This window comes from Pseudomonas sp. 15A4 (assembly GCF_016925575.1).
Taxonomy (GTDB): Bacteria; Pseudomonadota; Gammaproteobacteria; order Pseudomonadales; family Pseudomonadaceae; genus Aquipseudomonas.
The window spans coordinates 180515-237115 of sequence record NZ_CP068986.1; the positions used below are offsets into that span (position 1 = coordinate 180515).

The 56601-nt window shown below is 58.5% G+C and carries 52 protein-coding genes, 4 tRNA genes and 5 pseudogenes (2 of these 61 only partly in view); 19 read left to right on the forward strand and 42 right to left on the reverse strand.

Features of this window, described 5'->3' with window-relative positions:
- Positions 1-380, forward strand: partial view of an NAD(P)/FAD-dependent oxidoreductase gene (locus JN403_RS00795; RefSeq protein ID WP_205484821.1) — the 3' end only. Its footprint begins 919 nt before the window's first position; only the last 380 of its 1299 coding nucleotides appear in the window; the start codon falls outside the window, past its left edge; its stop codon occupies positions 378-380.
- A 98-nt stretch (positions 381-478) separates the two neighbouring features.
- Here JN403_RS00795 and JN403_RS00800 read toward each other — a convergent pair whose 3' ends face one another.
- On the reverse strand, positions 479-1879 hold the full coding sequence (locus tag JN403_RS00800) for a sensor domain-containing diguanylate cyclase (RefSeq protein WP_205484822.1): 1401 nt from the start codon (positions 1877-1879) through the stop codon (positions 479-481).
- Positions 1880-2088: 209 nt separating this feature from the next.
- On the opposite strand from JN403_RS00800, the gene pstS reads away from it, so the two are divergent.
- Entirely contained in the window at positions 2089-3123 is a 1035-nt protein-coding gene (gene pstS, locus JN403_RS00805; protein WP_240356772.1) for a phosphate ABC transporter substrate-binding protein PstS, read from the forward strand.
- 102 nt (positions 3124-3225) lie between these two features.
- Here the strand turns inward: pstS and JN403_RS00810 are convergent.
- From JN403_RS00810 to rluD, 7 genes are all read right to left on the reverse strand, one after another.
- Positions 3226-3302 (reverse strand) — tRNA-Pro (locus JN403_RS00810).
- Between the two features lie 93 nt (positions 3303-3395).
- Positions 3396-3471, reverse strand: a tRNA-Lys gene (locus tag JN403_RS00815).
- Positions 3472-3477: 6 nt separating this feature from the next.
- Positions 3478-3554: transfer RNA gene (locus JN403_RS00820), tRNA-Pro, on the reverse strand.
- Positions 3555-3574: 20 nt separating this feature from the next.
- A tRNA-Asn gene (locus JN403_RS00825) sits at positions 3575-3650 on the reverse strand.
- Between the two features lie 350 nt (positions 3651-4000).
- Complete coding sequence (clpB, locus tag JN403_RS00830) at positions 4001-6565, reverse strand: ATP-dependent chaperone ClpB (RefSeq protein WP_205484823.1); 2565 nt, start codon at positions 6563-6565, stop codon at positions 4001-4003.
- A gap of 179 nt (positions 6566-6744) precedes the next feature.
- On the reverse strand, positions 6745-7473 hold the full coding sequence (gene pgeF / locus JN403_RS00835) for a peptidoglycan editing factor PgeF (RefSeq protein WP_205484824.1): 729 nt from the start codon (positions 7471-7473) through the stop codon (positions 6745-6747).
- An 8-nt stretch (positions 7474-7481) separates the two neighbouring features.
- On the reverse strand, positions 7482-8444 hold the full coding sequence (rluD, locus tag JN403_RS00840) for a 23S rRNA pseudouridine(1911/1915/1917) synthase RluD (RefSeq protein WP_074890541.1): 963 nt from the start codon (positions 8442-8444) through the stop codon (positions 7482-7484).
- Positions 8445-8594: 150 nt separating this feature from the next.
- Here rluD and JN403_RS00845 point away from each other — a divergent pair, with 150 nt between their 5' ends.
- The 4 genes from JN403_RS00845 to JN403_RS00860 all read left to right on the forward strand — a co-directional run bounded on the left by JN403_RS00845 (position 8595) and on the right by JN403_RS00860 (position 12934).
- Positions 8595-9617: an outer membrane protein assembly factor BamD gene (locus JN403_RS00845; protein WP_122535375.1), complete on the forward strand. Its 1023-nt coding sequence runs from the start codon at positions 8595-8597 to the stop codon at positions 9615-9617.
- 152 nt (positions 9618-9769) lie between these two features.
- Complete coding sequence (locus tag JN403_RS00850; RefSeq protein WP_122622740.1) at positions 9770-10009, forward strand: PP0621 family protein; 240 nt, start codon at positions 9770-9772, stop codon at positions 10007-10009.
- On the forward strand, positions 9999-11591 hold the full coding sequence (locus JN403_RS00855) for an ATP-binding protein (protein WP_205484825.1): 1593 nt from the start codon (positions 9999-10001) through the stop codon (positions 11589-11591). The genes JN403_RS00850 and JN403_RS00855 overlap by 11 nt, the downstream gene beginning before the upstream one ends.
- Before the next feature lie 2 nt (positions 11592-11593).
- On the forward strand, positions 11594-12934 hold the full coding sequence (locus JN403_RS00860) for a sigma-54 dependent transcriptional regulator (protein ID WP_205484826.1): 1341 nt from the start codon (positions 11594-11596) through the stop codon (positions 12932-12934).
- 79 nt (positions 12935-13013) lie between these two features.
- Here JN403_RS00860 and thiO read toward each other — a convergent pair whose 3' ends face one another.
- The 11 genes and pseudogenes from thiO to pilV (JN403_RS00915) all read right to left on the reverse strand — a co-directional run bounded on the left by thiO (position 13014) and on the right by pilV (JN403_RS00915) (position 21968).
- The gene (thiO, locus tag JN403_RS00865; RefSeq protein WP_205487198.1) at positions 13014-14117 is read right to left on the reverse strand and encodes a glycine oxidase ThiO; all 1104 of its coding nucleotides are present in this window, start codon (positions 14115-14117) and stop codon (positions 13014-13016) included.
- A gap of 30 nt (positions 14118-14147) precedes the next feature.
- The gene (locus JN403_RS00870; RefSeq protein ID WP_205484827.1) at positions 14148-14540 is read right to left on the reverse strand and encodes a type IV pilin protein; all 393 of its coding nucleotides are present in this window, start codon (positions 14538-14540) and stop codon (positions 14148-14150) included.
- 9 nt (positions 14541-14549) lie between these two features.
- Positions 14550-17644 (reverse strand): annotated as a pseudogene (locus JN403_RS00875) (PilC/PilY family type IV pilus protein).
- Positions 17631-18077, reverse strand: coding sequence for a PilX N-terminal domain-containing pilus assembly protein (locus tag JN403_RS00880; RefSeq protein WP_205484828.1), 447 nt, complete (start codon positions 18075-18077; stop codon positions 17631-17633). The pseudogene JN403_RS00875 and the gene JN403_RS00880 overlap by 14 nt, the downstream one beginning before the upstream one ends.
- A gap of 64 nt (positions 18078-18141) precedes the next feature.
- Positions 18142-18834: a prepilin-type N-terminal cleavage/methylation domain-containing protein gene (locus tag JN403_RS00885; RefSeq protein ID WP_205484829.1), complete on the reverse strand. Its 693-nt coding sequence runs from the start codon at positions 18832-18834 to the stop codon at positions 18142-18144.
- The gene (gene pilV, locus JN403_RS00890) at positions 18831-19286 is read right to left on the reverse strand and encodes a type IV pilus modification protein PilV (RefSeq protein WP_205487199.1); all 456 of its coding nucleotides are present in this window, start codon (positions 19284-19286) and stop codon (positions 18831-18833) included. Before pilV (JN403_RS00890) ends, JN403_RS00885 begins: the two co-directional genes overlap by 4 nt.
- Before the next feature lie 2 nt (positions 19287-19288).
- Positions 19289-19771, reverse strand: coding sequence for a GspH/FimT family pseudopilin (locus JN403_RS00895; RefSeq protein ID WP_205484830.1), 483 nt, complete (start codon positions 19769-19771; stop codon positions 19289-19291).
- Positions 19772-19896: 125 nt separating this feature from the next.
- Entirely contained in the window at positions 19897-20319 is a 423-nt protein-coding gene (locus tag JN403_RS00900) for a type IV pilin protein (RefSeq protein WP_205484831.1), read from the reverse strand.
- Positions 20316-20846, reverse strand: coding sequence for a PilX N-terminal domain-containing pilus assembly protein (locus JN403_RS00905; protein ID WP_240356773.1), 531 nt, complete (start codon positions 20844-20846; stop codon positions 20316-20318). The genes JN403_RS00900 and JN403_RS00905 overlap by 4 nt, the downstream gene beginning before the upstream one ends.
- Entirely contained in the window at positions 20812-21513 is a 702-nt protein-coding gene (locus JN403_RS00910) for a prepilin-type N-terminal cleavage/methylation domain-containing protein (RefSeq protein ID WP_205484832.1), read from the reverse strand. The genes JN403_RS00905 and JN403_RS00910 overlap by 35 nt, the downstream gene beginning before the upstream one ends.
- Positions 21510-21968, reverse strand: coding sequence for a type IV pilus modification protein PilV (gene pilV, locus JN403_RS00915; RefSeq protein WP_275900173.1), 459 nt, complete (start codon positions 21966-21968; stop codon positions 21510-21512). The genes JN403_RS00910 and pilV (JN403_RS00915) overlap by 4 nt, the downstream gene beginning before the upstream one ends.
- A 164-nt stretch (positions 21969-22132) precedes the next feature.
- On the opposite strand from pilV (JN403_RS00915), the gene JN403_RS00920 reads away from it, so the two are divergent.
- Positions 22133-22636 (forward strand): GspH/FimT family pseudopilin, encoded by a 504-nt coding sequence (locus tag JN403_RS00920; protein WP_122622729.1) that lies wholly within the window; start codon positions 22133-22135, stop codon positions 22634-22636.
- Between the two features lie 21 nt (positions 22637-22657).
- Here the strand turns inward: JN403_RS00920 and ispH are convergent, their stop codons facing one another.
- The 6 genes from ispH to murJ form a co-directional block, all read right to left on the reverse strand.
- Positions 22658-23605: a 4-hydroxy-3-methylbut-2-enyl diphosphate reductase gene (gene ispH / locus JN403_RS00925; protein WP_122622728.1), complete on the reverse strand. Its 948-nt coding sequence runs from the start codon at positions 23603-23605 to the stop codon at positions 22658-22660.
- An 82-nt stretch (positions 23606-23687) separates the two neighbouring features.
- Complete coding sequence (gene fkpB, locus JN403_RS00930; RefSeq protein WP_133774339.1) at positions 23688-24155, reverse strand: FKBP-type peptidyl-prolyl cis-trans isomerase; 468 nt, start codon at positions 24153-24155, stop codon at positions 23688-23690.
- Positions 24148-24660, reverse strand: a complete 513-nt coding sequence (gene lspA, locus JN403_RS00935; RefSeq protein WP_205484833.1) for a signal peptidase II — start codon at positions 24658-24660, stop codon at positions 24148-24150. Before lspA ends, fkpB begins: the two co-directional genes overlap by 8 nt.
- Positions 24653-27484, reverse strand: coding sequence for an isoleucine--tRNA ligase (ileS, locus tag JN403_RS00940; RefSeq protein WP_205484834.1), 2832 nt, complete (start codon positions 27482-27484; stop codon positions 24653-24655). Before ileS ends, lspA begins: the two co-directional genes overlap by 8 nt.
- A gap of 1 nt (position 27485) precedes the next feature.
- Entirely contained in the window at positions 27486-28433 is a 948-nt protein-coding gene (gene ribF / locus JN403_RS00945) for a bifunctional riboflavin kinase/FAD synthetase (protein WP_205484835.1), read from the reverse strand.
- A gap of 118 nt (positions 28434-28551) precedes the next feature.
- Positions 28552-30096 carry a murein biosynthesis integral membrane protein MurJ gene (murJ, locus tag JN403_RS00950; protein ID WP_122622724.1) on the reverse strand — a complete coding sequence of 515 codons (1545 nt, stop codon included), beginning with the start codon at positions 30094-30096 and terminating at the stop codon, positions 28552-28554.
- A 250-nt stretch (positions 30097-30346) separates the two neighbouring features.
- Between murJ and rpsT the strand changes: the two genes are divergently transcribed.
- On the forward strand, positions 30347-30625 hold the full coding sequence (rpsT, locus tag JN403_RS00955; protein ID WP_037015424.1) for a 30S ribosomal protein S20: 279 nt from the start codon (positions 30347-30349) through the stop codon (positions 30623-30625).
- Positions 30626-30693: 68 nt separating this feature from the next.
- Here rpsT and JN403_RS00960 read toward each other — a convergent pair whose 3' ends face one another.
- The 5 genes and pseudogenes from JN403_RS00960 to rplU form a co-directional block, all read right to left on the reverse strand.
- Complete coding sequence (locus tag JN403_RS00960) at positions 30694-31164, reverse strand: CreA family protein (RefSeq protein ID WP_108118986.1); 471 nt, start codon at positions 31162-31164, stop codon at positions 30694-30696.
- 28 nt (positions 31165-31192) lie between these two features.
- Positions 31193-32310 (reverse strand): annotated as a pseudogene (gene proB / locus JN403_RS00965) (glutamate 5-kinase).
- A gap of 85 nt (positions 32311-32395) precedes the next feature.
- Positions 32396-33619, reverse strand: coding sequence for an Obg family GTPase CgtA (gene cgtA, locus JN403_RS00970; protein WP_205484836.1), 1224 nt, complete (start codon positions 33617-33619; stop codon positions 32396-32398).
- Positions 33620-33860: 241 nt separating this feature from the next.
- Positions 33861-34133, reverse strand: a complete 273-nt coding sequence (gene rpmA, locus JN403_RS00975; protein WP_037015434.1) for a 50S ribosomal protein L27 — start codon at positions 34131-34133, stop codon at positions 33861-33863.
- Between the two features lie 33 nt (positions 34134-34166).
- Entirely contained in the window at positions 34167-34481 is a 315-nt protein-coding gene (gene rplU, locus JN403_RS00980) for a 50S ribosomal protein L21 (RefSeq protein ID WP_003230856.1), read from the reverse strand.
- Positions 34482-34720: 239 nt separating this feature from the next.
- Here rplU and JN403_RS00985 point away from each other — a divergent pair, with 239 nt between their 5' ends.
- Together JN403_RS00985 and JN403_RS00990 are read left to right on the forward strand one after the other, a co-directional pair.
- Positions 34721-35689, forward strand: coding sequence for a polyprenyl synthetase family protein (locus JN403_RS00985; protein ID WP_172610616.1), 969 nt, complete (start codon positions 34721-34723; stop codon positions 35687-35689).
- A 163-nt stretch (positions 35690-35852) separates the two neighbouring features.
- Entirely contained in the window at positions 35853-36095 is a 243-nt protein-coding gene (locus JN403_RS00990; RefSeq protein WP_122535351.1) for a hypothetical protein, read from the forward strand.
- Between the two features lie 82 nt (positions 36096-36177).
- On the opposite strand, the gene JN403_RS00995 is transcribed toward JN403_RS00990, so the two are convergent.
- The 5 genes from JN403_RS00995 to JN403_RS01015 all read right to left on the reverse strand — a co-directional run bounded on the left by JN403_RS00995 (position 36178) and on the right by JN403_RS01015 (position 40824).
- Entirely contained in the window at positions 36178-36795 is a 618-nt protein-coding gene (locus JN403_RS00995) for an FKBP-type peptidyl-prolyl cis-trans isomerase (RefSeq protein WP_122535350.1), read from the reverse strand.
- An 83-nt stretch (positions 36796-36878) separates the two neighbouring features.
- Positions 36879-37184, reverse strand: coding sequence for a DUF6482 family protein (locus JN403_RS01000; protein WP_205484837.1), 306 nt, complete (start codon positions 37182-37184; stop codon positions 36879-36881).
- A 30-nt stretch (positions 37185-37214) separates the two neighbouring features.
- Complete coding sequence (locus JN403_RS01005) at positions 37215-37703, reverse strand: TIGR00645 family protein (protein ID WP_122535348.1); 489 nt, start codon at positions 37701-37703, stop codon at positions 37215-37217.
- 170 nt (positions 37704-37873) lie between these two features.
- Entirely contained in the window at positions 37874-38206 is a 333-nt protein-coding gene (locus tag JN403_RS01010; protein WP_122535444.1) for a hypothetical protein, read from the reverse strand.
- A 185-nt stretch (positions 38207-38391) separates the two neighbouring features.
- Positions 38392-40824 (reverse strand): AAA family ATPase, encoded by a 2433-nt coding sequence (locus JN403_RS01015; protein WP_122535347.1) that lies wholly within the window; start codon positions 40822-40824, stop codon positions 38392-38394.
- Positions 40825-41103: 279 nt separating this feature from the next.
- Between JN403_RS01015 and JN403_RS01020 the strand changes: the two genes are divergently transcribed.
- Together JN403_RS01020 and JN403_RS01025 are read left to right on the forward strand one after the other, a co-directional pair.
- Positions 41104-41592, forward strand: coding sequence for a DUF3015 domain-containing protein (locus tag JN403_RS01020; protein ID WP_122535346.1), 489 nt, complete (start codon positions 41104-41106; stop codon positions 41590-41592).
- A 72-nt stretch (positions 41593-41664) separates the two neighbouring features.
- Positions 41665-43524 (forward strand): DUF4105 domain-containing protein, encoded by a 1860-nt coding sequence (locus JN403_RS01025; RefSeq protein WP_205484838.1) that lies wholly within the window; start codon positions 41665-41667, stop codon positions 43522-43524.
- Positions 43525-43641: 117 nt separating this feature from the next.
- On the opposite strand, the gene JN403_RS01030 is transcribed toward JN403_RS01025, so the two are convergent.
- Positions 43642-43839, reverse strand: coding sequence for a cation transporter (locus JN403_RS01030; protein ID WP_205484839.1), 198 nt, complete (start codon positions 43837-43839; stop codon positions 43642-43644).
- Between the two features lie 155 nt (positions 43840-43994).
- Here JN403_RS01030 and JN403_RS01035 point away from each other — a divergent pair, with 155 nt between their 5' ends.
- Positions 43995-44375 (forward strand): hypothetical protein, encoded by a 381-nt coding sequence (locus JN403_RS01035; protein WP_205484840.1) that lies wholly within the window; start codon positions 43995-43997, stop codon positions 44373-44375.
- A 146-nt stretch (positions 44376-44521) separates the two neighbouring features.
- Here the strand turns inward: JN403_RS01035 and JN403_RS01040 are convergent, their stop codons facing one another.
- The 3 genes and pseudogenes from JN403_RS01040 to JN403_RS01050 form a co-directional block, all read right to left on the reverse strand.
- A complete protein-coding gene (locus JN403_RS01040; protein WP_205484841.1) occupies positions 44522-45550 on the reverse strand; it encodes a hypothetical protein in 1029 nt (342 codons plus the stop codon).
- 732 nt (positions 45551-46282) lie between these two features.
- Positions 46283-46441: pseudogene (locus tag JN403_RS01045) on the reverse strand (serine protein kinase RIO); the annotation flags it as partial.
- 67 nt (positions 46442-46508) lie between these two features.
- Positions 46509-47435, reverse strand: a complete 927-nt coding sequence (locus JN403_RS01050) for a hypothetical protein (protein ID WP_205484842.1) — start codon at positions 47433-47435, stop codon at positions 46509-46511.
- A 302-nt stretch (positions 47436-47737) separates the two neighbouring features.
- Here JN403_RS01050 and JN403_RS01055 point away from each other — a divergent pair, with 302 nt between their 5' ends.
- The gene (locus JN403_RS01055) at positions 47738-48286 is read left to right on the forward strand and encodes an Ig-like domain repeat protein (RefSeq protein ID WP_205484843.1); all 549 of its coding nucleotides are present in this window, start codon (positions 47738-47740) and stop codon (positions 48284-48286) included.
- Positions 48287-49363: 1077 nt separating this feature from the next.
- Positions 49364-49702 carry a hypothetical protein gene (locus JN403_RS01060; protein ID WP_205484844.1) on the forward strand — a complete coding sequence of 113 codons (339 nt, stop codon included), beginning with the start codon at positions 49364-49366 and terminating at the stop codon, positions 49700-49702.
- A 362-nt stretch (positions 49703-50064) separates the two neighbouring features.
- On the opposite strand, the gene JN403_RS01065 is transcribed toward JN403_RS01060, so the two are convergent.
- The 3 genes and pseudogenes from JN403_RS01065 to JN403_RS01075 form a co-directional block, all read right to left on the reverse strand.
- Complete coding sequence (locus tag JN403_RS01065) at positions 50065-50958, reverse strand: PA4780 family RIO1-like protein kinase (RefSeq protein WP_205484845.1); 894 nt, start codon at positions 50956-50958, stop codon at positions 50065-50067.
- A 233-nt stretch (positions 50959-51191) separates the two neighbouring features.
- Positions 51192-51994: pseudogene (locus JN403_RS01070) on the reverse strand (helix-turn-helix transcriptional regulator).
- A 109-nt stretch (positions 51995-52103) separates the two neighbouring features.
- Positions 52104-53380, reverse strand: a pseudogene (locus JN403_RS01075) (acetyl-CoA C-acetyltransferase).
- A gap of 117 nt (positions 53381-53497) precedes the next feature.
- On the opposite strand from JN403_RS01075, the gene JN403_RS01080 reads away from it, so the two are divergent.
- The 4 genes from JN403_RS01080 to JN403_RS01095 all read left to right on the forward strand — a co-directional run.
- On the forward strand, positions 53498-54853 hold the full coding sequence (locus JN403_RS01080) for a 3-oxoacyl-ACP reductase (RefSeq protein ID WP_205484846.1): 1356 nt from the start codon (positions 53498-53500) through the stop codon (positions 54851-54853).
- Between the two features lie 87 nt (positions 54854-54940).
- Positions 54941-55798: a MaoC family dehydratase gene (locus tag JN403_RS01085; protein ID WP_205484847.1), complete on the forward strand. Its 858-nt coding sequence runs from the start codon at positions 54941-54943 to the stop codon at positions 55796-55798.
- A 247-nt stretch (positions 55799-56045) separates the two neighbouring features.
- The gene (locus JN403_RS01090) at positions 56046-56351 is read left to right on the forward strand and encodes a MazG-like family protein (protein WP_122535334.1); all 306 of its coding nucleotides are present in this window, start codon (positions 56046-56048) and stop codon (positions 56349-56351) included.
- Positions 56348-56601 carry the beginning of a methyltransferase domain-containing protein gene (locus JN403_RS01095; RefSeq protein WP_205484848.1) on the forward strand. It continues 496 nt past the right edge of the window, so the window shows 254 of its 750 coding nt (coding positions 1-254); it begins with the start codon at positions 56348-56350; its stop codon lies off the right edge, out of view. Before JN403_RS01090 ends, JN403_RS01095 begins: the two co-directional genes overlap by 4 nt.

Genomic DNA, 56601 nt, shown 5'->3' on the forward strand with positions numbered 1-56601 from the left:
ATATCTTCGCTTTCGGTGACTGCGCTGCGTGCCCGCAAAAAGGCACGGATCGCAACGTGCCGCCCCGCGCGCAAGCGGCGCATCAGCAGGCATCGTTGCTGGTGAAGTCGCTGAAGCTGCGCATCGACGACGGCACGCTGCCCGAGTACCGCTACAAGGACTACGGCTCGCTGATCTCGCTGTCGAAGTTCTCGGCGGTCGGCAATCTGATGGGCAACCTGACCGGCAGCGTCATGCTCGAAGGCTGGCTGGCGCGGATGTTCTACGTCTCACTGTACCGCATGCACCAGATGGCGCTCTACGGCATGTTCCGCACGCTGATGCTCATGCTGGGCAGCCGGATCGGTCGCGGCACCGAACCACGGATGAAGCTGCACTAAGGCTGAGTCCTGCAGGCCCGCTGCGCCAATGCGGCGGGCCTCATCCTCCCTCATTCCAGACACCTGCCTTACCTGGCGGGCGCGAGAATGCGCGCCCGTTACGGCATCACCCGCCCTTTGCCCAGATGCTTGGCCCTGTACATCCAGCGGTCGGCTTCGCGCATCAGTTCGTCAGGGGCCTTGCCCGAGCCGGGTTCATACATGGAGAAGCCGATGCTGGCGTTGCTGCGAATGACATCGCCCTTGATCGTGAGGGGCTGAGCAATCGCCGTGAGGAGTTTCTGAGCCACTTCCCGCGCCTCTTCCACGCCCGGCGTGATGCCTTCGAGAATCACGATAAATTCGTCACCGGCCAGCCGCACCAGGCTGTCGGTCCTGCGGATGCAGCTCTGCAAACGTGTGGCGATAGCGCGCAGCAGATCATCACCGGCATCGTGCCCGTAACTGTCGTTGATGACTTTGAACCCATCCAGGTCAATGAACATCAGCGCCATTTGCAATCTGGAGCGATCCGCCCGCGCCTGAGCGATCGGCAACAGCGAGTCCAGCGCGCGGCGATTGTGCAGACCGGTCAAGGAGTCATGTCGGGCCTCCTGCTCTAGCTCCTTGCGCGCCTGAATGTTCTGGATGATCGAAATGAAATATTCCAGCTCTCCTGCTTCGGACAGCTTCTTCGTGACGCTCAGATTGACCCAAACCGCTCTGCCATCTTTGCGCAGGTAACGCTTTTCCATCTGGTAGCTGTTGATTTCACCGACACTCAGCTGGTGGAGCATCTCAAGGTCACTGTCCAGGTCCTCAGCGTGGGTGATGTCCTGAAACGTCAGGTGCTTGAGCTCATCGGGCGCGTAGCCAAGGACATCGCACAGCGCAGCATTGACGCTGATCCAGCCACCGTCGGGCGCGACCAGGGCAATGCCTACCGAGGCCAGCTCGAACATTGAGCGATACCCCGCCTCACTGGCCTGAAACAAGGCCTCGGAGCGATTCTTCTGAATCCGCGTCAGCATCAGGTTTTCCCGCAGCTGCATTTCCCGGCTGACGATCTCGGCCAGGTCGTGGAGGATGGACAGCTCGTCTGGGGTGAGGATTCTGGGCTGCGCGTCAATGGCGCAAAGCGTGCCCACGGCAAAGCCCTGGCTGGTGCGTATGGGTACGCCAGCATAAAAACGGATATGGGGATCGCCTGTGACCAGTTGGTTGTCGCAGAAACGCGCGTCTTCGACGGCATCGGGCACCACAAGCTCGGTGGCCTCAAGGATCGCGTGCGCACAGAAAGCGAGCTCCCGCGGCAACTCTGTCGCTTCAAGCCCTACTCGGGACTTGAACCACTGACGGTCCTGATCCACCAGCGATATCAGGGCGATCGGCACGTTCAGCACTTGCGCCACCAGACGCGTGATCCGGTCTAGTGCGACCTCGGGAGGAGTGTCGAGAACTTCGAGAAGATGCAGCGCTTCAAGTCGCTGTTGCTCGAATGGAGGAGTTGGCGACTTCATAAACGGCCGATCCTGGAAAGACTGCCTGAAGTCTATACCGGGCCTCATGAATCCGCACCGGAGCGCCGCGTAAATAAACGACCTGGCCGTCGCGATTGATCCGGCTGCCGGTGAAGAAATCTGTCATGCCTTGTCATAAAAACGTGCTGTTTGCTGTGATCCCATCAACGCATCTCACCCCGATGTCGCTCGATCACAGGAAGTCATCCATGTTGCAGCTCTCCCGTCTGATGCTGGCCGCAGGCCTTGGCATCGCGCTTAATCTATCCATGGCCGCCACGGCAGGTGCAGCGTCCGAAGTCACCGGCGCCGGCTCCACGTTTATCTATCCGGTGCTGTACAAGTGGGCCACCGACTACAACCAGAAGACCCAGATCAAGGTTAATTATCAGTACATAGGCTCCGGCGCTGGCATTGCACTGATCAAAGAAGGCGCCGTGGATTTCGGCGCGACTGACCGGCCGATGAGTTCGGCAGACTTGGAATCCTTTGGCCTGCAGCAGTTTCCCTCGGTGATTGGCGGCATCGTCCCGGTCATCAACGTCGCCTCGGTCAAACCGGGCACGCTGAAATTCACCGGGCCAGTGCTGGCGGCCATCTATCTCGGCAAAATCAACAAATGGAATGACCCGGCGCTCACTGCTCTGAACCCGGGTGTGAAGCTGCCTGACGCGAATATCAGCGTCGCCTATCGCTCTGATGATTCTGGCACCACGTTCAACTGGGTCAGTTATCTGGCGAAGGTCAGCCCGCAATGGAAGAGTCAGCTCGGCGCAGGGTCTTCGGTCAAGTGGCCGGTGGGCATGGGCAGCAAAGGCAGCGAGGGCGTGGCGACGTACGTGAAGCAGGTGCCGAACTCGATCGGCTACGTCGAGTACGCCTACGTCAAACAGCAGAAGTTGAATTACGGGCTGTTGCAGAACGCTGCGGGCGCATTCGTGACGCCGAGCACCGAGAGCTTTCAAGCGGCAGCCGCGACGGCAGACTGGAAGAATGCAAAGGATTTTGATCTGTCGATGCTCGACGCGCCGGGGGAAAACGCTTACCCGATTACGGCCGCGACGTTCATCGTGATGTACAAGCAGCCGAAAGATGCTGATCGTCAGAAGACTGTTCAGGATTTCTTTCGCTGGACGCTGGAAAGCGGTCAGGAACACGCTCGCTCGCTGGATTTCGCACCGATCCCTGATGACCTGAAAAATCAGATCGAAGCGTACTGGGCGGACACACCCAAGGCTCAGTGAATGCCGGAAACGAAAAAAGCGTCCCGAAGGACGCTTTTTTGTAGCTTCAGCGCGAGTGGCGCTTAAGCGGTATTTTCTGCCCGGATACAGCTGGGGCGAAAATGGTCGGGGTAAGGGGATTCGAACTCCTGACATCCTGCTCCCAAAGCAGGCGCGCTACCGGACTGCGCTATACCCCGGTGAAACATGAAAACACCCTAAGGTATTTCCAGAGCGGGTGACGCGGATGGCGTCACTCCCTAAGATCCAACCCGATGAAGCCAGGTCAAAAATGGTGGGTCGTGTGGGATTCGAACCTACGACCAATTGGTTAAAAGCCAACTGCTCTACCAACTGAGCTAACGACCCAAATAATGGTCGGGGTAAGGGGATTCGAACTCCTGACATCCTGCTCCCAAAGCAGGCGCGCTACCGGACTGCGCTATACCCCGACGGTACTACCTCTTGAAATTGGCTCCGTGACCAGGACTCGAACCTGGGACCCAATGATTAACAGTCATTTGCTCTACCGACTGAGCTATCACGGAACGATCTTTTCAAATCTATCAATTTCAGATGCAGCGTTTGACGCGCTTCAACACAACAAATTCAGTAAATCTTCACCCGATGAATCCGGCATTTACCTCACTGAACCTACCGCATTTTCAGCCTCTTCGACCTGTTTGCATCGCTGCGTTCACGTCTCTGAGGCGCGCTATTCTACATTTCCAGAAACACCTGTCAACCCTCTAAATTGCTTTCAAGACAATGATTTGCGAATTTTTTGCGGATCGTCCTTTAGCCCCCGAAAATCCTGCGGTTCAGGGAATAAATCACCGCGCATAAAAAAGGGCTCCCGCCTGGAGAGCCCTTTTGCGCCTCTATATAGAGGTGCGGATCAGCCGAAGACGATCTCGTCGGCCTGCACCGTGCCTCTGATGCTGGTGCCAGGCATGAAGCCACCCGACAGGATCAACTGAGCCAGCGGGTTTTCGATCCAGCGCTGGATCGCTCGTTTAAGCGGCCGCGCGCCATAGACAGGGTCGTAGCCGACGGCGATCAGCTTGTCCATCGCCTCGGTGGACAGCTCCAGGCGCAGATCGCGCTCCGCCAGACGCTGGCGCAGACGACCCAACTGGATCTCGGTGATGCCTGCAATCTGATCGCGGGCCAGCGGCTCAAAGATCACCACTTCGTCGACCCGATTGATGAACTCCGGACGGAAGTGCGTGGTGAGCGCATCCATGACCGCAGCGCGTTGGCCTTCACGATCGCCGACCAGCTCCTGGATGCGAGCCGAGCCCAGGTTGGAGGTCATGACGATCACGGTATTACGGAAATCCACCGTACGCCCGTGACTGTCGGTCAGACGCCCGTCTTCGAGCACTTGCAGCAGGACGTTAAACACGTCCGGGTGTGCCTTCTCGACTTCGTCCAGCAGGATGACCGAGTAAGGCTTGCGCCGCACCGCTTCGGTCAGATAGCCACCCTCTTCGTAACCGACATAGCCAGGTGGCGCGCCGATCAGCCGCGCCACGGAATGTTTCTCCATGAACTCGGACATGTCGATCCGCACCATCGCTTCTTCGGTGTCGAACAGGAATTCCGCCAGCGCCTTGCACAGCTCGGTCTTACCCACACCGGTTGGGCCGAGGAACATGAACGAGCCGCTCGGGCGGTTCGGGTCCGACAGCCCGGCACGCGACCGTCGAACAGCATTGGCCACCGCGACAACCGCTTCGTTCTGGCCGATCACGCGCTGGTGCAACAGCTCTTCCATTTTCAGCAGCTTGTCGCGCTCGCCTTCGAGCATCTTCGACACCGGAATACCGGTCCACTTGGACACTACTTCGGCAATCTCTTCCTCGGTCACCTTGCTGCGCAGCAACTGGTTTTCCGGCTTGCCGTGCTGGTCGACCATCTGCAGGCTGCGTTCCAGGTCGGGAATCACGCCGTACTGCAATTCGGCCATGCGGTTCAGGTCGCCCTTACGCCGCGCCGCTTCCAGTTCCTGACGGGACTGCTCGATCTTTTGCTGAATTTGCGCGGAGCCGGTGACCTCGGCCTTTTCAGAGGTCCAGATTTCTTCGAGGTCGGCGTACTCCCGCTCAAGGCGCTGAATCTCCTCCTGAAGTTTTTCCAGGCGCTTGATCGCGGCCTCGTCGTCTTCCTTCTTCAGCGCCTGCGCTTCTACCTTCAGCTGGATCAGGCGACGTTCAAGGCGGTCGAGCACTTCCGGCTTGGAGTCGATCTCCATACGAATGCGGCTGGCCGCTTCGTCGATCAAGTCGATGGCTTTGTCCGGCAGTTGCCGATCGGTGATGTAGCGATGGCTGAGCTTGGCCGCCGCGATGATCGCGCCGTCAGTGATCGCCACCTTGTGGTGAACTTCATAGCGCTCTTTCAAGCCGCGCAGGATGGCGATGGTGTCTTCTTCGCTCGGCTCGTCCACCAGCACTTTCTGGAAGCGACGCTCGAGAGCGGCGTCCTTCTCTATATATTGGCGGTACTCGTTGAGCGTCGTGGCGCCCACGCAATGCAGCTCACCACGGGCCAGCGCCGGCTTGAGCATGTTGCCAGCGTCCATCGAGCCCTCGGCCTTGCCGGCACCAACCATGGTGTGCAGCTCGTCGATGAACAGAATGATCTGCCCTTCCTGCTTGGACAGTTCATTGAGCAGCCCTTTCAGGCGCTCTTCGAACTCGCCACGAAACTTGGCACCTGCGATCAGCGCACCCATGTCCAGCGACAGCAGACGCTTTCCGCGAAGGCCGTCTGGCACTTCACCGTTGATGATGCGCTGGGCAAGGCCTTCGGCGATGGCGGTTTTACCCACGCCAGGCTCACCGATCAGCACCGGATTGTTCTTGGTCCGGCGTTGCAGCACCTGGATGGTCCGACGGATTTCGTCGTCGCGGCCGATCACCGGGTCAAGTTTGCCTTCCTCGGCGCGCTTGGTCAGGTCAACGGTGTACTTGTCCAGCGCCTGACGGGATTCTTCTGCATTTGGGTCGTTGACGGCATCGCCCCCACGCAGGTTGCTGATGGCGTTTTCCAGAGCTTTCTTGCTGACGCCCTGACCGAGCAGCAGCTTGCCGAGTTTGCTGTTCTCGTCCATGGCGGCGAGCAACACCAACTCACTGGAAATGAACTGATCGCCTTTTTGCTGAGCCAGTCGATCAGCCTGGTTCAACAGGCGCGCCAGGTCCTGGGACATGTTCACGTCGCCAGTCGGGTTCTGGATTTTCGGCAGTTGATCGAGCTCTTTGCTCAACGCAGTGCGCAGGCTGTTGACGTCAAAGCCCACTTGCAGCAGCAAAGGCTTGATCGAACCGCCCTGCTGCTCAAGTAATGCCTGCATCAAGTGCGCGGGCTCAATGGCCGGGTGGTCAAGGCCCACCGCCAGTGATTGGGAATCTGATAAAGCGAGCTGTAATTTGCTGGTTAAACGGTCAATACGCATTCGTCACCTTCCTATATGGGCAGGCCGGAGCAATGAACACACCTAATAAAGAAAACCTGCCAGATGGTTCTTTAGATGCGGTCGATTAGGCAGGATTCAAGCGCTGACGGGTTGACGTGGATCAACATTAGCTTGAAGGAGGGAATTGGCGAGGAATTAGTGCAGAAGCGCAGCGAAGGCTACCGGGCTTCGATCCAGATGAGAGACGCGAACCGTCCGGTGCGCGCGCCACGGCGATAAGAGAAGAATCGCTCATCGTCGTAGGTCGAGAGACCGCCGCCATACACCGCTGTGACGCCGTGAGCGGCGAGACGCAGACGCGCCAATTGGTAAATGTCAGCCATGAATTTGCCGTCGTTGGCGCCTGGCACGAATGCATCGGCTGTCTCTAGGTGCGAAGCCATGAAGGCCTCGCGCACCTCGGTACCCACTTCAAATGCCTGGGGCCCAATGGCAGGGCCGAGCCAGACAAGGATGTCGGAGGGCGCATCGGCAAAACTGTCCACCGTCGCCTCAAGCACACCCGCCGCCAGACCGCGCCAGCCCGCATGGGCAGCGGCAACCTGAGTGCCCTTTTTATTGCAGAACAGTGCGGGCAGGCAATCGGCCGTCATGATGGTGCAGGCCACGCCCGGGGTCTGACTCCAGCTGGCATCAGCCTCAAGCACTTCTGCGGGCGTGGCCTCGACGACGTCAGTGCCATGAACCTGCTTCAGCCATGCAGGCTGACTGCGCAGGCGCGAGGTCAGTGATGAACGGTTATGCGCTACGGCCGCTGGATCGTCGTCAACGTGGTCGCCCAGATTGAAGCTGTCGAACGGCGCCACACTGACACCGCCCGACCGCGTCGTGACCCAGGCTTTGATACCCAGTGGCGCAGGCCAGTCGGGAATCAGCCAGTCCGTCACGCCCTCAGTCATCCGATGAAGGCTTCGCGGTCTTGCTTGAGCAGGGTCAGCAGCCAGACAAAGTCGTCCGGCAACGGCGATTCCCAGCTCATGCGCTTACCGGTCGTCGGATGATCCAGTTCAAGGAAACGCGCATGCAGCGCCTGACGCGGGAAATGTTTCAACGATTCGACCATGTTGACGTTGGCCGCAGGCGGGATTCGGAAACGGCCGCCGTAAGCGGGATCGCCTACCAGGGGGAAGTTGATGTGGGCCATGTGCACACGAATCTGGTGAGTACGCCCGGTTTCCAGCTTGACCCGCACATGGGTGTGGGAACGAAAACGCTCCAGAACCCGGTAATGGCTGACCGCTGGCTTGCCGCCTTCCATGACTGCCATGCGCTGTCGCTGCTGACCATGACGACCGATCGGTGCGTTGATCTTGCCGCCGGCAGTCACCACCCCGATAACGATGCACTCATAGATGCGGCTGACGCTGCGGTTCTGCAGTTGAGTGACCAGTTGGGTCTGCGCCTGAATCGTCTTGGCGACAACCATCAGACCGGTGGTGTCCTTGTCCAGGCGATGCACGATGCCGGCACGCGGGACATTGATGATGTCCGGCACGTGGTGCAGCAAGGCGTTGAGCAGGGTGCCATCGGCGTGACCGGCTGCCGGATGTACAACCAGGCCGGAAGGCTTGTTGATGACCAGGATCTGGTCGTCTTCGTAGACGATATCGAGCTCGATGTCCTGCGCGATCCACTCGCCCTGGGCTTCCTGCTCGGCTTTGAGGAGCAAAACGGCGCCACCATGCACGATGTCACGCGGGCGCAAAACGCCTCCGTCCACCGTCAGGCGACCGTCCTTGATCCAGGCGGAAAGGCGCGAGCGCGAGTGCTCTGCGAATAGTTGGGCGGCGACTTGGTCGAGGCGTTGACCGCCCAATTCGGACGGCACCTCTGCGCGGAGTTCTATGATCTCAGACATGCTCAAACTAGGAGGTGGCACTGGCCTTTGGTTTCGGCTGTGCGCTTGTGGTTAAATACGGCGTCTTTTGTCCCGGGGTTCCACGGGGCGCCCATCATAACAGGACGGTCCTGCGCAAGACAGCAGGCCGTTATAGGGACGCAAGCCGCCATGCAAGTGAAACACCTGCTGCTGATAGCCATCCTCGGACTTACTGTTGCCTGTTCTTCGAAGAAAGAAGTCATCGACGAAAACCTCAGTGAAGTCGAGCTGTACCAGCAGGCGCAGGCCGATCTGGACAACAATAGCTATAACAGCGCCACCGAGAAGCTCAAGGCGCTGGAGTCGCGTTATCCGTTCGGTCGCTACGCTGACCAGGCGCAACTCGAGCTGATCTACGCCAACTACAAGAATGGCGAGCCGGAAGCTGCCAAGTCGGCCGCCGAGCGTTTCATTCGTCTGCACCCGCAACACCCGAACGTCGATTACGCCTATTACCTCAAGGGCCTGACCTCGTTCGACCAGGACGTCGGCATCATCGCCCGCTTCCTGCCGCTGGATCAGACCAAGCGTGACCCGGGCGCTGCTCGCGATTCGTATAACGAGTTCGCCCAGCTGACCAGCCGCTACCCTAACAGCCGCTACGCACCCGACGCCAAGCAGCGCATGATCTATCTGCGCAACCTGTTGGCGGCCTACGAGATCCACGTTGCCGACTACTATCTGACCCGTCAGGCCTACGTGGCAGCGGCCAACCGCGGTCGCTACGTAGTCGAAAACTTCCAGGAAACCCCATCGGTCGGTGACGGCCTGGCGGTCATGGTTGAGGCTTATCAGCGTCTGCACCTGGACGATCTGGCTGACACCAGCCTGCAAGTCCTGAAAACCAACTACCCGGATCACCCGCAGCTGGTAGACGGCAAGTTCGAAGCGCGCACGGCCGAGGCCGACAACCGCTCGTGGCTGTCCAAGGCGACGCTGGGCCTGATCGAAAGCCGTCCGCCGCTGCCGCCAGGGCAAACCCGCGCCAACCAGGACGTGATCAAGCAGTACCAGGACGCCAAGGAAGCCATCCCTGCCGACCTGCTGCCTGAGAACCAGTCGGCTGACGAAGAGAAGAAAAACGATGACGACGACGGCACGCCGAAAAGCCGCTCGATCTTCAGCTACATGACCTTTGGCCTTTTTGACTGATTCAGTCCCTGCCAAACGTCAGCTAAAAGAGGCCCTTCGGGGCCTTTTTTAATGCCCGACCGTTTTCCGACAGCATTCGGCGATGGAGATGACTGTGCGCCCGACAGCCGCTTGGCTACACTGCGCGCTCTTCACTTCATAAGCTGACAGACATGATTCGCTTGATTATGTGGATCGCCCTGATCGTGGCGGCCATCTGGTTTTTCAAACGCCTGGTGAAAGGCCCTGCTCCACGCCCGAAACCCTCAACGCCGGAACTCGACGCTGCGCCCATGGTGCGGTGCGCGCAATGTGGCGTGCATGTCCCGCGCGATCGCGCGCTGAGCCAGAACCAGCAATGGTATTGCACCGAAGCACACCGTTTGCAGGGCCCCGCCACACGTGACCGCTGACAGCCTGTCGCTGACCACGCCTCAGGCCCAACGCATCCTGCGGCTGTATCACCTGTACCGTCTGAGTATCGGCGTCCTGCTGGTGCTGCTGATTTCCAGCAGCCTGGACGCCGAGTTGCTGGAGCTGGCCGATATCGAGCTGTTCCGGATCGGCTGCTGGCTGTATCTGGTGTTCAATATCCTCGTGGTGGTGCTGCTCGAACGCCCGAGCCGCCAGGGTCAACTGTTCTCCCTGGCCATGGCCGACACGCTGATGCTGGCGGCGCTGTTCTACGCCGGGGGCGGTGCACCGAGCGGTATTGGCAATTTGATCATTGCCTCCGTGGCGATCAGCAACGTGCTGCTGCGCAAGCGAACCGGGCTGCTGATTGCCGCGCTCTCAGCCATCGGCATCATTTATCTGACCTTCTACATCAGCTATCACAAGCCCTCTGCTTCCAATCATTTCGTACAGGCCGGCTCCCTCGGTGCCCTGTGCTTCGCAGCAGCGCTGCTGGTTCAGGCCCTCGCACGGCGCCTGCAGCTCAGCGAAGACATCGCCGAACGTCGTGCCGCCGATGTCGACAATCTTGAAGAGCTCAACGCGCTGATCCTGCAACGTATGCGGACCGGCATTCTGGTGCTCGACGAAGATAACAAAGTTCTACTCGCCAACCAGAGCGCGCTGAATCTGCTGGGCCACGAGCGCTTGCTCGGCGAAATCGTCGACGCCTACTCGCCACAACTGGTCGAGCGACTGGGTCAGTGGATGGCCAACCCGTCCATGGCACCGCGCAGCATCACCACCTCGGTCATAGGGCCGGTGCTGCGCCCGGGGTTCATCGCACTGGCGCGGGGCAGTCATCGACACACCCTGGTGTTTCTCGATGACCTGTCCCAGATTTCCCAGCAGGCCCAACAGCTCAAACTCGCCGCGCTGGGCAGACTGACCGCTGGTATCGCCCACGAGATCCGCAACCCGCTGGGCGCCATCAGTCATGCCGCACAGTTGCTGCTGGAATCCGAGGAACTGACCGCGCCGGACCGTCGTCTCAGTCAAATCATTCACGATCAATCGCGGCGGATGAATCTGGTGATCGAGAACGTGCTGCAGCTGTCTCGTCGACGCCAGACCGAACCCCACCTGCTCGATCTCAAGCAGTGGATCGAGGACTTCGTCCGTATCCTGCGCAGTGACCTGACGGCTGATCAGGCCGTGCACCTGGACATCGGTCCGGGCGTGCTCAGTACGCAGATGGACGCAGAGCAGTTGCAGCAAGTGATGAGCAATCTGGTGCAAAACGGGCTGCGCTACAGCGGCCAGCTGCACGAACACGCCCAAGTGTGGCTAAGGTTGTTTCAAGCCCCGTTCAGCGAACTGCCGACGCTGGAAGTCCTCGACGACGGGCCGGGTGTTGCCGAAGAGCATCTCGGGAAAATCTTCGAGCCCTTCTTCACCACCGAAAGCAAAGGAACCGGCCTGGGCCTGTACCTTTCGCGCGAGCTGTGCGAAAGCAATCAGGCGAGCCTCAATTACACTCCACGGGAAGGTGGCGGTAGCTGCATGCGAATAACCTTCGCCCATCCGTTCAAGCTGAGCTGAACATGAGCCAACGGCAAAAGATCCTGATCGTCGACGATGAACCGGACATTCGTGAGTTGCTGGAAATCACGCTCGGACGGATGAAGCTGGATACTCGCAGCGCGCGCAACGTCAAGGAAGCCCAAGAGTGGCTGGCGCGCGAGGCATTCGACCTGTGCCTGACCGACATGCGTCTGCCGGATGGCAATGGCCTGGAGTTGGTGCAGCACATTCAGAAGCGTCACAATCAGGTACCGGTGGCGATGATCACCGCCCACGGCAGCCTCGACACGGCGATCCATGCACTGAAAGCCGGCGCGTTCGACTTCTTGACCAAGCCGGTTGATCTGACGCGTTTGCGTGAGTTGGTGTCCAGCGCCCTGCGCCTGCGCACCGCCCCTGCCGAAGACAACCGCATCGACCATCGCTTGCTGGGCAGCTCTCCACCGATGCAGGCACTGCGTAAACAAATCGCCAAACTGGCGCGTAGCCAGGCGCCGATCTATATCAGCGGCGAGTCGGGCAGCGGCAAGGAGCTGGTCGCACGGTTGATTCACGAGCAAGGCCCGCGCGCCGAGCAGTCGTTCGTACCCGTCAACTGCGGTGCGATCCCGTCGGAACTGATGGAAAGCGAATTCTTCGGGCACCGCAAAGGCAGTTTCACTGGCGCCCATGAAGACAAACCCGGGCTGTTTCAGGTGGCCAATGGCGGGACGCTGTTTCTGGATGAAGTGGCTGATCTGCCGCTGGCGATGCAGGTGAAACTGCTCCGCGCGATCCAGGAAAAATCCGTCCGCGCGATTGGCGGCCAGCAGGAGCAAGTGGTGGACGTTCGCGTGCTGTGCGCGACTCACAAGGACCTCAATCAGGAAGTAGCCGCCGGCCGTTTTCGGCAGGATTTGTATTACCGGCTGAACGTCATCGAACTGCGCGTCCCGCCCTTGCGCGAGCGCCGCGAAGACATTGAAGAGATCGCCAACAGCGTGCTGCGCCGCCTGGCCGAATCCGCCGGAGAGCCTGCCACCCTCCTCCCGCCCCACGCGCTGGCGGCCCTCAAGGGTTATCGTTTTCCCGGCAATGTGCGCGAGCTGGAAAACATGCTGGAACGGGCCTACACGTTGTGCGAAGACGATCAGATCAATATCGAGGACCTGCGCCTTGCCGAGCCGTCACGCCCTACCGAGCAGGACGGCCCGAGCCTGGCCAACATCGATAACCTGGAAGACTATCTGGAGAGCATCGAGCGCAAACTGATCCTGCAGGCGCTGGAGGAAACTCGCTGGAATCGTACGGCGGCGGCGCAGCGTTTGAATTTGACGTTCAGGTCGATGCGTTATCGGTTGAAGAAGTTGGGGTTGGAGTGATGGATGCCGCGGCGCTTGGATCGGTCCCAAAAAGGGACCGATCGTTCCCTTTTTGGGACCTATTATTCGCCCGGGCCACTCAAGCGTTAAGCCTTCCCGCAGGCGCATAAGGCGCTTCATCAATAATTGGCTCATCCCCCACCAGCAAATCCGTCAACAACTGACATGAGGCCGGCGCCAGCACCAAGCCGTTGCGATAGTGGCCGCAGTTCAGCCACAAGCCTTCATGATCCGGCACCGGGCCGATGAAAGGAATGCCGTCCGGCGAGCCCGGTCGCAAACCTGCCCAGTGCCCGACCACATGGGCTTCCGCCAACGCGGGGATCAATTCAATCGCCGAAGCTTTCAAGCTGTCCAGGGCATTTTCGGTGGGTGTCTTATCAAACCCTTCGTGCTCGAGCGTACTGCCGATGAGGATATGTCCGTCGCGCCGGGGGATGGCGTAACGACCCTTCGCGAGGATCATGCTCGGCAGAAAGTCGGCCGCGCATTTGTAGAGGATCATCTGCCCTTTGACCGGCTCAACGGGCAGCGCCAACCCCAGTTTGCCGAGCAGATCGCCGCTCCATGCACCTGCGGCCAGCACCACGCTGTCGCCGAGCACATCGCCCTCTTCCGTCGTGACGCCCAGTACGCGATCACCCTCGCGCAGGAAATCAATGACCTGGCAGTGCTCTCGAATCACCACATTGGGCAACGCCAATAATGCAGCCTTGAGGGACTTGACCAGACGCGGGTTGCGCACGTTGGCGACGTCGGCCATGTGCACCGCACGTGAATAGCCACCGCCCATGACGGGCACGGCGTCGTAGACCGCAGAGATATCCACCGACCTCAGCGGGCGATTCACCCGCGTCGCCCACTGGAGCGCTTCTGCTTCGTCATCCAGGTCCAGCCAGTAAAGGCCAGTCTTGTGCACTTGGGGATCGATGCCGGTCATTGCCAGTAAGCGCTCGGCGAGCTGTGGGTAAAAATCCTGCGACCAGTGCGAGAGTGCCGTTACGGCGGGGCTGTAACGCCACGGGTAGAGCGGCGATACGATGCCGCCGCCAGCCCATGAGGATTCCTGGCCGACTTCAGAGCGGTCGATCAGCGTTACATTTCGGCCTTTGGAGGCGAGGTTGAAGGCGGTCAGGAGACCGATGACGCCGCCGCCGATGATGACTATGTTTTGATTTAGCACAGCGGCCACGACTTGTTCATCTGCATGGATTCAACGGCCCCAACAGTCTTTGTTCGACAGGCCGGTGGAGTTGTTTCGTACACCGGCGTTATTGATGGTGAAGCTGCCGCATTTGTCGCCGTCCATCATGGAGCCGGGCTTGGGTGCCGCCGTCAAGGTGAAGGTTGTAGGGGCGAGTACCACCCCAACGGTGTACCAGGCATTAGAGCCTGCGACCGGCGCTTCTGTGTAGTAGCCATTCTTGGTGAAGTAACGCTCCAGAACCTGGCTCTGCTCCATCAGAATTGCGGCAATTTCTGTCCGATGAGTGCGCCTCACGTACTCGGTATAGCTGGGGTAAGCGATCGCCGCCAGAATGCCGACGATGGCGACCACGATCATCAGCTCTATCAGGGTAAAGCCCCGCGCCTTACAGCCAACCATGTTTTTTCCTCATCTTGTTTGTCGCCACATAATGCGCCGGTTTGAAACTCCACCCAACTCTGTCGCGATAGCAGGATTGGCAGGGTCGCCGCTTAAAACGATTTCCTGATTGCCGTTGTCCTTATCCAATGCTGCGGCCAGATAAGGGACACCGCCGCTCACCAGAAAGCCGCTGGAATTATTATCAGCGCTGTTAATCTGCCGATCGCTGTTGGTATCCAACACGGGATAACTGAGCATACGCCCGCTTAACGCATCCAAGTCCACGAATCTCCCTGATCCCGAACTGGAGCAGGGATCACCCGTGTCGACTATGGCCGTGGTGAATCGAACCCGACCAAACGCTAGATCTGCAGGATAGATAACTCGTTCACCCGTAGCGACGTTGTTGTAGATCAGCGGGAGGTAGAAGCCCTTCTTGGCGGCGTAGTTCACGTCATTTTGAGTGGTCGTAAAGAACTGCCCATTCGGGCCGCTGGACACGCCATTAATGGACTGAGCGACGAGGTCGGTTTCTCGGTAATTGGCACTCGTAGCGTCATTGTCCCAAACGGCATAAAACGCTTGAGTCGTGAGTGTGGTTTTGTCGGCGGTTTCAAGCAATTTGCCGGTTCCGAAGTAAACCATCTTGCCGCCGTTCGGATTGTTCGATACCACCGGTTGCGCAGTAATGGGTTGACTCGCCCCGCCAGCAGCGGTGAACAGTGGACTGCCCCCCAACCCCACCTTCCACGAGGCCGCAGTCAGTCCCCTGAAGTCAAATTTCCACATCTGCCCTTTCAGATCGCCTGCATAGGCATACTGAACCATGCTCTGGGCATCGACGCGCAACCTCACTGAGGACAGGCCGTTGTTGCCGGACGTATCGACCGGTATCTCTCTGATCAGCGAGCCGTTGCTGACATCCACCACAAACAGTGAAGCCACGCCATTAGTGCTGCCATAACCATTCGCAATGAAAGCTGCCCATCGACCATCCGGCAATTGGGCCACTTCGGGCTTGGCGTAGGCGTACCCCATATTGGCGTATCCGGTAGAACCGCTGCTTATGTCCCAAAGCGCCTTTACCGTGTTTGACTTATCTGCGTTAAACAATTGCAACGCATAAAACCCTTTTCCCCCTGCCCCGGTGCCGCCGATGGCCAAGGTTTTCCATGATGAAGCGAACTGCACGTCAACAATGGATATCTGGCCGTCCACCAAAAACTTGTGGGAATCGCCGTTGATGTAGTCCGTATCAGCGACGTAATGCAGGTTAGGAAGAACCGTGGACGGCATGTAGGCATATCGTCTGGTGCCCAGGGCCGGGTCGATGACATTGACCAACCCGTCGTTGGCATTCACGACAAGACTAGGCGTCATGGACCCGGCCTTTGTATCGAGGTAAGTGGTGTAGCTGTTATCGGCGGCAGGGTCCGAAGCAGGGTTTGCCGTGGGAGAGGCATAAGCGAGCGGGGAGTTAATCACGTCCCCTAGAAGCACTGTCCGCGTTTTCAGCCCTGTTTTGTTTGTTCCCTTGCTCCACTCAACCAAGTCTGAGCCGGACACTCCCAATGGAAGATTGAGGCTGAGTGCCAACTGCTGCGGTAAGGAGAAGCTGAGGAACGATAGGGGGATGACCCTATTCGTCAGGGTGTTCCAGGACTCATAGGTTGATTTGATGCCCGGAACAATCTGTAGATCGGTGGACCAGTTGGGCTGAGCTGTATTGATGGCGCCATCTGCTGCAATCGCCAATGACTTGATCGTCCCGCGCCAGTCAGTGGGGTCATATTGGGTCTGAAAGAAAACAGAACTGCTCGACAGCGAAGAGGAGTTCGAAGCTGCGCCGCCCCCGGTGCCTGCGCGAGAAGTAATGTCATTCAGCGCGGCCGACAATGCCGCGTTAAGACCAGCGCTGTCGGTTGCTTGATAATAGGTTCCTTTGCCGTAAACCGCCGCGTCAGAAAGCATGGCATTCGCGGCAGTAAACCCCACGGTATAGGTGAACATATTCTGTTTGATAAAATCTGGCGCATTCCAACTCTTGTTTGCGCCATCAGTACCGTCCGTTCTCATATCGATGTCGTAGGCAAATTTCGCGATGTCGTCGAGGTAGAGCGTGTCGCCCTCACCGTCGCCATTAAGGTTGTCCCCGTCATTATTTTTGCCATCCCAATTCGGTAAACTCGCGCCGCCCTGGGGATCGTTGGTGGGAAAGGTCCGGTCGTAAGTGGGCAGCCCATCGGTGATCACGACACCATAGTTGCGTTGGCACCGGTACTGAATGGGGCTCGTATAAGTAGTTGGCGTCGTGTTGTAGTAGGGCGTCAACCCGCGGAAATACCGAGTGACTTCATAGTACGTCTCAGCCAATGGCGTGTTCGCAATTGCAGCCAAGCCGTTAATGGAGGAAATCAGTGCGTTGTAATTTGTATTGGCCTGAGCAGCGGTCGTGGAGGCTGTCTGAGACAGATCATTTACCCCTCTAGCGATATAACCGCCGGGGCCGGAATTTCCCGTGACAGGTGGGTTGAAGGTAGCCAGGCCGATCCTAAGATTCCGATTACTTGCTACCAGCGACGCAGAGACGTTGCGAGCAACGTTGATTCGGTAATCGTTCGGGATAGAACCGTCGGTATAGTCCTTTCTCGCCAAGGACGTGGCAGAGATCAGATAGCTGATATAGGCGGTGCTATATCGAGTATTACCATTACCCACCGGATCCGGTAATTTGAGACAGATGATGCTGTCGGTAGAGACCTTGTAAAAGCCGTCGTAGCCTGCAAAGCACCCACCCCCCTTAAATTCCCCACAAAGAAATTGGTATCACTCAGATCAAGGCTGTTAACGTTACGGCAGGATGTGTCCGAGCTGCAGTTGTACACCGGGAGGGGCACCGCATTGGGATCGAATCCGGCGGCCCAAATGATGCTGTTCATGCTGCCGGAGTCGTCCACCAGCAGCATGACATTCGGCGTCACGGAGCCTGCGGTCAACAACGGCGAGTCCGAAGGAATAAACGCGGCGTAAGCTGTCGCCGAACCATAAAGGCCGAAAAATGCCCCTAGCAAGAGCCCGCAGACATACTGCTTGGCTGTGCGGTACCACTCAACGCTTGGCATAGATACTTTCCACTACAGTTCGCGAGTTACCGGAGACGCCAACACCTGTGATGCGATACAGCGTCCACGACTTGCTTTCATCCCACCCTACCGAATTGATATTGACCGGATCTTTGGTCGTAGCTATTTTCTGGGCTGCCCAAAATCCGTTTGTTACAGCTACCCACGTTACGCCGGACGCAGCGCTGACTCCCGCTTTTATATCGTTGACGTTTTCAGCCGGTGGCGCGCATTTCGTGCACGTCGCCAGTGTGTAGCTGCTGGCCTGCACCGCCGCTTCACCTGCACGCACTGCTGCTTCGGCCAACTGAAATGACTCATTGCGCAGCTTGACACTGCCCGACATTTTTTCCTGAAAAGTCGCACTCTGCATAGAAGATATGCCGACCAGCGTCAGGAGCAAAAGAAAGACGAGGCTTACAATCAGCGCCATTCCTTGCTCGCGAAAGGGGGTAAGTGGAAACGCTTTGTGTCTCGCTGCTTTCACTGTGGCGCACCTAGTAGAGACGATTACGCAGCGCAATCAAAACGCTGAACGACTGATTTTGGACCCGGTTAGCCGGGTCCTTCAGCACGAGCGTGATACGCACACTGCGCACCAGATCAGTGTTGCCAGGGTTGGCGGTGTATCCAGTAACCGCTGGCCCCGAGGCCGCGCTGGCCGTGCCAAACATCAGCAGAAACTTATCCACATTATTGACGATGGCGGCCCCGCCCAGCATGAGTTGGTTATTCACAAGCTGGTACTCAAGTTGCCGTATCGGGAACGCCAATTGTCCTGCCGCAGGAGCCGCGGTCCCTGTTCTGGCTGTCGCCGAGGATTTGCAGTCTGAGAGAATTGTCCAGGAAGGTGTTCCGCCGTTGTTTCCCACATCAGCGGTCACCAGCGTCAGCTTTGCAGTGGTGTTATCCCATCGAATCGGCGTCGCCTGCGCGGCTGCAAAATCAGCTTTAGCGCTCGCGTCCGCGACGGTTGCCAGGCAGCCGAACATGCCCACCATGCGAATTTCCTGTGACAGCTTGGTAAGAATGAAACGCGCATCTTCTTGCATCGCGGCGGACGCGTTCTGCGTCGAATAAGTATTTTTCGCAGAAATAAAAATCTGAATGATCCCGGCTACGATCAGCAGGCCCAACAATAATGAGATCATGATCTCTATCAGGCCGAAGCCTCTGGCACGATGGTTCATGGCGTCGCCTTAGGGTCGGCCACAACGCGACTCCTTACGCTAAAGGTCTGCTGCGCATTTGCGGTGTTAGCAGCACGGGCATCGTTCCATGTCACCGCAATCGTCACCCAACCTTGATTTACGGTAATGACGCCGTCGCCACCCGGTCCGGCAAAGTTAGTGATGTTGTTTTTAAAATCCACCAAATCCTGGGTTCGCGGAACGTTCAAGTTCGCCGCCGAAGGTGCAGCAGCCAATGACGCCAAACGGTAATCCGCATCTGGATTGGCACGAATGCGGTCCATCATGTCGTAAGCCACGAAGCTGGCCTGGCTGCTCATTGTTGAGCTATCGGTGTACTTCAATGCGTTCAACTGCAGCGCAGCCGCTCCCAGCAATCCAATGGCCAAGACAAGCAGCGCCACTAGTACTTCAATGAGCGTCACGCCTTGCTGCGAGGAGTAGGTTTTCATGCTCATATGCAATTACCTAATACGATGCGCCCGCTTAGGCAAACGTTGATCACCCTGCTGATGGTGCCTCGGGTATATGTGATGCTCAGCGCCGCGGCAGGCGTCGGCACCGGGGCAGCCAAACCACCCAAGTTATTGAAATCGATAGCGCTCGGATTCCCGTTGACGGTCAGCACTGAGCCCGTGTCCATCGCTGATAGCACACGCAACGTCGTAACAGGACTCGTTGCAGGATCGACGATACTGAGTTGCGTATTCCATGCGCTTCCGGCAACCATTGGCGTGATGCGAATCACAGTCCCACTGTTTATCGCCTGCTGACGTGCATAGTTGAGGAAACGCTGAAAGTCACTGACCTCCGTATCTGCCTTGGTGTTTTGAATCGCCGTGCTGAAACTCGGAATGGCGATCGCGGCGAGGATGCCGACCAACGTGATAGTCACCAGCAACTCGACCAGCGTAAAACCCCGACACCCTTTAGCCATTTAATCTCTCCTTAATGGAGAAACTATATCGCAACCGGTTGTTTCAATATTTGTCGGGGGGATGTGTGGCTGTTTTCGACGGACGAATGCCCTGACGCCTTGTGCCGCAGGCCTCATATGTCATCTCACCGCCCCCAACACCCCGCCACACTGGCAGCCCCCGACATCCCGAGATTGTCGCGCCTGCCAGTGTTTTCCAGCACAAAGCTGCCGCAGGCATCGCCCGCCATCATCCCCCCGCCCATCGGCGACGCAGTCAGCGTGAACGTCCGCTCCTTACGCTCTGCCCCTATCCGATAAAACGCATTCCCGACCGACACCTCATGACTAAACGCCGGCGGCCCGCTGACGTCCGAATACTGCCCTGCCCGCGAGTGAAACCGCTCCAGCTTCTGCGCTTCTTCAACCAGCACCCCAGCGATCTCCGAGCGGCGGGTTTTCCGGGTGTATTCGCTGTACTGCGGGTACGCGACGGCGGCAAGTATCGCGACGATGGCGATGGCAATCAGCAGTTCGATCAGGGTGAAACCCGCGGTCCGTCTGTTCATTGCCGCTGCCGCCACATCACGCGACGCTCCTGGGTGTGGATGCTTTCGAGCACAGTCCGTGAGTCGCCTTGGATGCCAATGGCCGTCACGCGGTACAAGGTCCAAAGTTGACCGTCTGCGCCACCGGCGGGTTGGTCGGTTTGGCCGACATGCTGAATGCCGTAAAAACCACCTCGCGTTGCGACCCAATTCACTCCTGAAGGCCCGCTGGTGCCGCTGTTTGAAAGGGTCAGCGCTTCAGGCGGTGGCACACATTTGGCTGGCGACGAACAAGCTGGCAGGGAAAAACCCGTTGCCACGATTCTCGCTTCCGCGATGCGCAGCGCTGTCTCGGCGGATTGAAACGAGGCATCGCGCAGCTTAAGCGTGCCAGCCACTTTTTCCTGGAGCGTGGCGTTCTGCATCGACGATGTCGCCAGCAGGGTCAACAAGAGCAGGAACACCAAACTGACGATCAACACCGCACCACGTTGTGCATTCATCTTCATGCACTTACCCCAGTCGATTACGGATGGCAGCGACAACATCAATGGTCTGTTCCTGCGCCCGGTCTGCGGGGTCGAACAGGGTGAGGGTCAGGCGTACGCTGCGGATCAACGAGGGTTCGGCAGTGGCAGCGTACCGCGCGATGGAGCGATCGTTGAGCGAACCGGCGACGCCGAACAGCACACTGAATGCGCCCACGTTGCTGACCAGAGGCTGACCGTTCAGTGACAGCTCATTGCGTGCCTTGTTGAAGCGATAGACCTGCCGGTGAATGGGCATCGCGGTCTCATCTGCGGAAAGCCGAGGCGCCCGGCCGTTGGTGTACGCGGTGGCGGATGACACGCAGTCAGTGTGAATAACCCAGGTCGACCAGCCGCCGCCCTCCCCGGTCCCTGCCGTGGCGAGGGTCAGGGTCTGGGAGCTGGCGTCCCAGTGGATCGGCGCTTCATACGCCTTGGAGAAGCCATTGCCGACGCTGGCGTCGTCAACATTCCCAAGGCAGCCGAACATGCCCACCAGCCGCACCTCCTGAACCATTTTGCTGAGCACGAATCGTGCGTCTTCCTGCAGGCTGGCGGACGATGTCTGACTGGCATAGCTGCTCTTTGAGCTGATGAATATCTGCGCCAAGGCCAGCGACATCACCAATCCCAACACCAGCGCCAGCATGACTTCGACGAGGCCAAAGCCCTTCTCCAGAGGCCTCATTGTCGTGCGACCCGCTCGGCAGAGACATCTGCGGTCAGCGTAAGCGTTTGCTTCTGCACGGCCTCCTGGCTGGCACGCGAATCGTCCCACGTCAGCGTGAGGGTCACGCTCGATCCCGCCACCGCTATGGATGCCTCGGCGTCGTCACCGGCCGCGCGTTTCAACTGCGTCGCGAAGTCGTACAGGTCTTGCTGGCGAGGCACGGCGAGACTGCCGGAGGTAGGAGCCTGACTCAGAGAAGACAGCGCGTAGCGGGTGCCAGGATTGGCGCGGATGCGCTCGAAAAGGTCATGGGCGATGAAGCTGACGTGCAGGCTGCGCATGGAGCTGTCGGTGTACTTCAGCGCATTGAGCTGCAACATCGCCACGCCCAATATGCCAACGCTGAAGATCAGCAACGCGACCAGCACTTCGATCAATGTCATCCCCGATTGCATCGTTTTCCCTCGCACCATTCACCTCGACGATTCCCATGCAGACGCCATTGAAGACGATGCGCAGCGGTTTGCCCGGAGGATGTGTAACGGCGGCTTGCGGACATACCGGCTGACAATCGACCCGGTTGTCAGCGCGGCTAAGCGGGTGTTTGCTTTAGCGCCGCACTCAACGGAAGACGCTCGTGAAACAGCAAGGATTGACGCTGATAGAACTGCTGGCAGGGCTGGTGATTGTCGGCATCGTCGCCACGCTGGCGATCCCCGCCTTCGGGCAACTGATCGATTCTCAACGCCGTCAGGACACGGCTCAGCAACTGGCCAGTGGGCTGCGGATGGCTCGCACGGAGGCGATTCTGCGCAGTCAACCGGTGGTGATGCAGGCGCTGGACAATGACTGGAGCCGAGGCTGGAACGTGTTCGTTGACAGCAACCGCAACCAGTTCAAGGACGAGGGCGAGCTGTCACTGACCGAGTTCGCCAGCCACCGAAATGTCAGGGTCGTCGGCAACAGCAAAGTGGCGGCGCGAATTGGCTTTGATAACACGGGGCGGCTGCTGAACAACGCCAACGGCACACTGGCAGTGTGCCTCAAAGACTCACCTGTCAGTCGCTATCAGTTGGCGATTGCGGTGACCGGCAGGGTCACGCTGCGATCCGAAGGATTCGGCAGCGAGCCCTGTGCATGATGCGGTGACAGGATGACCGGATTACAGCAGCGATTTGACGCGCAATTCTTTGGGCATCGAGAAGGTGATGTTTTCCTCGCGCCCGGCCAACTCGTCTTCGCCGGTGGCACCCCATGCGTGCAGCTGCTGAATCACGCCGCGCACCAGGACTTCAGGCGCCGAAGCACCGGCGGTAATGCCGATGCGGCCAACGCCGTCGAACCAGCTGCGCTGCATGTCTTCAGCGCCATCGATCAGATAGGCCGGGGTCGACATGCGCTCGGCCAGTTCACGCAGGCGATTGGAGTTGGAGCTGTTCGGGCTGCCCACCACCAGCACCACGTCGCACTCATCGGCCAGGACCTTGACCGCGTCCTGGCGGTTTTGCGTGGCGTAACAGATGTCGTCCTTGCGCGGCCCGCCAATGGCCGGGAACCGCGCGCGCAGGGCGTCGATCACACGGCTGGTGTCGTCCATCGACAGCGTCGTCTGGGTCACGAAAGCCAGGTTCTCGGGATTGCTCACCTGCAGGTTGGCGACGTCGGCTTCGTCTTCGACCAGATAGATCGCGCCACCGTTGCTCGCGTCGTACTGACCCATCGTGCCCTCAACCTCAGGGTGGCCGGCGTGACCGATCAGGATGCACTCGCGGCCGTCGCGGCTGTAGCGCGCGACCTCGATATGCACTTTGGTCACCAGCGGACAGGTGGCGTCGAACACCTTCAGGCCGCGCCCTGCCGCCTCGGTACGCACCGCCTGCGACACGCCGTGGGCGCTGAAGATCACGATGACGTCATCCGGCACCTGCTCGAGCTCTTCAACGAAGATCGCGCCACGGCTGCGCAGGTCTTCGACGACGAATTTGTTATGAACCACTTCATGGCGCACGTAGATCGGCGGGCCAAACACTTCCAGCGCGCGATTGACGATTTCGATCGCACGGTCCACCCCGGCGCAGAAGCCGCGTGGGTTGGCGAGTTTGATTTGCATGATGTGCCTCGTGTCTACGCGCAATGAAACATATAAACGAAGAGGCCCCGAACAGAGCCGGGGCCAAGCGCTCTGGCAATGCTCAGAGTGCCTTGACCTCGAAAATTTCCACTTCGAAGGTCAACGTCTTGCCCGCCAGCGGGTGATTGAAATCGACGGTGACATGATCATCGTCGATTGCTTTCACCACGCCCGGCAGTTCGGTATTGGCCGCATCGTTGAAGATCACCAGCAGTCCTTCGGACAGCTCCATGTTCTGGAACTGCGAACGCGGCATGACCTGCAAGTTTTGCGGGTTCGGCTGACCGAAAGCGTTTTCCGGCGGCACCTGCAGCGTACGCTTATCACCGGCCTTGAAACCGAAAATCAGCGCTTCGAAGCCCGGAAGCAGGCTGCCATCGCCGACCTTGAAGGTCGCCGGCGCCTTGTCGAACGTGCTGTCGACGGTGTCACCGTTTTCCAGGTGCAGCGCGAAATGCAGAGTGACTTCCGTGTTCTGACCGATGCGTGTTTCCTGAGTAGCCTGTTCGGTCACCAACTGATCAGTCATTGACGGTTTCTCCGGTTTTCTTGCTCTTGAACATGTCCAGAGCCAGCATGATCGCACCAACGGTAATGGCGCTGTCCGCGACATTGAAGGCCGGGAAGCCGTGTTGTTTCCAATGCACGAAGATGAAGTCTATGACATGGCCGATGACGATTCGGTCGTACAGATTGCCGAGCGCCCCGCCCAATACAAGGGCAAGGGCAATTGCCAGCCAGGTTTCGTCGCGCCCGAGCCGCTTGAGCCAGACCACCAGCACAACGCTCACCACGACCGCAATCAACGCAAACAACCAGCGCTGCCAGCCGGAACTGTCGGCCAGAAAACTGAACGCAGCACCGGTGTTGTAGGCCAGCATCCAGCTGAAGTAGTCGGGAAGGATGACGATCTGCTCGTACAACTCCAGGCGATTTTCGAAGTAGAACTTGCTGGCCTGGTCAATGACCACTACCAGCACGCTCAACCACAACCAACCCAGTCGGCCCATGCGGCCAGCTGATGCGTTAGGCATAGTGACGAACCTCGCCTGCGCCGCTGATGTTGTCGACGCAACGGCCGCAGATTTCCGGATGTTCAGGATCGACCCCGACGTCCTCGCGGTGATGCCAGCAGCGCGCGCACTTGGCGTGGCCGGATTTGACGACCTTGAGCTTCAGACCGGCGACTTCGGCAACCACGGCATCGGCAGGCGCGCTGACGAAAGGCGCGACGCTGGCCGTTGAGGTGATTAGCACGAAACGCAGCTCATTGCTGAGCTTGGACAGATCCGCTACCAGCGCGTCTTCGGCGTATAGCGTAACTTCGGCCTGCAAGTTGCCGCCGATGGCCTTGGCCGCGCGCAGGTTTTCCATTTCCTTGTTGACCGCCACCTTCACCGCCATGATCCGCTCCCAGTAGGCGCGATCCAGCTCGAAGCCTTCCGGCAGCTCACTCAGCTCCTGATACCAGGTATTGAGCATGACCGACTCGTTACGCTCGCCCGGCAGGTACTGCCACAGCTCGTCGGCTGTAAACGCCAGGATCGGTGCGATCCAGCGAACCAGCGCCTCGGAGATGTGGAACAGCGCAGTCTGGCAAGAGCGACGTGCCTTGCTGTTGGCGCCGGTGGTGTACTGGCGATCCTTGATGATGTCGAGGTAGAAGCCGCCCAACTCCTGCACGCAGAAGTTGTGCACCTTCGAGTAGACGTTCCAGAAACGGTACTCGCCGTAGTGCTCTTCCAGCTCACGTTGCAGCAGCAACGCGCGATCCACGGCCCAGCGATCTAGCGCGAGCATGTCTTCGGCGGGCAGCAGGTCGGTGGCCGGGTTGAAGCCGGTCAGGTTCGAGAGCAGGAAGCGCGCGGTGTTGCGGATGCGACGGTACGCATCGGCGCTACGCTGCAGAATGGTGTTGGAGACGGCCATTTCGCCGGAATAGTCAGTCGCCGAAACCCAAAGACGCATGATGTCGGCGCCCAGCGTGTCGTTGACGGTCTGCGGCGCGATGACGTTACCCAGCGACTTGGACATCTTGCGACCGTTCTCGTCCACGGTGAAACCATGGGTGAGCAATTCACGGTACGGCGCGTGATTGTCGATGGCGCAACCGGTCAGCAGCGACGAGTGGAACCAGCCACGGTGTTGGTCCGAGCCTTCCAGGTACAAGTCGGCGCGTGGACCGCTTTCGTGGCCCATCGGGTGCGAGCCGCGCAAGACGTGCCAGTGCGTGGTGCCGGAATCGAACCAGACGTCCAGGGTGTCGGAGATCTTGTCGTAGAGCGGCGCTTCGTCACCCAGCAGCTCGGCAGCGTCCATCTTGAACCAGGCTTCGATGCCTTCCTGCTCCACACGCTGAGCGACTTCTTCCATCAGCTCGACGGTTCGCGGGTGCAGCTCGCCGCTTTCCTTGTTCAGGAAAAACGGGATCGGCACGCCCCAGTTGCGCTGACGGGAGATACACCAGTCAGGGCGGTTGGCGATCATCGAGTGCAGGCGCGCCTGCCCCCACGCCGGGACGAACTTGGTTTCTTCGATGGCTTTCACGGCGCGATTGCGCAGGGTGTCGCCCGAAGTCGGCTGCTTGTCCATGCCGACGAACCACTGCGCGGTGGCGCGGTAGATCAGCGGGGTCTTGTGGCGCCAGCAGTGCATGTAGCTGTGGGTGATGGTCTCGGTGTGCAGCAACGCGCCGACTTCGGTCAGCTTGTCGATGATGGGCTGGTTGGCCTTGAAGATGAACTGGCCGCCAAAGAACTCCAGCGACGGGCTGTACACGCCGTTGCTCTGCACCGGGCTGATGATGTCGTCATTGGTCAGGCCGTAGGCTTTGCAGATCACGAAGTCATCGACGCCATAGGCCGGCGAGCAGTGAACCACACCGGTACCGGCGCCCAGCTCGACGTAGTCGGCCAGATAGATGGGCGACAGACGATCGTAGAACGGATGACGGAAATTGATCAGCTCAAGCGCCGAACCCTCGGCCGTCGCCAACACCGAACCTTCGAGGTTCCAGCGCTTCAGGCAGGACTCTACCAGCTCTTCAGCCAGCACCAGCAGGCGCTCGCCGGTATCGACCAGCGCATAGGTGAATTCCGGGTGAACGTTGAGCGCCTGGTTCGCCGGGATGGTCCACGGGGTGGTGGTCCAGATCACGATGGCAGCAGGTTTGCTCAGGCTTGGCAGACCGAAGGCGGCAGCGAGCTTGTCGGCATCAGCAACCGGGAAGGCCACGTCGATGGTGGACGACTTTTTGTCCTGATATTCGACTTCCGCTTCAGCCAGTGCCGAGGCGCAGTCGAAACACCAGTTGACTGGCTTAAGGCCCTTGAACACGAAGCCGTTCTTCACCATTTCGGCCAACGCGCGGATTTCTCCGGCCTCGTTAGCGAAGTCCATGGTGCGGTACGGGTTGTCCCAGTCGCCGAGCACGCCCAGACGAATGAACTCGGCTTTTTGCCCTTCGATCTGTTCGCCCGCATACGCACGGCACAGCTCGCGGGTCTTGTCCGCAGGCAGGTTTTTGCCGTGGGTGACTTCGACCTTGTGCTCGATCGGCAGACCGTGGCAATCCCACCCTGGAACATAAGGCGCGTCGAAGCCCGACAGGGTCTTCGAGCGCACGATCATGTCCTTGAGAATCTTGTTGACCGCGTGACCGATGTGGATATTGCCGTTGGCGTAAGGAGGCCCGTCGTGCAGCACGAACTTGGGCCGATCCTTGCCAATTTCGCGCAGCTTCTGGTACAGGCCAATGCTGTCCCAGCGCTGCAGAGTTTGCGGCTCGCGCTGGGGCAGGCCGGCCTTCATCGGGAAGGCGGTGTCCGGAAGATTAAGCGTGGCTTTGTAGTCGGTCATTTCAGGCTCTAAAGTTTAGCGGTTGATCGTGCCAGTGGGCACGAGCGGCAGCGACATCCGCATCGATCGCCGTCTTGAGCGCCTCAAGGGAGGCAAAGCGCTGCTCATCACGCAGCTTCTGGTGGAATACCACCGTCAAACGCCGGCCATAGATATCGCCGGTAAAATCCAGAAGGTGAATCTCAAGGTGGGGACGCCCATCGCCCGCCACGCTGGGACGCACGCCAATGTTGGCAACGCCCGGCCATACCTTGCCGTCAATCTGCGCGCTGACCAGATAGACACCGGTCAATGGCACGCGACGACGTTTGAGTTGCACGTTGGCGGTGGGTGTACCCAACTGACGCGCCAGTTTCTGGCCATGCAGCACGCGGCCGGATATCTCGAACGGACGGCCCAGCAAATGCTCGGCAAGGGTGAAGTCTGCGGCGGCCAATGCGGTGCGCACCTTGGTGCTGCTGACGCGGAAGCCGTCGATCTCGACAGTCTGTGCCGCCTCGACGGTAAAGCCCTTCTCGGCGCCTACCTTTTGCAGAAAATCAAAATCACCGATCCGGTCGCAGCCAAAGCGGAAGTCGTCGCCGACCTCCAGATGCTTCACGCCCAGGCCATCGATCAGCACGGTGTCGACAAACTCCGATGCACTGAGCTTGCTGAAGCGCTGGTTGAATGCCAGACACAGCACCAGATCAACACCCTCGGCGGCGAGTAGATCGAGCTTGTCGCGCAGTCGGGCCAGACGGGCCGGCGCCGTTTCGGGCGCGAAGAACTCGCGAGGTTGCGGTTCGAAGATCACCACACAACTGGGCAAGCCCAGTTCGACGGCGCGTTCACGCAGTCTCGCCAGGATAGCCTGGTGACCCCGGTGTACACCGTCGAAATTGCCAATAGTGGCGACGCAGCCCCGGTGCTGCGGGCGCAGATTGTGAAGGCCTCGAACCAGCTGCATAACGCGCTTCTTGCTCATAAAGTGGCCGATTATAACCACACACCGCCGTCAACGACAGGCGACACATCCGGGCAAACCACAACAATCGACGTTAACCGGCAGAAAACGACGACTGATCCTACAGGATCGCCTTGCGAGCAAAATGCCTGACGCGAAAACCCAATACCAGCAGAGAGCCGAAATACGCCACGACGCCTGCCAGCACCAACGCGCCCAGGCGCAGGAATCGCTGCAGCATCTCACCGTCCGACCAGGCAGGCATCACATGCATCAGGCCCAGCAGCACCGCGGACATGATGGCCACGGCGACAATCAGCTTGCCCAGGAACACCGGCCACCCCGGCTGCGGCTGAAACAGATCCTGCTTGCGCAACTGCCAGAACAACAGCAAAGCGTTCAGGCATGCGCCCACACTGATCGCCAGCGCCAGACCGGCATGAGCCAAGTGAATGACGTAGACGAAAAGCAGGTTGAACAGCTGAGTCACTATGAGGGTGAAGATCGCGATTTTCACCGGCGTGCGGATATTTTGTTGAGCATAAAAGCCCGGCGCGAGCACCTTGATCACGATGATGCCCAGCAGCCCCACCGAATACGCGACCAGCGCACGCTGGGTCATCGCGGCATCTTCACCGTCGAACTTGCCGTACTGGAACAGCGAGACGGTCAGCGGCTCGGCGAGCAGTCCGAGCGCCAGCATGCAAGGCAGCACCAGCAGAAAACACAGACGCAGGCCCCAGTCGAGAATGCGCGAATACTCCTGGCGATCCCGACTGGCGTAGGTTTTCGAGAGAATCGGCAGAAGAATCGTCCCCAATGCCACGCCGAGCACACCGGAAGGCAGCTCCATCAGACGGTCGGCGTAGTACATCCACGACACTGATCCGGCAACAAGAAAAGACGCAAATATCGTGTTGATGATCAGCGAAATCTGACTGACAGAGACGCCGAGCATGGCCGGCAGCATTTGCTTCATCACTCGCCAGACACCGGTGTCGCGAAGATTCAGGCGCGGCAGCACCAGCATTCCGATCTTTTTCAGGTGCGGCAGTTGATAAAGAAGCTGTAGCAGCCCGCCCGCCAGCACCGCCCACCCCAGCGCCATCACGGGCGGGTGGAAATAAGGCGTTAGAAAGAGGGCGAAAAAGATCATCGCCAGATTGAGCAGCGTCGGCACGAACGCCGGAACGGAAAAACGATTCCACGTATTGAGGATCGCGCCAGCCAGCGACGACAGCGAGATGAGCAATATATAAGGAAAGGTCACCCGCAACAGGTCTGAAGTCAGCTGGAATTTCTCGGGCGTATCGGCAAACCCCGGCGCAGTTGCCCAGATGACCCAAGGAGCGAACACGACGCCCAAAACAGTGACGATCGCCAGCGCCAACGTCAGCAGGCCGGTGACATACGCGACAAATGTGCGGGTTGCTTCTTCGCCCTGCTGGCTTTTGTATTCAGCAAGGATCGGCACGAACGCCTGGGAGAAAGCGCCTTCGGCGAAGATCCGGCGCAGCAGATTGGGCAGTTTGAAGGCAATAAAGAAGGCATCGGTAGCCATGCCGGCGCCGAATGCGCGCGCGATGATGGTGTCGCGGACAAAGCCCAGCACCCGCGAAAGCATCGTAATAGAGCTAACGGCGGCAAGCGATTTGAGTAGATTCATCGAAAGGTTGTGCGCCTGACCAAAGGAAGCGCCAAAGCGCGTTCCATATATGCGATACTCCGCGCCGCAAAACAGCTCAGAGCCAAAGCCCGCGAGTTTACAGGTCGCACGCCGGAAAGAAATCACCTCGGCACCACACGGCGACCACTCAGCGGAACGCATCAACTGCCCTTGACAAGCGTCAATCTCATCGGCATGATTCGCGGCCTATTTTGTTAGCTATTTCCCAAGTCTTTCGAGGAGCTCGACGGTGGCCAACACACCTTCCGCCAAAAAACGTGCAAAACAGGCTGAGAAGCGTCGCAGCCACAACGCCAGCATGCGTTCCATGGTTCGTACCTACATCAAGAATGTAGTTAAAGCCATCGACGCTAAAGACGCTGAAAAAGCGCAAGCTGCTTATGTTCTGGCCGTGCCAGTTATCGACCGTATGGCCGATAAAGGCATCATCCACAAGAACAAAGCTGCTCGCCATAAAGGTCGCTTGAATGGCCACATCAAGGCTCTGAACCTTGCTGCTGCAGCCTAAGCGATTCGCTTGTTAAAAAACCGACCTCAGGGTCGGTTTCTTATTGCCTTCGATTTAGCGCTTCAGCATCAAGGCGCCGGAGCTGGCGTCCATGGCAGAATCGGGATTGCGGTCACGGCGTTCTGCGGACTGCCTTCGATGACCTTGTCGCTGTAGACGAGGTACACCAGCGTATTGCGCTTCTTGTCCAGGAATCGCACGACCTGCATGGTTTTGAACACCAGCGAGGTCCGCTCCTTGAACACCTCGTCTCCGTCTTTCAATTGCTCTTTGAAATGAATGGGACCGACCTGCCGGCATGCGATGGACGCCTCTGCACGGTCTTCAGCCAAACCCAGGCCGCCCTTCACCCCACCGGTCTTCGCACGGGACAGATAGCAGGTCACGCCATCGACCTTAGGGTCGTCAAAGGCTTCGACCACGATCCGATCGTTAGGCCCCACCATCTTGAACACGGTCGATACCTGGCCGATCTCTTCAGCTGACGCCAGTAACGGCAACATCAGCAACGCGCCTACCAGCCCTTTCATGACTCGCATGTATGCTTCCTTCTTTTGATGATGCACTTCAGACCAGAATCAGGTTGTCACGGTGCACGAGCTCAGGCTCAGCCATGTAACCCAGTTCCCTGACGATAGCGTCGGAAGGCAGGCCAATGATCTTTTGCGCTTCCAGGGCGCTGTAATTGCTGAGACCCCGGGCAATCTCGCGACCGTCAGCCGCCACGCACACCACCATCTCGCCACGACGGAAACTGCCTTGCACCAGCTTGACGCCGACCGGCAACAGGCTCTTGTGGCTTTCGGTCAATGCCTTCACCGCCCCCTCATCCAGCACCAGCGTGCCACGGGTCTGCAGATGCCCGGCCAGCCACTGCTTGCGAGCGGCGAGCATTTCGCGCTCCGGGGAAAGCAACGTTCCCAATCGCTCACCGGCTTTCAGACGCGCCAGAACACGCTCGATGCGCCCCCTACAATCACGGTGTGCGCGCCGGAACGGGCGGCGAGTCGCGCGGCACGCAATTTGGTCTGCATGCCGCCACGACCCAACGCACCGCCGGTGCCGCCGGCCACGGCATCAAGGGCAGGGTCATCGGCGCGCGCTTCATAGATGAGCTGCGCCTCGGGATTGTTGCGAGGGTCGGCATCGAACATGCCATCGCGGTCGGTCAGGATGACCAACAGATCAGCTTCAACCAGGTTGGCAACCAGCGCCGCCAGCGTGTCGTTGTCGCCGAACCGAATTTCGTCGGTGACGACCGTGTCGTTTTCATTGATGACAGGGATGACACCCAGCTCAACCAGGGTGCGCAAGGTGCTTCGGGCGTTCAGGTAGCGCTTGCGGTCAGACAGGTCGTCATGGGTCAGCAGAATCTGCGCAGTGTGCCGCTGATGCTCGGCGAAGCTGGATTCCCACGCTTGCACCAAGCCCATCTGACCAATCGCGGCGGCCGCCTGGAGCTCATGCATGGCGCTCGGTCGCGCAGTCCAGCCCAGACGGCTCATGCCGGCCGCTACCGCGCCGGACGACACCAGGACCAGTTCAACACCTGCCTCATGCAGGGCGACCATCTGCTCAACCCAAACACCCATGGCGTTGCGATCCAGACCCTTGCCGTCCGCTGTCAGCAGCGCACTTCCGATCTTCACCACCCAACGCTGGGCACCTGTCACCTTGCTCCGCATGATCTTTCAACCTTAAGCCAGAGAGTCCGAATTCTAGATACCAAAACGCCGCTTCAAGAGCGGCGTCGTAGTTTACTTCAGTCGATCAGTCGCGGACGTAAATGATTTCCGGACCATCTTCGTCCTCCACGTCTTCCTCATCCCAATCGTCGTCACCGATGTCATGGACGCTCTTCACGCCGCTGCGGCGCAAGGCACGCTGATCATCCAGCGCCTGCAACTGGGCGCGGGCTTCGTCTTCGATGCGCTGATCCAGCTCAGCCAGCTCGGCGGCGTACGCCGGGTCGTTGGCCAGACGATCAGCGCGGTCTTCGAGATAGCGCATGATGTCGTGGGTCAGGCGATCGGTGCCTTCTTTAGCAATGGCCGAGATCACGTAGACAGGGCCGGTCCACCCCAGGCGATCAATAATCTCCTGCTTGCGGGCCTCGTGCTCTTCTTCGAGGATCTGGTCGCACTTGTTCAGCACTAGCCAGCGGTCACGATCGGCCAGCGCAGGACTGAACTTGAACAGCTCGGTGACAATGACCTCAGCCGCATCCGGCGCACTGCTGTCATCCAGCGGCGCCATGTCGACGAGGTGCAGCAGCAGACGCGTACGCGCTAGGTGCTTGAGGAAACGAATCCCCAGGCCGGCGCCGTGGGAGGCGCCTTCGATCAAGCCGGGAATATCGGCAACGACGAAGCTTTTCCAGCGATCGACACTGACGACACCCAGGTTCGGCACGAGCGTGGTGAACGGGTAATCAGCAACCTTGGGCTTGGCAGCCGACACCGAACGGATGAACGTGCTCTTGCCAGCGTTCGGCAAGCCGAGCAGACCGACGTCAGCCAGTACTTTCAGCTCAAGCTTGAGGTCACGCTGCTCACCCGGCTTGCCCGGCGTGGTCTGACGCGGTGCACGGTTGGTACTGGATTTGAAGCGCGTATTACCCAGACCGTGCCAGCCGCCATGGGCAACCAGCAGACGCTGACCCGCCTTGGTCAGGTCGCCGATGACTTCCTGGGTACCGGCGTCGATCACGGTAGTGCCGACCGGCACGCGCAGTACCAGCTCTTCACCCTTGCGACCGGTGCAGTCGGTGCTGCCGCCGTTCGAACCGCGCTCGGCGTCGAAATGGCGGGTGTAGCGGTAGTCGACCAGGGTGTTGAGGTTTTCGTCGGCGACCATGTAGATCGAGCCGCCGTCACCACCATCACCGCCGTTGGGACCACCGTTCTCGATGAATTTTTCGCGACGGAAGCTCATGCAACCGTTACCGCCATCACCGGCCTTTACTCGAATGGATACTTCATCAACAAATTTCATAGCGCACGCCTCCCGTCACAAAGACGAGCAAACAACATAAATTCATAAGGCTCTTGCAAAGATGAGCGTTGCGATACCGATCAAAAACCAGCGACTTCACACCACAACGGCCCACACAAACAGCTTTGCAAGAGACTCACCAGAAACAGGACCTTCTACAAACGAAAAAGCCCTGTCATCGACAGGGCTTTTCAGCTCAGGACGCGTGAAGGCGAGGCCCTCACACCCCCTGAACGCAAGATTATGCCGCGACTTCAGTCTTTGGCACGATGCTTACATAGCGACGACCGAAGGCGCCTTTAACCTGGAACTTGATCACGCCTTCGACTTTAGCGAACAGGGTGTGATCCTTGCCCATACCAACGCCGTAGCCAGCGTGGAATTGGGTGCCGCGCTGACGCACGATGATGTTGCCCGGAACGATAACCTGGCCGCCATACATCTTCACGCCAAGGCGTTTGGCTTCTGAGTCGCGACCGTTACGGGTACTACCACCAGCTTTTTTGTGTGCCATGAGTCAATTCTCCTAGTGAGGATTAGGCTGAAATTAAGCCTGAATACCGGTGATTTTGATCTCGGTGTACCACTGGCGGTGGCCCATACGCTTCATGTGGTGCTTACGACGACGGAACTTGATGATGCGGATTTTATCGTGACGACCTTGGGAGATCACTTCAGCCACAACGGTAGCGCCTGCAACAACTGGAGCGCCGATGTTCACGTCGTCGCCATTGGCAACCAACAGAACGCGATCAAAAGTGACGGATTCGCCGGTAGCGATTTCCAGTTTTTCAATCTTCAGGTATTCACCTGGGGCGACCTTGTATTGCTTGCCGCCAGTAACGATTACTGCATAAGACATGGTGTATCTCCGATAATCCTGCTCACCCAGCTCTTTATAGGAAGAGGTATTGGCTGGCATGGCTGCACAAGGCTGGAAGGCCGACATGCAATTGCGTAAGGCAGGTGCTGCCCAGGAAGTTAGGGTGCGCGATTGTACGCAAGCGATCAACGCCTTGCAAGCTGCGTTATGTCACGCCTTGACAGGGTTGGGCCTGCAACCTAGCATGCCGCGCAACCCTTCTGGAGCACGTCTCGCTGATGCAACCCCAAGCCTTCTACACCGCTGTGGCGGACGACTTTACAGCCGTCGACCACATTATCAAGAAGCAGCTGACATCGCGCGTGCCGCTGGTCTCCAAAATCGGCGACTACATCACTTCTGCTGGCGGTAAACGCCTGCGCCCGTTGCTCGTTCTGTTGTGCGGCAAAGCGCTGGGCTCTGGCGGTGATGACCTGCGCCTGTTGGCGGCGACCATTGAATTCCTGCACACCGCGACCCTGCTTCACGACGACGTGGTGGACATGTCCGGCATGCGCCGTGGTCGCTCGACTGCCAATGCAATGTGGGGCAACGCGCCGAGCGTGCTGGTGGGTGACTTCCTGTATTCGCGTTCATTCGAGATGATGGTCGAACTCGGCTCGATGCCAGTGATGCAGATCCTGTCGAAGGCCACTCGGGTCATCGCAGAAGGCGAAGTGTTGCAGCTGTCCAAGGTGCGCGACGCCAGCACCACCGAAGAAACCTACATGGAAGTCATCCGCGGCAAAACCGCGATGCTCTTTGAAGCGTCGACCCACAGCGCAGCTGCCCTGGCCAACGCCGGTGCTGAACAAAGCGAGGCGCTGCGCACCTTCGGTGATCATCTCGGCGTGGCATTCCAGCTGGTCGACGACCTGCTGGACTATCGCGGCGATGCGGAAACCCTTGGAAAGAACGTCGGCGACGACCTCGCCGAAGGCAAGCCTACCCTGCCGCTGATCTACACCATGCGCGAAGGCACTCCTGAACAGGCCGCGCTGGTCCGTCAGGCCATTCAAAAGGGTGGCCTGGAAGATCTCGAAAGCATTCGCAATGCAGTGGAACAGTCAGGTTCTCTCGAGTACACCGCCCAGCTCGCACGCGACTACATCGCTCGCGCCATTGCCTGTCTGGATGTGCTGCCACCGAGCATCTACCGCGACGCTCTCATCGAGTTGAGTGAATTTGCGGTCGCTCGCACGCACTGATCGCCGCCCTGCTCCACCGAAAGCCCGTCCACGTGACGGGCTTTTTGTTGCCTGCGATCCAGGGCCGCCCACTGCGAAGAGCCAATGCGAATTAATCTCAAATAGATCCTTGCTATTCCTCAGATAAGAATTATTCTCATTGAAACATTTTGAGGAGAACCACATGACGTATCTGATTGATGCCTGGCTTGATCGGCCACAGCCCTACCTGCGCATCCTCGATCGTGAGACAGGCCAAGTGTGCGCGGTGCTGGAGGAAGAGGCGCTCGACGAATTACGCGATCAGGGTGATCTGGACGTCAGCAGTCTGAGTTCAAGCGAACCCGGCATTCAGAAGGAGATGGTGCGAAGTCTGTTTCTGTTCTGTTATGCGCGGGCATTGCGTCCGGGCAGTGAACTGCATTGATGGAACAGCTAAAACGACAATGCCGAGCCAGCGCGGGGCTGACTCGGCATATGTCGAGGCATGATGCGGTCGCTACAGAACCTTACAGAACGTCGAGCAGCTCGACGTCGAATACCAGAACGCTGTGCGGCGGAATGCTGCCAACGCCCTGAGCGCCGTAGGCCAGTTCGCTAGGAACGTACAGACGCCATTTGCTGCCGGCCTTCATCAACTGAAGGGCCTCGGTCCAGCCTGGAATCACGCCGCCGACCGGAAATTCAGCTGGCTCGCCACGATCGTAGGAGCTATCAAACACGGTGCCGTCGATCAGCATGCCGTGGTAATGGGTGCGCACGTTGCTTTCGCGGGTCGGCTGAGCGCCTTCGCCTGCCGTGATCACTTCATACTGCAGACCGGAGGCCAGAGTGGTCACGCCGTCACGCTTGGCGTTCTCAGTCAGGTATTCCTTGCCAGCGCCAGCCGCTGCTTCAGCTTTGGCAGCTGCTTCGGCCTGCATGATTTCACGGATGACTTTGAAGCTCGCGCCCATTTCTTCCTGGCCAACACGGCTCGGTTTGCCGGCGAAGGCGTCGGTCAGACCGGCCAGGATAGCGTCCAGGTCCACGCCCGGCGGCGGGTTGTCACGCAGTTGGTCGCCCAATTGACGGCCAATACCGTAGCTGACGCGGGTTTCGTCGGTGGACAGATTGACTTCGGACATGAGACTGCTCCGCTGAAGAGCGCCCTCGGGCGCCCGTATTTAAAGGCCGGGCAGCCTAGCACAAAGCGTAATACCCGTAACCACTACCAGGCGGATCGAAAGGCCAGGGGTATTTTGACGTCCTGATTCAGGTTTTCGTGCACACCGCACATTTCGTCGTGAACCACGGCGTGGACCAGATGGAACGGCATCGGCGCAACCGGCTGCAGCAGTTCGCGCGCGTGCTCGACTGAGCGCAGGTGCAAAGCCTTGTTCTGCGCATCGACCAAACGATGCGCGACACCCTGCATCCTCGCTTCCAGCAAGTAAATGCCGCCTTCGATGGAGATCAGATTCAGCTCGTCAACAGCACCGGCGCCGGCGTGGGAAATGAGTTCCTGAAGGTTCATGGCAAATCCTCGCGGGCCGCAGGAAGTCGATTAGTGCTTGGTGACTTTGTCCAGAAAGCCCATGGCGCAGGCCGACACAACAAAGGTCATGTGGATGATCACGTACCACATGAGGTACTGCGGCTCGATGTTCTTGGCGTCCATGAACACCCGCAACAGGTGAATGGACGAAATCGCGACGATGGACGCGGCGACCTTCATCTTCAGCGACGAAGAATCCATCTTGCCCAGCCAGTTGAGCTTCTCTTTGCCTTCGTCGATATCCAGCTGGGACACGAAGTTCTCGTACCCGGAGATCATCACCATAACCAGCAGCCCGCCGACCAGCGCCATGTCGATCAACGACAGCAGCACCAGGATCAGATCAGACTCCGCCAGCGCGAATACATTGGGGATGATGTGAAAGATTTCCTGGAAAAACTTCAGCGCCAGCGCCAGAAGCCCCAGAGACAAACCAAAGTAGATCGGCGCCAGCAACCAGCGCGATGCGTACATGGCATTTTCGATAAAACGTTCCATTGAAGCTCACAGATAATTTAAAAGCCCGCGAGTATAGGGCGAAGGCCGATTAGCACAACCCACGGTGAAAAGAGTTGAAACAATAACGCCAGATCCGACGCCGGAAGCGCCGGACGATCCGCGTCTGCAGGTAGCACAAAGCAGACGCGGAATGCATCGAAATGCAGGGGTCAGTTGGCGGGAGACGTCCGCTGACCCACGGCGGCGTCGCTGTTGATTCTTCGCAGCTCCCCCTGAAGGTGAAGGCCCCAGATCGGGATCTCCTCCGCCGTTTGATAACCATGCATCAGGAGGCTTTCGGCAATCGCATCAAGCACCGATTCGGCAGCAACCGGTCCATGAAACGGTCCCTGAGCCTTGAGTGCGGAGGGCTGTTCGCCAGACATCCCGGCGGCGAACAACAAGGTCCACATTCCTTTATCCCCTGACAGCGGGCGTACAACACATTCGATTCGGGTCACCAGACCCAGGCATTGGCGGGTAAGACAGAGGCTGCGCGGCATGGCGAGCTCCTCATTGATTGCAGTATTCATCTCCTTCGCATAGCGAGGGAAACGCGTCAGTCCCTTTGACAACTGCTGCAACCCGACAATATCGAACAAATACCCCGTTGGAAAAGCGCGAAAACGAAAAGGGCGCCGAATGGTCATTTGGCCATTAAGCGCCCCGTTTCATTGACGTCAAAGGCCTAGCTTTTCAGCTCGGGCTGTAATTGTGGCGCCTCCTTTTCGAGCTCTTTAAGGTCGTCGTCGCTGAGCATTTCAGCGATGTCGCGTAGACGATCCACTACCCTGCCGTTGACCGAATCGTCGGGGAACTGACCGTCCTCGTCTGCTTCACCCACCGGCATACCCACCAGAAGGCTCAGCGCCTCATCCACCTGACGCACGGCATACACGTGGAACTGCCCGGCACGCACGGCTTGCAGCACGCGCTCGTCGAGCATCAGCGTGGCGACGTTGGCGTGGGGGATGATTGCGCCTTGATCGCCGGTAAGACCTCGGGCTTCACAGAGTCGGAAGAAGCCTTCGATCTTCTCGTTGACGCCGCCGACCGCCTGGACTTCACCGAACTGGTTGATCGAGCCAGTGATGGCGAAGCACTGTTTGAGCGGGGTTTTCGACAGTGCGGAAATCAGCGTGCAGACCTCGCCGAGGGAAGCGCTGTCGCCATCGACGTAGCCGTAGGACTGTTCCAACGCGATGCTCGCGGAAATGGCCAGCGGGAATTCCTGGGCGTAACGACTGCCCAGATAACCGGTGAGGATCATCACTCCCTTGGAGTGGATCGGCTGGCCCAGGTTGACCTCACGCTCGATGTCGACGATGCCGCTGCCGCCCGGGTAAACCGTCGCAGAGATCCGCGCTGGGACGCCGAACGCGGAATCACCCACCTCCAGCACCGTCAGGCCGTTGCATTTGCCGACTGCCGCGCCGTGGGTGTCGATCAGGATGATGCCAGCGAGCATGTCATCGAGGATTCGGGCCGACACACGACCGGTGCGCGTGGCCTTTGCTTTCAGCGCGCGCTCGATGTGCCCGGCATCAGTGCGTTCGTCACCGGCGACGCTGCGGATGAAGTCAGCTTCGCTGACCAGCTGGAAAAGATCGCCAATGCGCGCCGACAAACGCCCCTGATGCTCGGCGAGACGCGCGCTGTACGTGGCAAGCCGCGCGACCGCATCCGCCGTCAGGGGCGCCATGCCCTCCTCCGAGGTCCGGGTTTTGAGCAGCTGGGCGAACTGCTCCAGACTCTCGTCGACCATCGGAATGTCTTCGTCGAAGTCCACCAGCACCCGGAACATCTCCTGGAAGTCCGGATCGAGGTCCTGCAGCGTGTAATACAGCGACCGCGCACCAATGATGATGACTTTGACCTGCAACGGGATGGTCTGCGGGGTCAGGGTCACGGTGGCAAGACGACCCAGCTCGCCCAGCGGCGCCTCCATCTTCAGCTTGCGCGATTGAAGGGAGCGCTTGAGGGCGTCCCACACGAACGGCTCGCTGAGCATTTTCTCGGCTTCCAGGACCAGGAAGCCGCCGTTGGCGCGGTGAAATGCGCCGGGGCGCAGCTGACGGTAGGTGGTGTAAAGCGCGCCCTGATCAGTGCTGTATTCGATGCGGCCGAAGAGGTTGTCATAGGTCGGGTGCGGTTCGAACACCACCGGCGCGCCACCGCTGGCGGAATGACCGACCATCAGGCTTGGGCAGTATTGCTCTTCAAGCAGCTTGCGCGCCTGTGCATCGGTTTTGCTGTCGTCGACCAGTTGCTCGACCACGGTTTTAAGCAGGTTGACCTGCACGGCCTGAAGGTAGGCGCACACCGCGGCGTTTTCGGCGTACTGCTCAGACAACGGTGCCAGCAGCGGCTGGAGCGCGAGGATGATGGTCTCTTCATTGAGCTCACGCATCTGGTTGTTGGACTCGCGTTTCCACTGCGGCAGGCTGGCAAGTTCTTCATTCAACCGCTCTTCCAGCGCCGAAATATCAGTGTGAAAACGCTCGCGCTCGGCTTCCGGCAGTTGCGAAAACTCGGCCTCGTCCAGCGCCTTGCCTTCGAGCATCGGGGTGAAGGCGATGTTGGTGTTGTCGCGGTACAGCGCGATGTCCTTTTCCAGCGCAAGACGCTCAATGACATCGAGGGCGCGGTCGTAGCGCTGATTGAAGGCGCGGTCGATCGCGCTCTTCTTCTGCTGGTAGGAAGGATGTTCGAACACCGCAGGAAACGTCGACAGCAGGTTGTCGATCAGTCCGTTGATGTCGGCGATGAAAGCGCTGGCGCTGCCGGGCGGCAGTTCCAGGGCGCGCGGCTCGCGGGCGTCGTCGAAATTGTTGACGTAGACCCAGTCCGACGGCGTTTGCATGCGCTTGGCTTCGGCCTTGAGGTAGCGCTTGACGAAGGAAAAACGCCCGGTGCCGGGCTCGCCCATCACGAAGACGTTGTAGCCGGGGCGCGGCATGGCGACGCCGAACTGCAGGGCTTCGACCGCTCGTTCCTGGCCGAGCACGCCGCGAAAGGGTTCCAGATCGTTGGTTGTCGTGAAGCTGAACTGTTCAGCGGAAAAGGGACGGGTCAGCGCTTCGGGCGCGAGTCGCAAGCTGGCAGCAACAGAATCGGGCATCGGACATCCTTACATCAGGCGGGGCAGATGGGCGCATTCTGGCGCTCGCCGCACCGCACGGCAAGGCATGAACCACCTGATCGCTTTTCCGTATGAAGAACCGGCCTACACACCCGACGGAGGCGGATTACACGCAACAATCTGCAATTACTCACGGAACGTTCATATCGTGCCTAAACTCCAACTTGCGCAACCGGTAACAATTTAAATAACCGGTCCGCCCTGGCGCCCTACCGGCCAGGAATCCGACCCTTGGTTGAAACAACAGAGACTAAAGCTATGAAACGGATTCTTCTTGGTACTCTCTTCGCCGCTGTGTCCATCAACGCCATGGCTCAAGCGCCTGGCGGTCCGGACTGCGGTTGGGGCAACATGCTGTTTGAAGGTCAACGCGGCACTCCCGCTCACTTCCTCGCTTCCACCACCAACGGTACTTCGGGCAACGCCACCTTCGGCATGACCTCGGGCACCAATGGTTGCTCCACCAACAGCGCGCTGACCTACGGCGGCAAATCCTGGATTGCCATGAACGGCATGATGGATGAGCTCTCCAAAGACATGGCCATGGGCCAAGGCGAAGCACTGACCACCTACGCGGTCGTGTTGGGCGTTGCACCGGAAGACCGTGCGCATTTCGCCGCAGTCACCCACGAGCACTATCAGCAGATCTTCACCAAGGCCGATGCCACTGCTGAAGATGTTCACACCAACACCATCGACGTCCTGAAGAACGATCCGACACTGGCTAAATACGCGACCCAAGCTTAAAGTCGTGCCGCCTGCCTTCCTCCCCGGAAGGCAGGTTCTCCGCCCTGCCCATTTCTGACTAGTTGCCTATCTATGCTCAAACGCCTTGCCTGGCTGGTGCTGTGTGTCTGCGCCCCGCTGTCCGCCGCGCCTCACGTCGACAATGATCGTTTGCAACAGCTGGCCAGTTCCAGGTTCTGGATCTCCATCGGGCACTACGAAGCCGGCAAGCTGGGCGGCTGGCGCAGCTATGTCGATGATCCGAAATTCTTCCTCGCCCAGAACGGCGCTCATGACCCCAAAGCCGAGCTGACGGCGACGCTTGAGGCGATCTACCGCCCCGTCACCCAGGGCCAGGAAAACGCACACCCGCAATGCGTTTACCCCTCTCGCACGCGATTTTTGCATGACGAACTGAAGCTGACCGATCTGCCTGCCGTTGACTGCACAGAATTCAACAAATGGTTTTCCGATGTGGCCCCGGACAGCACCGTGCTGATCTTCCCGGCGGCGTACCTCAACAGCCCGTCGTCCATGTTCGGCCACACGCTGCTGCGTATCGATCAGGCGGACGTGCAAGCCAATAAGACCGCCCTGCTCAGCTACGCGATCAATTTCGGCGCGTACATCGAAGGCTCCGACAACAGCATTCTGTATGCGTGGAAAGGCCTGGCAGGCGGCTACCCCGGGCTGTTCGCGTTGGTGCCGTACCAGGAAAAACTCTCCGAATACCGTAGCCTCGAGAACCGCGATCTGTGGGAATACCGCCTCAATCTGACGCCGGAAGAAACCCGGCGCATGGTCGAGCACGTGTGGGAACTCAAACAGATTCGCTTCGGGTATTTCTTCTTCGACGAAAACTGTTCCTATCGTCTGCTTGAGCTGCTTCAAGTGGCTCGCCCGAGCCTGGACCTGACGCCGCAGTTTCGTCTGACGGCCATTCCCACGGACACCGTGCGTGCGGTGAAAGAGGCAGGGCTTGTAGACAAGATCGAGTATCGCCCGTCCCGAGAGCGCGAACTGCTGAGCCGCGCCGAGCCGTTGAGTCACGACGAGCAGCAGTGGGTTCTGAAAGTCAGTGCCGATCAAAAGCAGATGCAGAGCGCCGATTACGTCGCCCTGCCGAAAGATCGCCGTGCGTTGATTCAGGACGCGGCCTACAGGCTGGAGCGGTACCGCGCCAACGGCCAGGAACGTGATCCGACCAGCGCACAACGCAGCTATGACCTGCTGCGCGCCATCAGCACCAATCCGCCGCCTGCGCTGGAGATTGAGCGCCCGGGGCTGCCGGAAGACGGTCATGAGTCGCGTACATGGCAACTGGGTGCCGGCACGCGGGATGACAAGGCGTTCGCCGAATATGGCCTGCGCATGGCGTACCACGATTTGAACGACAACGCGTACGGCTTCCCGCTGGGTGCGCAGATCGAAATCCTGCAGCTCAAGCTGCGCCAATATGAAGACAACCATTGGCAGGTGCAGCGGCTCGATCTGGCGACCATCCGCTCGCTGACACCGCGCAATGAGCTATTGCAGCCGTGGTCATGGCAAGTGGCGGGCGGTCTTGAGCGTGTGCTCGGCAAGCATGGCGACGAGAATCTGGTCAGTCACGTCAACGGCGGCGCGGGCGGCACGTGGAAATTGGGTGATGACGTGCTGGGCTTTGCGATGGGAACGGTGCGGGTGGAGCACAACAACGATTTCTCCGCATTGATTTCGCCGGCGGCGGGTTTTAATACCGGGGTGCTGTGGCGCAATCCGCTGGGTAATTTCAGCCTGGAAACCAAGGGCGATTACTTCACCAACGGTGAGGTGCGGCGCAATATCAGCCTTAACCAGCAATGGGAGCTGTCGCGCAACCTCGGCCTGCGGCTCAGCGCGCAGCGGGATTTCAGCCAGCTGACTTCGCCGGTGAATGAGGTGATGCTGGAGCTGAAGTGGTATCACTATTGAGTAGCAGGCGCCTGAATTATTCAATGTGATGCCGGACGCCTTCCCGGCTGAAGCCGGTCCTACGATGCGCGCGACGGTTCTGTAGGACTGGCTTTAGCCGGGAAGAGGCCAGCCCTGCTATGTGCGCGTCGTGGCGTAACCTTCTTCTTCGATCAATTCCACAATCTGCTCGGCGCCAAGCTGGCTCTGGACTTTCACCTCGCCTTTGGCCAGATCAACCTGCACCTGTGCCGTAGGGTCTTGCCCCTGGATGGCATTGGTGACGGCTCGCACGCAATGCGCGCAGGTCATGCCTTGAACGTTGAATACCTGCATGTGCTGACTCCTCTTTTCATCGAAAACACGCGATGACGCTATCTAAGACCTTCCCGTCGGGGCAAGGTCAAGTTTCCGGGAGATCTGCCGGGCTGGCATTCATCTGCACTCTGCGCCAGAGTGCGACTACAACCGTCATATCAGGAGATTCAGCCATGCGCTGGTCAGCCTTTCGTATTGCAGGTTTTGCCGGCCTGTTGGCGTGCGCATCCTGGGCCCACGCCGATCAGGACTATGGCGTGCTGATCATTTCCCGCGAGCGCCTGGAGGTTTCCACTTCCTGCGAAATCGGAATCTTCATGCAGGACCAACTGGTCGGCCGCCTGTATCAGGAGGAGTCGCGCTCATTCAATCTGCCAGCCGGCGACCTGTCCGTGCGCTTGCGTGTGCTCCCGGGCCAGACGCCGGGCTGCTCGCCGGGCATCGAGGCGCAGAACAACACGCGTCTGCACATCAACGCGGGGGACGTTCTGAAGTACCGCATCGCATCCGGGCCAAACGGGATGTACCTGAAGAAAGCAGATTTGAATTACTGATTTCCCCCTTTGGTTACCGATGCCCAGGAGATAGGATTGGCCCAACGCGCAAGCTCACGCAAAGCGACTGCAGGGCCAACTGTCTACTGTCCCTGGATACTCACCATACCCCCTGTCCGTCCTACTACCAGTGCAATCGATGATGACTATAACTTCGTAACAGCCTGATCACCTGCGCTGTAAGTAAACGTCGCCTTGCCCCCTTCACTCGTCGGAAGCGTGAGCTTTATCACAGGTATCCATACCCCATCAGTATTATTGAGATCGAGCTGATTACGTTGTGCGACAGTCAATCCAGGCAGGCCAGCCACGTAGAAAAACGCTTCAAGCGGCAGGGTCTTGCCCAATCCGTTTCCCCAGACTGCAAGGATGAGCTCGTTCTGCTCTCTAAACGACTCAGTCCCCATCAAACCCATTGCCGCCAATCCCGCAGCGAAAGCAGGCCCTGCCGCCGAGTTTCTGGCATCGGTGACATCAAACCCGCATTGGTAGCTGTGGCGACTGCTGGCGTGTGAGTTGTAATGCGTCCACCACTGCGTTGCGGTGGTAATGGCCTGTAGATGGCAGGGGCCGCTACCAGCATAACCAGGGTAATCACCACATCCCTTGTTTGTACGGTGCGAGGTACCTGCATCGATCGGAAAGAGGCACAGCACCTCAGGTTGTAGTTTCTCAGCTGCATAAAAATAAGCGGTCAAGATATAGCCATTGTTATACCCGTAGGCAAGCTTATTGTAATTAACGTCCGACCTTAAGTAGGAAAAAGAGACGCCACCCTTTTGAATAGAAGCAGGACTGTTGTCCCATACGTGGTAAGCAGGATCACTGCTGGTACCTCTAATCATCACTCCATTGCACAGAAAGGAAGGCTGTGAAGGCGCGCCACAATCTGCAGCTGTCTTGCTGTACCGGTCTTCTAGATGTCGCGCAACATCTTCGCCGGTGTCTTGCTGAATAACAGGACTCCGCGTAGCGTGAGGATCAATACCGTGGGGAAGACTTGATGAAGGCTGCTCGCTTACACATGCGACAAGTCCTATACAGATAAATGCAAGGGCGAAAGACCTGAATCTATTCATGTTGTTCTCCTGATGATAAGCAATGGCAATCCATGCCAAAAAATTATATTTGGCCGTTCCAGCATCATTCACTAGACGGGCTTTGCCAACTGACACATATGACAGTGATCGATACCGCTTCGAAATAATCCACGAAACGCTTATTGCAAATAGCTCTAGCCAATCGCCAACGTCCAATGGGCAGGACAAAATAATTAGGTTCTAAAAAATAGGCGCCGGATGACTTTAGTTCGGAGCTTTATTGCCAGCACCCTGCACGAGGGACGTACCTCACACCTAGTTAACGACCGCGCTGCATCTGCCTCTTATGCAAAAGGAACCGATGATCATGACCCAAGAGAAGATTTCAACCGGGGCGTCGGCGCTAGCGCAGATGACGCTGAAAATATTTGATAACGGCGTGCGGATTGGTACAACAACCTTTAGATCTGAAAGAAGAGTCGCGCCACTTGCAGCTCTCCGTGACGGGCAGCGGTCACAACTTCGAGGTTGGGGCCCCAACCCTCGACAATAGTAAGCAAGATCTTACAATATCGTGGCAGCGCGAGTTCGACAGCACGACTACAGACCGGGCCAGAGCGATAGGGGTGACAGAATGGGAAAGCCATCCCAGGGAGTTCGTTACCAGTGATTCTTTGGATTTCCTAATCGATGCAGGGTGGCTTGATCAAAAATAAAGGTCGCCCAGTTGTGTTCAACTACAGTTTGAGACTGATGGACGATGGAAGTCACTTTCTGTTTCCCCAACCACTCAGAGTCAACCCGCTTTAACTTTACATATAGGTGTAAAAAAACCCGGCATGAGCCGGGTTTTTTCTGGGTCGATCACTACATCCAGGGCGGAGGCGGTTCTTCGGTTTTTCCAGGTGGCGCGTCGTCTGCAGCGCGTGCTGCCTGACGCCTTGCATCATCCAGCCGTGCCGCTTCAATCTCGCGCAGCACACCCCCGACGTCAGCGTCCTCTTCCTGCTCGTCAAACTCGCCGGTCCAGCCGGTACTCAAGGTGTTTCATGAATGACAGACACAGGCTCACAGCTCTGTGTGACGCCAGTGACTACGTGGCTGGCGGCATCGGTTCGGTTTGATCCGCAGGCAGGTAGTAAAACGTCGCAGGGTCGGTTGTACTGCGCGACAACTTGACGTTGATAATCGGGATCAATCGACCATCCGTAGCTTTCAGGTCCCGCTGATTCCTTTGCGCAACCGACAAGCCGTCTGTGCCGTTGAGGTAAAAAAATGCTTCCAGAGGCAGGGTTTTGCCCAGGCCATCTGCCCATGCGGCCATGATGAATTCATTTTGGGTACCAAAAGACTCTGCCCCCATTAACTTCATGGCACCAACGCCGGCAGCAAAGGCTGGGCCAGCTAATGTATTGCGACCATCCGTGACGTCAAAGCCGCATTGGTAAGAGTGTCGGCTATCAGAGTGAGCGTTGTAGTGGGTCCAAAAATTGGCCGCTGTATCGACTCCCTGCAAATGACAAGGCCCGCTCCCAGCGAAACCGGGATAAGCCCCGCACCCTTTACCGGCCCTGTTGACCGTTCCAGCGTCAATTGGGAAAAAGCACAAGACCTCCGGATGAATTTGATTACCCGCATAAAAATAGGCGTTAAAGATATAGCCATTGGTATATCCATAGGCCAGTTTCTCAAATTTCGAATCGGCCCTCAGGTAGGAAAGTGAGACCCCACCTTTCGCGAGAGAGGCCGGACTATTGTTCCACACATGGTAAGTCGGATTGCTAGCAGTACCTCTGATCGTAACGCCACTGCATAAAAACGCAGGCTGGGAATCTGTCCCGCAGTTGGATCGGACATCGGCGTAGCGTGTCGTCAAGTGCCTGACAACTTGCTGACCAAGGTCTTCCTGAATACTCGGTGTTTGCTGCGGTGGGAAAGGGGCCGTGCTTCTATCAACGGTTGCACATGACGTGATCGTCATGACAAAAAAACAAACCAATAACGCTTTTAATCTCAACATGGCGCAGACCTCCTGGTCGACTGGCCCTGAAATAGGCAGACCGCCGAGCCGCAAGAATCCTTCATCAAGAAAGGGGACTTACCGCTCAACCGTCTAAGCTGCACCACCATATTTCGCTCAACACTAAAGGACAGCTACTGTCAACATTGACAGTAGCTAAAACCAAATAGAAATATACCGCGACCCCTAATTTCGAACGTCTATAAGAAAGAAAAATTTGCGCTAAAACTTGACGAATTAAAACTCTCTTTCTAGCCTTGAGTTCTCATCACATGTTTTTGCAATCTTCCGAGGAATTATCAATGAATCCATCTACAACACCCGTTACTCAGCCGTCACGAGACGTGGGGACGATTGGCATCTATGACGGAGAAGTCCTGTTGGGAACGGCTACAACTAACGGAAACACCTGGTCATTCACCACGCAAAACCTCCCGCTCGGCTTGCATACTTTTACTGCCCGTTCTACGACCGGCCGCTCAAACGAATGGCGCATTTCGATAACCGAGGAAGAAATGAACCTGGGAGCACCTCATGTGAGGGAAGCAAGCTTGGTTGCGAGCAATAGAGAGCGACTGGACTATTATGAGGTGAACGACGAGATTCATTGCATGGTGGACTACAATAATAAGTTTGGCGACATGTTAAACATGAAGCCTGGCGACACCGTAAGAGCGTACTGGGCGGGTCGAAATATCACCATTGGTTCCCCCATACAAACAGTAGGAGACACACCGTCGCTGCAACCGTTTTTAATATCTAAATATGAAGTCATTGATGCCATTGGCCACAACGCATCCCTTTACTACACCGTGAAACGCCCCCCAGCACAGAGACGTTCACCTCGTTAACGCTGCTTCTCACGGTAGACGGACATTCATTTCAAGTGGATGCCCCGACCATAAACGGGGCGCACGATAATCTCAGAGTGCATAAGCAAACCCAGTTCAAGGTCGACAGCACCGCTAACGTTCGCGCCATTGGTGCTGGAGGTGACGAATGGTCCGCGGATATAAGGCCAACGCCCGTGTTTGGCAGTAACCCCTATCTCAACTTCAAGATAGATCCTTCCTGGCTAGCCCGTAACAGGGGAAAACCAGCGCTTTTCAACTGCAGCATAAGGCTGACGCCGTCAGATCCTCACTACTTGTTCTCGCAACTCCTGAGAATAGCGTCGGTATAAAAGCCAGCGTCCGGTCTGAGCCGAGTTTCATCAATCGATCACTGCATCCGAGGCAGAGACGAGGCTTCGACTTTGCTACAACCACTGGCGTCAATCGGCAAGAGAGCATGCCAATCGTCACTACCTCAGTGAGCGCATTACGAAAAATCCAACGAGTAACGAGCTAAACTCAAAAACCATTCAGAACTCTAAATCCGGACCAGGGAGTGAGGATTGGAGCGAACAGACCCCGAGAGTCGTCAAGCAACACACGCCCTACATAATGACAAATAGCGGGCTTGTTTTTTTGACGCTCGTCTACGACAAGATGCCAGCACTTTCTCTCTCCAGCGCGACAAACAAGGGCGCATGAATCTCGTCGCTGCAGGAGAAGTAGGTGATAAAGGCCTTGATGCTCGGATAGTGTTTATATTGCCTACGCCAGCCAGAACACTTACATTTAAGCGCCCCAACACCACGTCCACTGCAGGAAAGTTGACATTCGGAAATGCGGCCAACTACGAGACCACCGTGACTTACGATGGATCTTCCTTTGAAAAAACTTATGAATGTCCCTTCCCCGCTCGATACTTCATCGTAGAACCCGAGCAATACATTCAACTCATTGGCCTTAGCTGGGAATGAAGCACTGCTACATCCTTGCATGAAGAGCTCTCAAAACTTCATAATTTGTGAGAACAAGCTTTTAACACTGCTTTATAAGCGGCCGACGTAGCCAATGTTAACCCAGCCAGAGGTAACCACCGTGAAAACTAACGATTCAATTACTATTTATGACAACGGTAAGCCTGTAGGCGACGCCGCGATTGGCAGTAATCATACTTGGTCTATGACCCTGAACAACCTGGAAGAAGGTAGGCACGTCATCACAGCCCAACAGGGCATCGGTGTCCCTTCATCCTCTCGGACTTTTAATATTTCTTCCACAACGGAATACTGGGGCAGCATCCCCATAGGTGACCTGAAAGCCAGCAGCCCTTACTTCTTATCCAGTGGTTTGATATTCCATATTGGCTTTTCTGGACAATCAGTCACCCCGAGTTTCGTATTGAAATGTCCGCCGCACAAAGCGTCCTCTCGTTGATCAACGAGTACAACACTCAAGGCGCTGTTATTACGTTTCTCTTCCCATCGACTATTCCTGGAATGGCTGTCGACGTCTCCAATGCGTCAATCGCGTCACCAACCCTCACGCTGGGTAACGAATATAACGAGGATACGACTACATCCCATTACTTAAGCCAGGGATAAATACTGTCGACGCCAGCATGCGCTACTTCAAGCTGAAATTTTCACCCGGTGATGAGCCTTTCCAAATAACAAAGCTCAGTTGGGTAAGCGCCTGAGCCCAGAGAGAAACCAAGATTCGACCCTTTATAGTCGACGCGCAGACCTCATCAGTTCTCCAAATAAAAACCCGGCCTGAGCCGGGTTTTTAATGACCGACTACTGCATCCAGGGCGGAGGCGGTTCTTCGGTTTTTCCAGGTGGCGCGTCGTCTGCAGCACGTGCTGCCTGACGCCTTGCATCATCCAGCCGTGCCGCTTCAATCTCGCGCAGCACACCCCCAACATCAGCGTCCTCTTCTGGCTCGTCAAACTCGCCGGTCAGCACTGTTGCGGGCGACAAGGTGCCAGCTTCGTAGTAAGACCACATTTCCCTGGCGTAGCGAGTCTTCTTGAGCTCTGGCGCAAAACGACCAAAGTACGATGCCATGTTGCCGACGTCGCGCTCCAGCATGCTGAATGCGTGGTTGTTCCCGGCAGCGTCCACGGCCTGCGGCAGGTCAATGATGACCGGCCCGGTTGGCGTGAGCAGCACGTTGAACTCGGACAGGTCACCGTGCACCAGACCGGTACACAACATCAGCACGATCTGCTGAATCAGGAACGCGTGGTACTCGCGCGCCTGATCCGGCTCCAGCGTCACGTCATTCAGACGCGGCGCCGCATCGCCATACTCGTCGCAGATCATCTCCATCAACAGCACGCCCTCAAGGAAGTCGAACGGCTTGGGCACTCTCACGCCAGCCCCTGCCAGACGGAACAGCGCCGCGACTTCGGCGTTCTGCCACGCGTCTTCGGTTTCCTTGCGGCCGAACTTCGACCCCTTGGCCATGGCGCGGGCCTGTCGGCTGTTACGGACCTTGCGGCCTTCCTGGTATTCCGCTGCCTGACGGAAACTACGTTTGTTGGCCTCCTTGTAAACCTTGGCACACCGCAGCTCATTGCCACAGCGCACCACATAAACAGCTGCCTCTTTACCGCTCATGAGCGGGCGCAGCACCTCGTCCACCAGACCGTCTTCGATCAGGGGTTCAATGCGTTTAGGAGTCTTCATCAGCTTTTATTGGGGGTCCTTCGTTGCCAAACACGCGATTGTTGCTCGTTATACGGCAATCCTCTGCCAGCGAGTAGGGGGTCAGGTCGATTGACTGTATGCCGGTTGTCTCACGATATCCCTCACACTTGGCCAAGCAGCATTCGTGCCGACGCATCATTCCAACGATCTTTCCTCTGCACGGCAGCGTTTATCGATGAGCGGCAACAACGTGGCGAGACGGTCTTGCCTCCTCACCCGCGAAACAGTTCGCCAGGCGTCCTGCCGAACAACCCTTTGAAAGCAGCAATAAAAGCCGACGTAGAATCGTAACCGCAGTTGAGCGCCGTACCTGTAACGCTCACCCCTTCCTCCAACGCATTGAGTGACGACAGCAGGCGTGCCCGTTGCCGCCAGCCCCTGAAGCTCAAGCCGGTTTCGCGCTGAAACAATCTCGTCAGGGTTTTTTCAGACATGTTCAAACGCGCCGCCCAGTCATAAAGGGTGACCGCTTGATCCGGTGTTTCGATCAGTTCACCACACAGTGCAAGCAAGCGTGGGTGACGAGGTAGCGGGAGCGAGAAACCCACCTCGGGCAAATTCGCCAACTGATCGAGCAGTACCTGAACAAGGCGAGACTCGGCGCAATCGACCTCCGGATAATCCGCTGGCAGCTGACAAAACGTCTTTATCAACTCCCTGGCCAGCGGCGTGACTTCGAGCACCCGGCAGCGGTCCGGCCCCCAATCGCAATCCTCTTTGCGCACGTAGAGGCTGCGCATCTCGGCGCGGGTAGACGTGACCACTTCATGGTCGAGCCCGGCCGGAATCCACACGCCCCATTGCGGCGGCGCGAAGAAACTGCCGTGGGGGTGTGCACACCGAGCACGCCGCTGATCGCGTAGGAAAACTGCACCCAGTCGTGGCGGTGCGTCGGGGTCCATGAGCCTTGGCTCAGGCTTTCGGCCCGGGCGTAAAGCGCACGCGGCAGGGCCTCAAGCGTCGGGATTTGACGCTGGGTGTCGGGGCTGCGTGAGGGATGTTTGTCGGTTGTCATCGCTGCGGACTTAAGGGATCTGATTTGTTTGATGTTCTTGAGACGGGGACAGATTAATTTACGGTGAAGCGTTGTAAATAAATCTGTCCCCTTTAAACATTAATCAACATCAGCTTTCGATGATGGCCGTCACGCCCTGGCTACCTGCGGCGCATATAGAGATCAACCCGCGCCCTCCCCTTTCTTGCTCAGCAGTTTCGCGAGGTTCGCCACAATCCGCCCACCCGTTGCGGCAAACGGATGTCCGGCCGCCAGCGAGCTGCCTTTCACATTCAGTTTGCTGCGATCAATTGCTCCCAAGGGCGCATCAAGGCCCAGACGAGTTTTGCAGTATTCGGGGTCTTCCCACGCCTTCAACGTGCACAGCACCTGAGCGGCGAAGGCCTCGTGAATCTCGTAGTAATCGAAGTCCTGCAGCGTCAAACCGTTACGCGCAAGCAAACGGGGAACGGCATAGACCGGGGCCATCAGCAGCCCTTCGTCGCCGCGCACGAAATCCACGGCGGCGGCTTCGCCATCCCGCCAATAGGCCAGAATCGGCAAGCCCCGCTCATGGGCCCACTCCTCGCTGGCGAGCAGTACCACCGATGCGCCATCGGTCAGCGGCGTTGAATTGCCCGCCGTCAGCGTCCCTTTGGCACTGCGCTCGTACGCGGGCTTGAGCGAGGCCAGCTTCTCCAGGCTCGCGTCGGCGCGCAGGTTGTTATCGCGCGTCAGGCCGAGGAACGGCGTAAGCAGATCGTCCTGCCAGCCTTCAGCATAAGCCGCAGCCATTTTTTGGTGGCTCTCCAAGGCCAACAGATCTTGCGCTTCGCGGGGAATGCCCCAGTTTTGCGCCATCAGTTCGCAGTGCTGGCCCATCGACAAACCGGTGCGCGGTTCGCCATTGCGCGGCAGTTCCGGCTTGAGGTTATGCGGGCGCAATTGCGTCAGCGCCTTGAGCTTGTCGGCCGTGGTTTTGCTGCGATTCACCCGCAACAGGATCTGGCGCAGGTCTTCGTTGACGCCGATGGGCGCGTCAGACGTGGTGTCGACGCCGCCAGCGATGCCGCACTCGATCTGGCCAAGGGCGATTTTGTTCGCCACCAGCAGCGCCGCTTCGAGACCGGTGCCGCAAGCTTGTTGAATGTCGTAGGCCGGGGTTTGCGGCGACAGCCTTGAGCCGAGCACGCATTCACGGGTGAGGTTGAAATCACGGGAGTGCTTGAGTACCGCGCCGGCGGCGACTTCGCCCATGCGCAGGCCATGCAGGTTGAAGCGCTCGATCAGACCCTCCAGCGTCGCGGTCAGCATTTCCTGATTGCTGGCCGTGGCATAGGCGCCGTTGGAGCGTGCGAACGGTATGCGGTTGCCGCCGACAATGGCCACGCGTCGTGTCTGAGTCATCGAAATCTCCCTGCCCTGAATGCGTCTATCGTTTGAGAAGCGCCGCCTAACAGCGTAGGACCTATTACCCACCCACGCGGTCCACTGATTCGAACCCAGACGCAAGGAGAGTGTTCCATGGCATCCGATCGCTACATTGACTTCGTCAACTCTGACCTCGGCCGTAAGCTGGTCGGCGCCGTCGGATTGCCTGCCCCCGCACGGCTGGAGCGCTGGCAGGCGGGCCGGTTGCGTCCGGTGGAGGGCGCATTGTTGCTGAGCACAGGGCCACTGGCCGAGCGGGTCAGCAACTTTGCGCCGCGCCTGACCGATGTGCTTCTTAGTGCTGGCGGCGAAGTCACTGGCGCTCACCCCTGGACTGCCGAGCAGAACGCGAAGATCAAGGCCGTGGTGTTCGACGCCAGCGCGCTGCTGCACACCTCCCAACTGAGTCAGTTGCGCGAATTCTTTCAACCGATCCTGCGTCATCTGGATAACAGCGCCCACGTCGTCATTCTTTCGCGCGCGCCGGATGCTCAATCCGATGCATTGGCCGCGAGCACGCAGCAAGCCATCGAAGGGTTCAGCCGCTCGCTGGCCAAGGAAATGCGCAACGGCGGCACGGTTCAGCTGTTGCAAATAGAGGACGGGGCCGAAGACCAGCTGGAAGGCGCGCTTCGATTTTTCCTGTCGCCTAAGAGCGCGTTTATCTCCGGTCAGGTCATTCGCCTGAGTACCTGCCATCAGCAGGTTCAGGACTGGACTCGCCCGCTGGCCGGACGCAAAGCGCTGGTGACCGGCGCAGCCCGAGGCATCGGCGCCGCTATCGCGGAAACCCTCGCCCGCGATGGTGCCGAGGTCGTCTTGCTGGACGTGCCCCAAGCCAAATCCGATCTCGATGCGCTGGCGGCGCGTCTGGGTGGACAGGCGTTGGTGCTGGACATCTGCGCGCCGGACGCGGCGGCTCAGTTGATTGAACACCTGCCCGGCGGCCTCGATATCGTCGTGCACAACGCCGGCATCACCCGGGACAAGACGCTGGCCAACATGCCGGCGGACTTCTGGGACTCGGTGCTCGACGTCAACCTTAATGCGCCGCAGGTGCTGACTCAGGCGCTGATCGACAGCGGCGCGCTGCATGAAAACGGCAGTGTGATTCTGCTGGCGTCGATCAGCGGGCTGGCCGGCAATCGTGGGCAAACCAATTACACCACCAGCAAGGCGGGACTGATCGGCTATGCCCGGGCGATGGCGCCGACGCTCAAAGCGCGGAGCATCAGCATCAACGCCGTAGCGCCGGGCTTCATCGAAACCAGCATGACGGCGCACATGCCTTTTGCCTTGCGCGAAGCGGGCCGACGCATGAGCTCGTTGGGCCAGGGCGGGCAGCCGCAAGACGTGGCGGAAGCAGTGGCCTGGCTCGGTCAACCGGGTTCCGGCGCAATGAGCGGACAGGTGCTGCGGGTGTGCGGCCAGAGCGTGCTCGGTGCTTGAATGGGCATCGAGAAGATGAGCGATTGAATAGCCGCCCCGTCGATCCCGGGCGTACCTGATCTGCAGCATGACCACTGGAGAAACTCGATGAGTGCGCACTGGCGGTATCTGGACACGCCCCCGGCCCTGCCCGGCCTCTTCATGCAAGCGGCGCTGCGGCGCAAAGTCAGCGGGACGCAATTGCCGGATCAGGGTTTGCGATGCTGGATGTCGGTGGACCCCGACAAGGTCAAGGCGTTTGCCCAGGTCTGCGGGTTCGTGCCCGGCAGCCTGTTGCCGCCCACTTACCCCCACGTGCTGGCCTTCCCGCTGCAGATGAAGCTGCTCACTGACAAGGACTTCCCTTTCCCGCTCCTCGGGCTGGTGCACCTGCGTAACCGGATCAGCATTCGCCGACCCCTTGGCAGCGTGATCAAGGTGCAGGTCAGCGTGCGTGTCGACCGTCTCAAGCCCCACGCCAAAGGCGCGACGTTCAGTCTGATCACACAGATCGAGGATGCGCTGGGCCTGCTGTGGGAGGAAGAGAGCACGATGCTGTGCCAGGGCGTCCACGTGGACGGCGAGATCGAAGGCGATTACGAACCCGCGCCGCTGCCGATGACAGAATTGGCAACGTGGTCGGCGCCGTCGGACATTGGTCGCCAGTACGCAAAGGTCAGTGGCGATTACAACCCGATTCACCTGAGTGACAGCAGCGCCAGGCTATTCGGTTTTCCCAAGGCGATTGCCCACGGGCTGTGGATAAAAAGCCGGGCGCTGGCTGCGCTTGAAGATCACCTGCCGGCCTCGAATGTGGAGATATGGGTGGAATTTCACAAACCGGTGCGACTGCCCAGCGGCGTAACGCTGTCCGCCAGCGCGGCGGGGTCGCACGGGCAGTTCAAGCTGGAAGGGGCCGAAGGGATTGTGCATATGCTGGGGAATTGGCAGCCGGCGTCGGAATGATGGCTGCGCCTATCGTGCGCCAGTGGTTTTGCGGTGTGACATCTGACGCCTTCCCGGCTAAAGCCGGTCCCACTAAGAGCGTGAGGCGTGTCAGTAATGTCCGGGGGCGCAGGCAGTTTAGTGGGACCGGCTTCAGCCGGGAATGGCTTCAGAACCGTGCCCTACCGTAAACGTACAGCGCGACGCATCGCGCCCCCTTGCGTCTATCTCTTATCCCCCTGAAGCTACGCACCTTCAGGAGACCCCCATGAACCTCGACGAACTTACCCAACGCCTGCATCGCATCCGCGATAACAACGACTGGCGGCAATTTCACAGCCCGAAAAACCTGGCCATGGCCGCCAGCGTGGAAATGGCCGAGCTGGTGGAGATATTCCAGTGGAAGACCGAGGATCAGTCGCGTCAGCTGCCTGCTGATGAGCTGGCCCACGCCGGGCAGGAAGTCGGGGATATCGTGCTTTACCTGCTGTTGTTGTGCAGCGAGTTGGGGCTGGACATGGATGAAGTGGTGCGCGCGAAACTGACCGACAGCGAACGGCGGTTCAGCCAATGAGTGACCGTCATTTCGATCAACTGGCGACGCGCTTCGCTGAAAAAATCTATGGCGGCGCCAAAGGCGCAATCCGGTTGGCGGTGCTACAAGCTGACCTTATCGAAAGCCTGCCGGACCGTCCGTTGCGCGTGCTGGACATCGGCGCCGGGCTTGGGCACATGTCGCTGTGGCTGGCCGAGCGCGGGCATGACGTGACGCTGGCCGAACCCGCCGCCCCTATGTTTGAAGGCGCCCGTCAGCGCTTTGCCGA

What these genes read in the sequence shown, in the direction of transcription:
- JN403_RS00850 (WP_122622740.1), top strand. Translation starts at nt 9,770, where the DNA reads ATGATTCGCTTGATTATGTGGATCGCCCTGATCGTGGCGGCCATCTGG.
- cgtA (WP_205484836.1), bottom strand. Translation starts at nt 33,619, where the DNA reads ATGAAATTTGTTGATGAAGTATCCATTCGAGTAAAGGCCGGTGATGGC.
- ileS (WP_205484834.1), bottom strand. Translation starts at nt 27,484, where the DNA reads ATGACCGACTACAAAGCCACGCTTAATCTTCCGGACACCGCCTTCCCG.
- JN403_RS00900 (WP_205484831.1), bottom strand. Translation starts at nt 20,319, where the DNA reads ATGAACAGACGGACCGCGGGTTTCACCCTGATCGAACTGCTGATTGCC.
- JN403_RS01005 (WP_122535348.1), bottom strand. Translation starts at nt 37,703, where the DNA reads ATGGAACGTTTTATCGAAAATGCCATGTACGCATCGCGCTGGTTGCTG.
- JN403_RS01085 (WP_205484847.1), top strand. Translation starts at nt 54,941, where the DNA reads ATGAGTGCGCACTGGCGGTATCTGGACACGCCCCCGGCCCTGCCCGGC.
- JN403_RS00800 (WP_205484822.1), bottom strand. Translation starts at nt 1,879, where the DNA reads ATGAAGTCGCCAACTCCTCCATTCGAGCAACAGCGACTTGAAGCGCTG.
- ispH (WP_122622728.1), bottom strand. Translation starts at nt 23,605, where the DNA reads ATGCAAATCAAACTCGCCAACCCACGCGGCTTCTGCGCCGGGGTGGAC.
- JN403_RS00905 (WP_240356773.1), bottom strand. Translation starts at nt 20,846, where the DNA reads ATGTTGTCGCTGCCATCCGTAATCGACTGGGGTAAGTGCATGAAGATG.
- JN403_RS00960 (WP_108118986.1), bottom strand. Translation starts at nt 31,164, where the DNA reads ATGCGAGTCATGAAAGGGCTGGTAGGCGCGTTGCTGATGTTGCCGTTA.
- JN403_RS00910 (WP_205484832.1), bottom strand. Translation starts at nt 21,513, where the DNA reads ATGAGGCCTCTGGAGAAGGGCTTTGGCCTCGTCGAAGTCATGCTGGCG.
- fkpB (WP_133774339.1), bottom strand. Translation starts at nt 24,155, where the DNA reads ATGACTGATCAGTTGGTGACCGAACAGGCTACTCAGGAAACACGCATC.
- JN403_RS01050 (WP_205484842.1), bottom strand. Translation starts at nt 47,435, where the DNA reads ATGTTGAGATTAAAAGCGTTATTGGTTTGTTTTTTTGTCATGACGATC.
- rplU (WP_003230856.1), bottom strand. Translation starts at nt 34,481, where the DNA reads ATGTCTTATGCAGTAATCGTTACTGGCGGCAAGCAATACAAGGTCGCC.
- JN403_RS01015 (WP_122535347.1), bottom strand. Translation starts at nt 40,824, where the DNA reads ATGCCCGATTCTGTTGCTGCCAGCTTGCGACTCGCGCCCGAAGCGCTG.
- JN403_RS01000 (WP_205484837.1), bottom strand. Translation starts at nt 37,184, where the DNA reads ATGAACCTTCAGGAACTCATTTCCCACGCCGGCGCCGGTGCTGTTGAC.
- JN403_RS00880 (WP_205484828.1), bottom strand. Translation starts at nt 18,077, where the DNA reads ATGGCGCTGATTGTAAGCCTCGTCTTTCTTTTGCTCCTGACGCTGGTC.
- JN403_RS01055 (WP_205484843.1), top strand. Translation starts at nt 47,738, where the DNA reads ATGAATCCATCTACAACACCCGTTACTCAGCCGTCACGAGACGTGGGG.
- JN403_RS01090 (WP_122535334.1), top strand. Translation starts at nt 56,046, where the DNA reads ATGAACCTCGACGAACTTACCCAACGCCTGCATCGCATCCGCGATAAC.
- murJ (WP_122622724.1), bottom strand. Translation starts at nt 30,096, where the DNA reads ATGAATCTACTCAAATCGCTTGCCGCCGTTAGCTCTATTACGATGCTT.
- JN403_RS00845 (WP_122535375.1), top strand. Translation starts at nt 8,595, where the DNA reads ATGCAAGTGAAACACCTGCTGCTGATAGCCATCCTCGGACTTACTGTT.
- JN403_RS00990 (WP_122535351.1), top strand. Translation starts at nt 35,853, where the DNA reads ATGACGTATCTGATTGATGCCTGGCTTGATCGGCCACAGCCCTACCTG.
- lspA (WP_205484833.1), bottom strand. Translation starts at nt 24,660, where the DNA reads ATGCCTAACGCATCAGCTGGCCGCATGGGCCGACTGGGTTGGTTGTGG.
- JN403_RS01020 (WP_122535346.1), top strand. Translation starts at nt 41,104, where the DNA reads ATGAAACGGATTCTTCTTGGTACTCTCTTCGCCGCTGTGTCCATCAAC.
- rluD (WP_074890541.1), bottom strand. Translation starts at nt 8,444, where the DNA reads ATGTCTGAGATCATAGAACTCCGCGCAGAGGTGCCGTCCGAATTGGGC.
- rpmA (WP_037015434.1), bottom strand. Translation starts at nt 34,133, where the DNA reads ATGGCACACAAAAAAGCTGGTGGTAGTACCCGTAACGGTCGCGACTCA.
- JN403_RS00860 (WP_205484826.1), top strand. Translation starts at nt 11,594, where the DNA reads ATGAGCCAACGGCAAAAGATCCTGATCGTCGACGATGAACCGGACATT.
- clpB (WP_205484823.1), bottom strand. Translation starts at nt 6,565, where the DNA reads ATGCGTATTGACCGTTTAACCAGCAAATTACAGCTCGCTTTATCAGAT.
- JN403_RS00885 (WP_205484829.1), bottom strand. Translation starts at nt 18,834, where the DNA reads ATGAACCATCGTGCCAGAGGCTTCGGCCTGATAGAGATCATGATCTCA.
- JN403_RS00985 (WP_172610616.1), top strand. Translation starts at nt 34,721, where the DNA reads ATGCAACCCCAAGCCTTCTACACCGCTGTGGCGGACGACTTTACAGCC.
- pstS (WP_240356772.1), top strand. Translation starts at nt 2,089, where the DNA reads ATGTTGCAGCTCTCCCGTCTGATGCTGGCCGCAGGCCTTGGCATCGCG.
- JN403_RS01025 (WP_205484838.1), top strand. Translation starts at nt 41,665, where the DNA reads ATGCTCAAACGCCTTGCCTGGCTGGTGCTGTGTGTCTGCGCCCCGCTG.
- pilV (WP_205487199.1), bottom strand. Translation starts at nt 19,286, where the DNA reads ATGAAAACCTACTCCTCGCAGCAAGGCGTGACGCTCATTGAAGTACTA.
- JN403_RS00995 (WP_122535350.1), bottom strand. Translation starts at nt 36,795, where the DNA reads ATGTCCGAAGTCAATCTGTCCACCGACGAAACCCGCGTCAGCTACGGT.
- JN403_RS00870 (WP_205484827.1), bottom strand. Translation starts at nt 14,540, where the DNA reads ATGGTTGGCTGTAAGGCGCGGGGCTTTACCCTGATAGAGCTGATGATC.
- JN403_RS01010 (WP_122535444.1), bottom strand. Translation starts at nt 38,206, where the DNA reads ATGCCGCGCAGCCTCTGTCTTACCCGCCAATGCCTGGGTCTGGTGACC.
- pilV (WP_275900173.1), bottom strand. Translation starts at nt 21,968, where the DNA reads ATGGTGCGAGGGAAAACGATGCAATCGGGGATGACATTGATCGAAGTG.
- ribF (WP_205484835.1), bottom strand. Translation starts at nt 28,433, where the DNA reads ATGCAGCTGGTTCGAGGCCTTCACAATCTGCGCCCGCAGCACCGGGGC.
- JN403_RS01065 (WP_205484845.1), bottom strand. Translation starts at nt 50,958, where the DNA reads ATGAAGACTCCTAAACGCATTGAACCCCTGATCGAAGACGGTCTGGTG.
- JN403_RS00895 (WP_205484830.1), bottom strand. Translation starts at nt 19,771, where the DNA reads ATGGCTAAAGGGTGTCGGGGTTTTACGCTGGTCGAGTTGCTGGTGACT.
- JN403_RS01080 (WP_205484846.1), top strand. Translation starts at nt 53,498, where the DNA reads ATGGCATCCGATCGCTACATTGACTTCGTCAACTCTGACCTCGGCCGT.
- JN403_RS01035 (WP_205484840.1), top strand. Translation starts at nt 43,995, where the DNA reads ATGCGCTGGTCAGCCTTTCGTATTGCAGGTTTTGCCGGCCTGTTGGCG.
- JN403_RS01030 (WP_205484839.1), bottom strand. Translation starts at nt 43,839, where the DNA reads ATGCAGGTATTCAACGTTCAAGGCATGACCTGCGCGCATTGCGTGCGA.